Annotated in this window: 46 protein-coding genes and 2 tRNA genes (1 of these 48 running past the window's edge); 18 read left to right on the forward strand and 30 right to left on the reverse strand. The window is 72.6% G+C overall.

Annotated elements, in window-relative coordinates; genetic code table 11:
- On the forward strand, window positions 1-709 hold a 709-nt coding region (locus tag AC156L_RS12315), incomplete at its 5' end, for a hypothetical protein (RefSeq protein ID WP_330877294.1).
- On the opposite strand, the gene AC156L_RS12320 is transcribed toward AC156L_RS12315, so the two are convergent.
- Window positions 697-2,574 carry an ABC transporter ATP-binding protein gene (locus AC156L_RS12320; protein WP_330877295.1) on the reverse strand — a complete coding sequence of 626 codons (1,878 nt, stop codon included), beginning with the start codon at window positions 2,572-2,574 and terminating at the stop codon, window positions 697-699. The two genes, AC156L_RS12315 and AC156L_RS12320, sit on opposite strands and share 13 nt — an antisense overlap.
- A gap of 4 nt (window positions 2,575-2,578) precedes the next feature.
- Window positions 2,579-3,739: a DUF2786 domain-containing protein gene (locus tag AC156L_RS12325; protein WP_330877296.1), complete on the reverse strand. Its 1,161-nt coding sequence runs from the start codon at window positions 3,737-3,739 to the stop codon at window positions 2,579-2,581.
- 81 nt (window positions 3,740-3,820) lie between these two features.
- Here AC156L_RS12325 and AC156L_RS12330 point away from each other — a divergent pair, with 81 nt between their 5' ends.
- On the forward strand, window positions 3,821-4,501 hold the full coding sequence (locus AC156L_RS12330; protein WP_330877297.1) for a hypothetical protein: 681 nt from the start codon (window positions 3,821-3,823) through the stop codon (window positions 4,499-4,501).
- 84 nt (window positions 4,502-4,585) lie between these two features.
- Window positions 4,586-6,727, forward strand: a complete 2,142-nt coding sequence (locus tag AC156L_RS12335; protein ID WP_330877298.1) for a DEAD/DEAH box helicase — start codon at window positions 4,586-4,588, stop codon at window positions 6,725-6,727.
- 4 nt (window positions 6,728-6,731) lie between these two features.
- Here the strand turns inward: AC156L_RS12335 and AC156L_RS12340 are convergent, their stop codons facing one another.
- Both AC156L_RS12340 and AC156L_RS12345 read right to left on the reverse strand, forming a co-directional pair.
- Entirely contained in the window at window positions 6,732-8,621 is a 1,890-nt protein-coding gene (locus AC156L_RS12340; RefSeq protein ID WP_330877299.1) for a DNA/RNA helicase domain-containing protein, read from the reverse strand.
- A gap of 597 nt (window positions 8,622-9,218) precedes the next feature.
- A tRNA-Lys gene (locus AC156L_RS12345) sits at window positions 9,219-9,292 on the reverse strand.
- 317 nt (window positions 9,293-9,609) lie between these two features.
- Here AC156L_RS12345 and AC156L_RS12350 point away from each other — a divergent pair.
- Complete coding sequence (locus AC156L_RS12350; RefSeq protein ID WP_330877300.1) at window positions 9,610-10,743, forward strand: L,D-transpeptidase; 1,134 nt, start codon at window positions 9,610-9,612, stop codon at window positions 10,741-10,743.
- A gap of 55 nt (window positions 10,744-10,798) precedes the next feature.
- Here AC156L_RS12350 and AC156L_RS12355 read toward each other — a convergent pair whose 3' ends face one another.
- From AC156L_RS12355 to orn, 3 genes are all read right to left on the reverse strand, one after another.
- Window positions 10,799-12,436, reverse strand: coding sequence for an ABC-F family ATP-binding cassette domain-containing protein (locus tag AC156L_RS12355; protein ID WP_330877301.1), 1,638 nt, complete (start codon window positions 12,434-12,436; stop codon window positions 10,799-10,801).
- A 152-nt stretch (window positions 12,437-12,588) separates the two neighbouring features.
- Window positions 12,589-12,661: transfer RNA gene (locus AC156L_RS12360), tRNA-His, on the reverse strand.
- Between the two features lie 64 nt (window positions 12,662-12,725).
- The gene (orn, locus tag AC156L_RS12365; protein WP_330877302.1) at window positions 12,726-13,337 is read right to left on the reverse strand and encodes an oligoribonuclease; all 612 of its coding nucleotides are present in this window, start codon (window positions 13,335-13,337) and stop codon (window positions 12,726-12,728) included.
- 84 nt (window positions 13,338-13,421) lie between these two features.
- Here orn and AC156L_RS12370 point away from each other — a divergent pair, with 84 nt between their 5' ends.
- Window positions 13,422-14,945: a helicase HerA-like domain-containing protein gene (locus tag AC156L_RS12370; RefSeq protein ID WP_330877303.1), complete on the forward strand. Its 1,524-nt coding sequence runs from the start codon at window positions 13,422-13,424 to the stop codon at window positions 14,943-14,945.
- On the opposite strand, the gene AC156L_RS12375 is transcribed toward AC156L_RS12370, so the two are convergent.
- Window positions 14,877-16,244, reverse strand: a complete 1,368-nt coding sequence (locus AC156L_RS12375) for an MFS transporter (RefSeq protein ID WP_484406831.1) — start codon at window positions 16,242-16,244, stop codon at window positions 14,877-14,879. The genes AC156L_RS12370 and AC156L_RS12375 overlap by 69 nt on opposite strands.
- Window position 16,245: 1 nt before the next feature.
- On the opposite strand from AC156L_RS12375, the gene AC156L_RS12380 reads away from it, so the two are divergent.
- Window positions 16,246-17,229, forward strand: a complete 984-nt coding sequence (locus tag AC156L_RS12380) for a GlxA family transcriptional regulator (RefSeq protein WP_330877305.1) — start codon at window positions 16,246-16,248, stop codon at window positions 17,227-17,229.
- Here the strand turns inward: AC156L_RS12380 and AC156L_RS12385 are convergent.
- The 3 genes from AC156L_RS12385 to AC156L_RS12395 are packed head-to-tail and all read right to left on the reverse strand — an operon-like array spanning window position 17,226 to window position 19,475.
- Window positions 17,226-18,776 (reverse strand): PH domain-containing protein, encoded by a 1,551-nt coding sequence (locus tag AC156L_RS12385; protein ID WP_330877306.1) that lies wholly within the window; start codon window positions 18,774-18,776, stop codon window positions 17,226-17,228. The two genes, AC156L_RS12380 and AC156L_RS12385, sit on opposite strands and share 4 nt — an antisense overlap.
- On the reverse strand, window positions 18,773-19,273 hold the full coding sequence (locus AC156L_RS12390) for a PH domain-containing protein (protein ID WP_414719946.1): 501 nt from the start codon (window positions 19,271-19,273) through the stop codon (window positions 18,773-18,775). Before AC156L_RS12390 ends, AC156L_RS12385 begins: the two co-directional genes overlap by 4 nt.
- Window positions 19,274-19,325: 52 nt before the next feature.
- Window positions 19,326-19,475 carry a hypothetical protein gene (locus AC156L_RS12395; RefSeq protein WP_330877308.1) on the reverse strand — a complete coding sequence of 50 codons (150 nt, stop codon included), beginning with the start codon at window positions 19,473-19,475 and terminating at the stop codon, window positions 19,326-19,328.
- Window positions 19,476-19,504: 29 nt separating this feature from the next.
- On the opposite strand from AC156L_RS12395, the gene AC156L_RS12400 reads away from it, so the two are divergent.
- Window positions 19,505-20,758 (forward strand): helix-turn-helix domain-containing protein, encoded by a 1,254-nt coding sequence (locus AC156L_RS12400; protein ID WP_330877309.1) that lies wholly within the window; start codon window positions 19,505-19,507, stop codon window positions 20,756-20,758.
- A gap of 232 nt (window positions 20,759-20,990) precedes the next feature.
- Here the strand turns inward: AC156L_RS12400 and AC156L_RS12405 are convergent, their stop codons facing one another.
- The 5 genes from AC156L_RS12405 to AC156L_RS12425 form a co-directional block, all read right to left on the reverse strand.
- Entirely contained in the window at window positions 20,991-22,208 is a 1,218-nt protein-coding gene (locus AC156L_RS12405) for a LuxR C-terminal-related transcriptional regulator (RefSeq protein ID WP_330877310.1), read from the reverse strand.
- Window positions 22,209-22,283: 75 nt separating this feature from the next.
- Complete coding sequence (locus AC156L_RS12410) at window positions 22,284-23,810, reverse strand: AMP-binding protein (protein ID WP_330877311.1); 1,527 nt, start codon at window positions 23,808-23,810, stop codon at window positions 22,284-22,286.
- Window positions 23,811-23,815: 5 nt separating this feature from the next.
- On the reverse strand, window positions 23,816-25,663 hold the full coding sequence (locus tag AC156L_RS12415) for an SDR family oxidoreductase (RefSeq protein ID WP_330877312.1): 1,848 nt from the start codon (window positions 25,661-25,663) through the stop codon (window positions 23,816-23,818).
- Window positions 25,664-25,715: 52 nt separating this feature from the next.
- Entirely contained in the window at window positions 25,716-26,210 is a 495-nt protein-coding gene (locus tag AC156L_RS12420) for a GNAT family N-acetyltransferase (RefSeq protein ID WP_330877313.1), read from the reverse strand.
- Entirely contained in the window at window positions 26,207-26,410 is a 204-nt protein-coding gene (locus AC156L_RS12425) for a hypothetical protein (protein ID WP_330877314.1), read from the reverse strand. The genes AC156L_RS12420 and AC156L_RS12425 overlap by 4 nt, the downstream gene beginning before the upstream one ends.
- Window positions 26,411-26,885: 475 nt before the next feature.
- On the opposite strand from AC156L_RS12425, the gene AC156L_RS12430 reads away from it, so the two are divergent.
- From AC156L_RS12430 to AC156L_RS12445, 4 genes are all read left to right on the forward strand, one after another.
- Window positions 26,886-27,905, forward strand: coding sequence for a tetratricopeptide repeat protein (locus tag AC156L_RS12430; RefSeq protein WP_330877315.1), 1,020 nt, complete (start codon window positions 26,886-26,888; stop codon window positions 27,903-27,905).
- 70 nt (window positions 27,906-27,975) lie between these two features.
- Complete coding sequence (locus AC156L_RS12435) at window positions 27,976-28,305, forward strand: hypothetical protein (protein WP_330877316.1); 330 nt, start codon at window positions 27,976-27,978, stop codon at window positions 28,303-28,305.
- Window positions 28,306-28,346: 41 nt separating this feature from the next.
- Window positions 28,347-30,632: a protein translocase subunit SecD gene (gene secD / locus AC156L_RS12440; RefSeq protein ID WP_330877317.1), complete on the forward strand. Its 2,286-nt coding sequence runs from the start codon at window positions 28,347-28,349 to the stop codon at window positions 30,630-30,632.
- Window positions 30,633-30,953: 321 nt separating this feature from the next.
- Window positions 30,954-32,120 (forward strand): lactate 2-monooxygenase, encoded by a 1,167-nt coding sequence (locus AC156L_RS12445; protein ID WP_330877318.1) that lies wholly within the window; start codon window positions 30,954-30,956, stop codon window positions 32,118-32,120.
- A 103-nt stretch (window positions 32,121-32,223) separates the two neighbouring features.
- On the opposite strand, the gene AC156L_RS12450 is transcribed toward AC156L_RS12445, so the two are convergent.
- From AC156L_RS12450 to AC156L_RS12465, 4 genes are all read right to left on the reverse strand, one after another.
- Entirely contained in the window at window positions 32,224-32,904 is a 681-nt protein-coding gene (locus AC156L_RS12450; protein WP_330877319.1) for an AraC family transcriptional regulator, read from the reverse strand.
- Complete coding sequence (locus AC156L_RS12455; RefSeq protein ID WP_330877320.1) at window positions 32,901-33,590, reverse strand: carbon-nitrogen hydrolase family protein; 690 nt, start codon at window positions 33,588-33,590, stop codon at window positions 32,901-32,903. Before AC156L_RS12455 ends, AC156L_RS12450 begins: the two co-directional genes overlap by 4 nt.
- Before the next feature lie 63 nt (window positions 33,591-33,653).
- A complete protein-coding gene (locus tag AC156L_RS12460) occupies window positions 33,654-35,048 on the reverse strand; it encodes a carbohydrate-binding protein (protein ID WP_330877321.1) in 1,395 nt (464 codons plus the stop codon).
- 92 nt (window positions 35,049-35,140) lie between these two features.
- Entirely contained in the window at window positions 35,141-36,814 is a 1,674-nt protein-coding gene (locus AC156L_RS12465; RefSeq protein WP_330877322.1) for a bifunctional 3'-5' exonuclease/DNA polymerase, read from the reverse strand.
- Window positions 36,815-37,748: 934 nt separating this feature from the next.
- Here AC156L_RS12465 and AC156L_RS12470 point away from each other — a divergent pair.
- A complete protein-coding gene (locus AC156L_RS12470; RefSeq protein WP_330877323.1) occupies window positions 37,749-40,400 on the forward strand; it encodes an ATP-binding protein in 2,652 nt (883 codons plus the stop codon).
- 43 nt (window positions 40,401-40,443) lie between these two features.
- Here AC156L_RS12470 and AC156L_RS12475 read toward each other — a convergent pair whose 3' ends face one another.
- Both AC156L_RS12475 and pruA read right to left on the reverse strand, forming a co-directional pair.
- A complete protein-coding gene (locus tag AC156L_RS12475) occupies window positions 40,444-41,367 on the reverse strand; it encodes a proline dehydrogenase family protein (protein WP_330877324.1) in 924 nt (307 codons plus the stop codon).
- A gap of 12 nt (window positions 41,368-41,379) precedes the next feature.
- Window positions 41,380-43,005: an L-glutamate gamma-semialdehyde dehydrogenase gene (gene pruA / locus AC156L_RS12480; protein WP_330877325.1), complete on the reverse strand. Its 1,626-nt coding sequence runs from the start codon at window positions 43,003-43,005 to the stop codon at window positions 41,380-41,382.
- A 112-nt stretch (window positions 43,006-43,117) separates the two neighbouring features.
- On the opposite strand from pruA, the gene AC156L_RS12485 reads away from it, so the two are divergent.
- A complete protein-coding gene (locus AC156L_RS12485) occupies window positions 43,118-44,641 on the forward strand; it encodes a PucR family transcriptional regulator (RefSeq protein WP_330877326.1) in 1,524 nt (507 codons plus the stop codon).
- 77 nt (window positions 44,642-44,718) lie between these two features.
- Entirely contained in the window at window positions 44,719-45,765 is a 1,047-nt protein-coding gene (locus tag AC156L_RS12490) for a fatty acid desaturase family protein (protein ID WP_414719949.1), read from the forward strand.
- Here the strand turns inward: AC156L_RS12490 and AC156L_RS12495 are convergent.
- The 4 genes from AC156L_RS12495 to AC156L_RS12510 are packed head-to-tail and all read right to left on the reverse strand — an operon-like array spanning window position 45,674 to window position 47,888.
- Window positions 45,674-46,351, reverse strand: coding sequence for a YidC/Oxa1 family membrane protein insertase (locus AC156L_RS12495; protein ID WP_330877328.1), 678 nt, complete (start codon window positions 46,349-46,351; stop codon window positions 45,674-45,676). The genes AC156L_RS12490 and AC156L_RS12495 overlap by 92 nt on opposite strands.
- Before the next feature lie 30 nt (window positions 46,352-46,381).
- A complete protein-coding gene (locus tag AC156L_RS12500) occupies window positions 46,382-46,669 on the reverse strand; it encodes a DUF6412 domain-containing protein (protein ID WP_330877329.1) in 288 nt (95 codons plus the stop codon).
- Window positions 46,670-46,686: 17 nt separating this feature from the next.
- Window positions 46,687-47,292 (reverse strand): nucleoside/nucleotide kinase family protein, encoded by a 606-nt coding sequence (locus tag AC156L_RS12505; RefSeq protein ID WP_330877330.1) that lies wholly within the window; start codon window positions 47,290-47,292, stop codon window positions 46,687-46,689.
- Complete coding sequence (locus tag AC156L_RS12510) at window positions 47,289-47,888, reverse strand: DUF402 domain-containing protein (protein ID WP_330877331.1); 600 nt, start codon at window positions 47,886-47,888, stop codon at window positions 47,289-47,291. Before AC156L_RS12510 ends, AC156L_RS12505 begins: the two co-directional genes overlap by 4 nt.
- Before the next feature lie 128 nt (window positions 47,889-48,016).
- Here AC156L_RS12510 and AC156L_RS12515 point away from each other — a divergent pair, with 128 nt between their 5' ends.
- The gene (locus AC156L_RS12515; protein ID WP_330877332.1) at window positions 48,017-48,649 is read left to right on the forward strand and encodes a lytic polysaccharide monooxygenase auxiliary activity family 9 protein; all 633 of its coding nucleotides are present in this window, start codon (window positions 48,017-48,019) and stop codon (window positions 48,647-48,649) included.
- Between the two features lie 34 nt (window positions 48,650-48,683).
- Here AC156L_RS12515 and AC156L_RS12520 read toward each other — a convergent pair whose 3' ends face one another.
- Entirely contained in the window at window positions 48,684-50,150 is a 1,467-nt protein-coding gene (locus tag AC156L_RS12520) for a transcriptional regulator (RefSeq protein ID WP_330877333.1), read from the reverse strand.
- Between the two features lie 136 nt (window positions 50,151-50,286).
- Here AC156L_RS12520 and AC156L_RS12525 point away from each other — a divergent pair, with 136 nt between their 5' ends.
- Window positions 50,287-51,657 carry an aldehyde dehydrogenase family protein gene (locus AC156L_RS12525; protein ID WP_330877334.1) on the forward strand — a complete coding sequence of 457 codons (1,371 nt, stop codon included), beginning with the start codon at window positions 50,287-50,289 and terminating at the stop codon, window positions 51,655-51,657.
- Window position 51,658: 1 nt separating this feature from the next.
- Here the strand turns inward: AC156L_RS12525 and AC156L_RS12530 are convergent, their stop codons facing one another.
- Window positions 51,659-53,116: a helix-turn-helix domain-containing protein gene (locus AC156L_RS12530; protein ID WP_330877335.1), complete on the reverse strand. Its 1,458-nt coding sequence runs from the start codon at window positions 53,114-53,116 to the stop codon at window positions 51,659-51,661.
- 138 nt (window positions 53,117-53,254) lie between these two features.
- Between AC156L_RS12530 and adh the strand changes: the two genes are divergently transcribed.
- Both adh and AC156L_RS12540 read left to right on the forward strand, forming a co-directional pair.
- Window positions 53,255-54,778 carry an aldehyde dehydrogenase gene (adh, locus tag AC156L_RS12535; protein WP_330877336.1) on the forward strand — a complete coding sequence of 508 codons (1,524 nt, stop codon included), beginning with the start codon at window positions 53,255-53,257 and terminating at the stop codon, window positions 54,776-54,778.
- Window positions 54,778-55,143 (forward strand): DUF779 domain-containing protein, encoded by a 366-nt coding sequence (locus AC156L_RS12540; RefSeq protein ID WP_484406834.1) that lies wholly within the window; start codon window positions 54,778-54,780, stop codon window positions 55,141-55,143. The genes adh and AC156L_RS12540 overlap by 1 nt, the downstream gene beginning before the upstream one ends.
- Window positions 55,144-55,490: 347 nt before the next feature.
- Here AC156L_RS12540 and AC156L_RS12545 read toward each other — a convergent pair whose 3' ends face one another.
- Together AC156L_RS12545 and AC156L_RS12550 are read right to left on the reverse strand one after the other, a co-directional pair.
- On the reverse strand, window positions 55,491-57,044 hold the full coding sequence (locus AC156L_RS12545) for a beta-N-acetylhexosaminidase (RefSeq protein ID WP_330877337.1): 1,554 nt from the start codon (window positions 57,042-57,044) through the stop codon (window positions 55,491-55,493).
- Between the two features lie 133 nt (window positions 57,045-57,177).
- A protein-coding gene (locus tag AC156L_RS12550) for a CYTH and CHAD domain-containing protein (RefSeq protein WP_330877338.1) crosses the window boundary here: on the reverse strand, window positions 57,178-57,671 show its 3' end. Its footprint extends 1,018 nt past the window's final position; only the last 494 of its 1,512 coding nucleotides appear in the window; its start codon lies beyond the right edge, outside the window; its stop codon occupies window positions 57,178-57,180.

Here is a 57,671-nt window from a genome sequence, read left to right on the forward strand (position 1 = left end):
TGGCAGCGTGGGCGCGATGAGTCGCAGGACGCCGATCCGCAAGCCGATCCCCGTGAAGTCCCACCGGGGCGCGCTGCCCCCGTTGACGCCCGCGCAGCGAGCCGTCGTCGACGCCGCCCGACAGTTGCCGCAGCTCACGGACCCGCTGGACGTCGAGGTGGCGTTGAGCGCCGCGGTGGCGCCCGCCCTGGACGAGGACGTGTGGCCCGGGGTGATCGCGAACGCCGTGGCGGTGCCGAGCAGGCGGAGCCTGGCGCTGCTGCGGGCCGTGGCGGTGCTGGTGCCCGAGTCGGGTGCCGCCGCGGCGGCGGACGGGCTGGGCGACCTGCCCGAGCCGGGGTGGCCGGCCGCGCTGGACGGACTGGTGGTCGGCGAGTGCTGGGTGGTCGACCAGCGGTCCGAGGAGGGGCACCAGACGCTGCTGTGCACCTACTCCTACGGCGACGAGGTGCACGCGGGGCTGTACCTGGTGGACGAGAACCTGGGCGGGGTGGTGAAGAACGCGTTCATCACCAAGGACGTCGAGACCGCGCGGACGATGCTCGGCGAGCACGGGGCCGTCGAGGAGATCGCGGCCGACGAGGCGCACCGGCGGTTGGCCGAGGCGTACGGGAAGGTCGACGGCGGGCCGGGGTTGGGGATCGACCCGGACGTGTACGTGGTGCGGCTGCTGGTGTCGCGGCGGATCGCGGTGGCTCAGCGCTCGTAGGCGCGGGCCTGGATGTCGTACAGCTCGCGGTAGACGCCGTCGGCCGCCATCAGCTCGTCGTGCGTTCCCTGGGCGACGACGCGGCCGTCGTCCAGCACGACGATGCGGTCCACGTGGCGGATGTTCGCCAAGCGGTGGGTGACCAGGATCGTGGTCCTCGACCGCGTCGCGTGCTGGAGGCCGGCGAACACGGTCGCCTCGGCCTTGGCGTCCAGCGCGGCCGTGGGCTCGTCGGCGACCAGGACGGCGGCGTCGCGGTAGATGCCGCGCGCCACGCTGATCCGCTGCCACTGGCCGCCCGAGGGTTCGTGGCCGTCCTTGAACTCCTTCGACAGCACCGTCTTCTCGCCGCGCGGGAGCGCCTCCAGCACCGACCGCGCGCCGGACTGGTCCACGGCCTCCGCCCACCCCTCGCCGGAGGGGTCGTGGCGGTCGAGCCTGCCGACCCGGATGTTGTGGCCCGCGGTCATGGGCCAGCGCGCGGGTTCCTGCGAGATCACCGAGATCCGCGTGTGCACGGACTTCCGGTCGGCGGCGGCGATGTCCACGTCGTCCCACAGCACCCGGCCCTCGTCGGGCGTGTAGAGGCCGGTGATCAGCTTGCCCAGCGTGGTCTTGCCGGACCCGTTCTGGCCGACCAGCGCGACGACCTCGCCGCGGTTGATCTCCAGGTCGACGCCGATCAGCGCGGGCCGGTCGGCGTCGGGGTAGGTGAACGTCACGTCCTCCAGCCGGATCACGGCCGGGTCGGCGGGCGCGGTGACACCCGTCGACACGTGGTGGCGGGTGTGCGCGGTGGCGAGCAGCCGCCGGTAGAAGTCGATGTAGAACGAGTGCTCGTAGAGCTGGTTCACCGCGTACATCGTGGTGGACAGCGAGGTCGACGCCGTGCGCATCGCGACCACCGCCGCGCCCGCCAGCGCGAGCGGCATCGCGTTCGTGTAGAGCAGGAACCCGAGGACGAGGTAGGCGATCCCGGTGCCGATCCCCGCCAGGGTCCGCCCCACGAGCCGCACCAGCGTCTTGCGCGACTCCATCCGCACCTCCTCCGCCGTCACGTCGTTCGCGATCCGCCGGTGCTCGGCGATCAGCGGCTCCTGGAGCGTCAGCGCGAACCGCTCGACGGCCACGTCCCTCGCGACCATCAGGTTCTCCACCACGAACAGGCGCAGGTGACGGGTCACCATCCGGAGGAAGTTGCGGTAGCCGAGCTTCGCGACCCGCATCGCCGCCCAGCCGTCCGCGACGGCCGAGAGCAGCAGCACGGGCGCCAGCCACGGGTTCAGCACGCCCGCCGTGACCATCGCGGCCAGCAGCGAGATCAGCGCCGACACGAGGTCCGCGACCACCCGGTTGGCGACCTCGATCGAGTTCATCGCGTGCCGACCGCCCTGCCGGACGAGCTCGCGGAAGTCCGGGTCGTCGAACGCCGCCAGGTCCACGCCGATCACCGCCGTGTTCAGCGTGTCCTGCGCCGCGTGCCGCACGCGCGGCGTCAACGCGCCCTGCACCGCGCCCGCCGCGCTGTCCAGCAGCCCGCGCAGCGCGAACGACCCGACGAGCAGCCCGATCGACGGCAGCGCGGCCACCAGCCGCTGCGGCGTGGGCCCCTCCTCCAGCAGCCGGGTGAACACGCTGGCGGTGGCGAGCAGCCCGAACGCCGTCACGCACCCGGACAGCACCTGGATCACGCCCGCCAGCGCCGTCAGCCACCGCGAGGTCCGCCACGCGAGCCGGATCACCAGCCACGTCGCGGCGGGCACCGCGGCCAGCGTCCGCCACGTCCCGGCGGCGGCCACCTGCGCGTCCACGGACGCCCAGCGCGGCGGTTCGAGGTCTTCTACTCCGATGAGGGTTTCGGCCACCGGGTCAGGTTGCCGGGCCACCGCCCAGCGCGGCCCGGTTCACCGTCAGGTTCGCCGAGTTGGCGGCGGTGCGGCCCGCGTCCCAGCCCGCTTCGCTGCGCACCGTGACGGATTTCGACTTCGTCTTGGTGAACAGGGTCTCGAACAGCACGTCCACGGCCTGCTTGCGCTCCGACAGCACGGGCAGCAACCGGTCGTCGGAGGCGGGCGCCTCGGTCGCGGCCTCCAGCCGTTCGCCGACGCGGTGCGCGTAGGAGTAGAGGAACGACTTGCGGTAGCCGCGGCTGCGCGCCTCGGCGCCCTTGGACGCCCCCGAGCCCGCCGCCACCATCGCCCTGGTGGCCTGCACCAGCAGCGACGTCGACAGCAGCTCGACGATCTCCAGGTCCATCTCCTCGCCGACCAGCGCGACGAACCCGATGTTGCCGTACACGACGGCCCGCGACCGGTTCGCCTTCGCCACCACGTGCACGAGCTGCGCCTTGCCGTCGAAGTAGCTCTTGTCGAGCCACATCCGCCGCGAGGTCGCGGTCTGCGGGACGTGCGCGTCCGCGTCGACCGCCGCGCGCTCGAACGCGTGCCGGTTCATCAGCTCCTGGGCCTTGGCCGACAGCGCCTCGGCCTCGTCGGGGAACTGCGACGACTCGGCCTTCGCGAGCAGCCCCCTGACCCGGTTCAGCACCTTGGAGCTGACGCCGACGTGCGTGACCTCGATCGTCGCCGAGCCCGGACGCGGCAGGATGTTCTGCAACCGGGGGAGCAGCAGCAGCCGGGACAGCAGCGCCACGACGACCTCCACGGCGTCCTGCCGCAGCTCGATGTGCTTGCGCGCCCACTCGTCCACGTGCGGCTGCCCGCGGTCCCACCACACGGTCGCGTCGATCTCCCCGAGCTGGTCGCGCCAGCGCGGGTGGATCGTCGCCTCCGGGTACCGCTCGACCTCCGACGCGATGGCGTCGACCAGCATCGAGACCGCCCGCTCGTCGTCGTGCCGCCCGACGACCTGCACCAGGTCGTACGGCAGCCAGCCCGCGTTCCACAGGTTGTCCAGTTCGCGGTGCAGCACGTCGGTGATCGCCCGGTCCAGGTCGGCCGACGACACCGCGTCGAGCTTCGGGATCCGGAGGCGCGGGTTCGCCGCGGCTTCCCACAGTGCCTTGCCCACGGTGTCCACGATGGGTGATTCTCCCCCGTCGCTCTGGTGTGGCTGCGGCCGGTGCGCCCTCCGCCGTGTCAGCCTCCGCGGGTGAGTCGTGGGACACAGGGCCGCAAGCAGCCGGTTCACCGCCCGATCGAGGTGGTGCGCGGTCCACAGCGGACGGAACTGGGGCTGGCGCAGCGCGCCGTCGTCCAGTCCTGCCGCGACCTCCCGCAGATGACCGACCCGCTGGAGGTGGAGCTCACGCTCAGCTCCGCCGTGCCGCCCGGTGTCGCCGACGAGAAGTTCTGGGTGGAGCTGGTCGACCACGCCGTGTCACTGCCCAGCAGGCGCAACCAGGCACTGCTGCGGGCCATGGCCGTGCTGCTCACCGGCAGGCCGGGGGAGTGGGCGGTGGCGTTCGCGCCGCCGGTCGTCGACTCGCTCGGCGTGCGCGGCGCGTGGATCTGCGACCGGTCGCTGGACGCGGGCTACCTGGCGCTGCTGTGCACCTACGCGCACGGCGACGACGAGCACGCGATGGTGTTCCTCATCGACGAGGTGGCGGGCGGGGTGATCCGCAACGCCTTCGTGACCAGGGAGGTCGCCGTCGCCAGGGAGCGGATGGCCGCGCAGGGCACGTTGGAGGAGATCAACCCGGCGGCGGCGCACTGGCTGCTCGCCAAGTCCTACGACAGGCTGGACCGGTGGCCAGCGCTCACCGTGGACCCCGAGGTGCACCGCACCCGGCTGGTCGCGAACCGCCGGATCGCCCTCGCCTTCGGCTGAGCGCGCGCGTGTTTGGATCACGAGCCCGAGTGGCACACTGCGACGACATCACCGAAGCCGTCCGTCAGGCGCTAAGGGGCGTGCGTGAACGACTCGTCGAAGATCGGCAAGCCCGCCAGGGAGCTGCTGGCCGCCGCTGCCGCGTTCCGCACGCAGGCCGAAGGGGTGCGGGACGAGCCCGACCGGCTGCGCGCGCTCGCCGTGGCCCGGTACGAGGCGGTGCGGGACTCGCTGGTCGCTGACCTGGTCCGGGCCATGCCGGTGGAGAAGCTGCGCGACGCGGCGGCCGGTCTGCGGCTCGGGAAGCTCAGGGCCGCGGGGTTCCAGACCGTGGCCGACGTGGCCGGGTCGTCGTTCGCCCGGCTCGACGGGGTGCCCGGTGTGGGCCCGCAGTCGGCCCGGCAGCTGCTCGACGCGGCCAGGGCCGTCGTCGACTCGCTCAAGCGGGACACCTCCGTGCGGCTGGACCCCGACCGGGCCGGTCGGGGGCAGACCGAGCTGCTCCAGCTCCTGTCGAAGCTGCGGCGGGCCACCCAGCTCGTCGCACCGCTGCACGAGCCGATCACCGACGTGCTCGCGCGGGTCGACGCCGACGTGCGCGCGGCGTCGCGCGCGTCCAGCGGTGTGCGGATGTTCTTCTCCCTCAAGAAGAACAAGCAGGCGGCGCTGGACGCGCTGGCGCGGCTGGAGGAACTGCTCGGCAGCCGGGACGTCGCCGCGCTGCGCGCCGTGGGCGTCCAGCTGCACGTGCCGGACCTCGACCACCGGGCGCTGTGGCGCGACTACGAGCTGGACGCCGCCGCGTACAACACCGCGCTCGCCGACCTGGCGGGTGCGGGGGCGGTGCCGGATCGCAGTGCCGCCAAGGGTTTCGTGCCCGCGGACATCGAGCGCGAGGTCGACTCGGTCACGCTCGACACGAGCAGGCTCACGGTCTCGCTGCGCGGCTACCAGGAGTTCGGCGCGAAGTTCGCGCTCGCCCGGAAACGCGTGATCATCGGCGACGAGATGGGGCTGGGCAAGACGATCGAGGCCATCGCCGTCATGGCGAGCCTGGCCGCGAAGGGCGGTCGCGGGTTCGTGGTGATCTGCCCGGCGAGCGTGGTCGTCAACTGGGTCAACGAGATCGCCCGGCACAGCGACCTCGTTCCGCACCGGCTGCACGGCGCCGGACGTGACGGCGCGGTCGGCGAGTGGCTCGACCAGGGCGGTGTCGGCGTGACGACGTTCGGCACGCTGCCGAAGCTGGCGCTGCCGAAGAGGTTCCGCCCGGCGCTCGTCGTGGTGGACGAGGCGCACTTCGTGAAGAACCCGGACACCCAGCGCTCCAAGGCCGTCAACGCCGTGGTGCAGCGCGCCGACCGCGCGGTCCTGCTCACCGGCACGCCGATGGAGAACCGCGTGGACGAGTTCCGCACCCTCGTCTCCTACCTCCAGCCGGGCATCGCCGCACGGGCGGGCGGCACCGACGCCGTGGTCGGCGCCAAGGCGTTCCGCCGCCTGGTCGCGCCCGTCTACCTGCGGCGCAACCAGGAGGACGTGCTCGGCGAACTCCCCGAGCTGCTGGAGGTCGAGGACTGGGTCGAGTTCGACGGACCCGACCAGACCGCCTACCACGACGCCGTGCGCGCAGGGAACCTGATGGCCATGCGCCGCGCCGCCTACGAACCGGGCAAGCCCGAGGGCTCGGCGAAGCTGGAGCGGATGCTGGAGATCATCGAGGAGTCCCGCGACAACGGCTGGAAGGTCGTCGTCTTCTCCTACTTCCTCGACGTCCTCGACACGGTCGCCGAGCACACCGGCGCCTACGGCCCGCTCACCGGCAGCACCTCGTCGTCCGGCCGCCAGCAGCTGGTCGACGACTTCACCGCCCACGAGGGCCACGCGGTGCTCGCGGCGCAGATCGAGGCGGGCGGGGTGGGCCTCAACATCCAGGCCGCGTCCGTCGTGATCATCGCCGAGCCGCAGTGGAAGCCCAGCACCGAGGACCAGGCCGTCGCCCGCTGCCACCGCATGGGGCAGGTCCGCAAGGTCCACGTGCACCGGTTGCTGGTGAAGGACAGCGTGGACGCGCGGGTGCGGGAGGTCCGCGACCACAAGACGCTGCTGTTCGACCACTACGCGCGGGAGAGCGACGCGAAGCACGGCCACGAGGCCGCGCTGGACTCGACGGTGTCGGTGGAGAAGCGCGTGGTGCTGGCCGAGCAGCAGCGGCTGGGGCTGTAGACCGCTACGCGGCGAACTTCCGCAGGTAGGCCTGCGTCTCGGGATCCTCGGAGAACACGCAGACGCCGCGCATGCCCCGTGTCAGCAGGACCTTGTAGGTGTTGCGGATCAGCGTGGCGAAGTGGAGGTCGTCGGCCCTCTTCACCGCGGGGTCGTGCGAGTTGTCGCGCTGGGCCACCCAGTGGTCGCCGCGGCGGACGAAGTCCGTCCCGAAGATGACGCCCGCCCAGTCGTACTCGAAGCCCTGGGCGGTGTAGATGCAGCCGAGCTGGCCGAAGCCGCGGTCGTCGCTGGCCCAGAAGTGCGACGCGGGCGCGTCGGGGACCACCTTGTCGGGCTTCGCGTTCCACGGCCGGTGCCAGTCGCCGATCCGCACGTCCGGCACCAGCACCTTCGTGCCGTCCTGGGACACGGGATCGCTCCACGTCCAGCAGTACCCGGCGGCGATCCGCGCCGTCCCGAGGTCCTTCGCCCGCTGCGCGAGCAGCCACGACTCCATCTCGCGCGGGGAATCGGCGCTGCGCACCACGAACTCGTCGTCGGTTCGGGTGACCAGGTCCGACCAGGAGGTCGGGGTGCCCCTGATCCCCAGCAGCCTCGCCACCCACGTGTCGTAGAACTCCGAGCCGCCGCAGCGGAACTGCCCGCCGAGGTGCACCACCTCGACCTTGCAGTCCGCGGCTTCGGCCGCTGCCCTGATCTCCGACAGCGACCCCATCTCGCCGGGGCGCACCGTCTGGTGCTCGTCGAGCAGGAACACCGGAACCCTGGCGGCGTCGATCAGCTCCTCGATCTGCCGCCGGGCCTTCGCCCGCGCCTCGCTCTTCGTGTAGCGGTTGACGCTGGTCTCCCGGATGCGGTGCGCCTCGTCGCAGATGAGCACGTCCAGCCCGAACCGCTCCGCCTCGATGAAGTTGTTGAAGTACTTGAACATCGTCTGCACCCGCCGGTTGCGCTTGCCCGCGTGCCTGCGCATCGTGCTGGTGAACGCGCTCGACCCCGTCGCGTGGAAGGCGCTCTTCCCGCGCCTGGCCAGCTCGCCGAGCAGGCTGAGCGCGATGACGCTCTTCCCGGAACCCGGCCCGCCGAGGATCACGACCACGGTCTGCGTGCGCGACGCGTGAGCGCGGTCGACCGCTCGGGTGACCAGGCTGTAGGCGACCTGCTGCTCGTCGAGGAGGACGAACTGCTCGCGCTCCTGGATCTCCTTGGCGGCCAGTTCCAGCAGCGGCTTCGACGGGGCGTGGCGCATGCCGAGGAACTCGTCGGCGGCGCGGCGGGAGTCGTCGCGCGCGGCCGGTTCGCGGTCGAGCAGCGCCCGCAGGCGGTCGACCAGCTGCCCCTTGGTGTCGAGCGTGAACAGCCGCCCGTAGTCGTCCATCGCGTACTGGGAGATGCCCCAGACCCCGGAGTCGCGGGCGTTGTGCAGGTAGGCCAGACCGTGCACGGCACCGGGCTGTTCGGCGAGCGCGGGCGTCGAGTCGACGAGGTACTCGCAGTAGCGCCGAACCTGCTCGACCGGGTGCAGGACCGGGTTCGCGTAGTGGTCGATCCGCACGAGGTCGTCGCTGTACGGCTCGGCCTTCGACCACTGCTTCAGCTCGACGAGCACGTACACCGGCCTGCCGTGCTTCGGACTCCGGCCGCACAGGACGACGTCCACCCGCTTCGGGCTGTGCGGCAGCTTGTGCTCCAGCAGGACCTCGACGTGTCCGAGACCGGCGTCGACCAGGTCGGAGAGGAACGCGGGCAGGCTGTTGCGCCACGACCGCACCTCGCCGTCACCCACCCCCGTGTCGAACTGGATCCGCGCTTGCTCGGCGAGGACGGTGTGCAACCGGTCCGACCTGGCGTCGCCGAGCAGGACCTCGGCGCTCTGACGGACGAGAGCCACTGCTGTTCCCCCACGTGGGCACGCCGAATGGACGTGCGGGTGGGGGCAACGACGAGGCGCTGTTTCCAGCGCGCTCGGTGCCCGTCGGGCCGCGCCACGAGGTTAGCGGCAGGGGGACGGTTCGACGTGGAGCAGGGGGACGGCCGCGTGGGATCGGGCTCACGTGGGCCTGCGACCGAGTTGCTCGGATGAGGTTTCGGCATAGACCCTGCTCACGGGCTTGCGAGCGACCCTCTTGGCAGGACGAGCCCACTGCCGGGGCCCTGGTCGGCAGCAGGTGTGAGCGATCTTCGCGTGCCAGGGGTGGAGGGGGTCGGGAACTGCTCGACCGGTAGTCGTTCGGATGCGCTGGGGAATGGAGCGGGAATCCGACTCGCGGCGTTGTGAGCGCTTTCACGGGAGAAGGCCGACAAGGAGAAGGGGTGGTCGGCTCGCTAAGGCGATCGGGAGGGCGCTCGACGCTTGGGGGAACGCCCAGGCGGGAATGGGCAGGGGCGCCGTGAGAGGAGTGGGTGCTGGTCACAGCGGTAGGGTGCGCTACCCCGGAATGCAAAGAAGTGGTCCAGCATAAATGCTGGACCACTTCTTTGAACCAGGTGCGCCGCCAGGGACTCGAACCCCGGACCCGCTGATTAAGAGTCAGCTGCTCTAACCAACTGAGCTAGCGGCGCTGGCACTTCATCTTGTCTGAACCGTGTTGCTCCGTTCCGACGAGAAGAACATTAGCACAGCGGTTCGCGCAGTTCCCAATCGGCTGGTCAGGCCGGGTTTGGAGGGGTTGGGCGGGGGAGAACTTCGCGCTGGTAACGATCGGGTATCCGGAGCAACTCGGGTAGGCAGGACGGCGTCTTCTCGAGTGGGACGGCTGAGGTAACACCTGCTTGCGCGCTGTCTCGTTGTACGGGGGGAACCGGGCGAACGGATGGGTGCGATGGGGATGACGGGTAGGCGCGGGGCGTTCGGGTTGGTCGCGGTGGGCGTCGTTGCGATGTTGATCACAGGGTGCTCGTCGTCGCCCGAGGTGCCGGTGCAGGGGAAGAACGCCCCGTCGACCAGCAGCACGCCGCCCCCGCCGCCGGTGACGTTGACGCTGGGCACGCCGAACGGGGCCACGGGCGTGGCGCCGGGGCTGCCGGTGATCGCGACGGCGGCGGACGGGAAGCTCACGGACGTGAAGCTGACCGCCGCCGACGGGGCCGTGGTCGAAGGGGCGATCAGCCCCGACGGGCTCCAGTGGGCGAACAGCGCGGCGCTGGCCTACGACAAGGCCTACACGATGTCGGTGACCGGGCAGGGCGCGGACGGGAAGGCGGTCACCGCGACGTCGGCGTTCTCGACCGTCAAGCCGAGGACGCTGACCTACGTCGAGACGAACCCGCAGGACGGGGCGGTGGTCGGCGTGGGGCAGCCGATCGCGTTCTACTTCGACGAGCCGATCGCGGACAAGCTCGCGGCCGAGGCCGCGCTCCAGATCACGACCGAGCCGAAGGTCGAGGGCGCCTTCTACTGGTTCAACGAGAAGGAGGTGCACTGGCGGCCCCAGGCCTTCTGGGCGGCCGGGACGAAGATCACCATCAACGCGAAGGTGTACGGCAAGCACATGGGCGACGGGATCTACGGCCAGGAGGACCGGCTGATCAACGCCACCATCGGCGACGCCGTGATCCACGAGGCCGACGGCGCGTCCCACCAGGTCGTGACGAAGGTCAACGGGCAGGTCGTGCGGACCGTGCCGACGTCGATGGGCAACGCGGCCAACACGACCCCGGTCGGCACCTACGTGATCACCGAGAAGCGCGACCACATGGTCATGGACTCCACGACCTACGGGCTGTCGCTGGAGGACGGCGGGTACAAGACGCCCGTCGACTGGGCCACGCGGATGTCCAACAGCGGGATCTTCGTGCACTCGGCGCCGTGGTCGATCGCGGACCAGGGCAACCGCAACGTCAGCCACGGCTGCCTGAACATGTCGCCGGAGAACGCCAAGTGGTTCTTCGACAACGCGAAGCCCGGTGACGTGGTGGTCGTGGCCAACTCGGGCGGGCCCGCGCTGGAGTCGTGGGACGGCTTCGGCGACTGGCAGGTCCCGTGGCCCGAGTGGGTCGCCGGGAACCGCTAGACCGCTGCTCCGCACCGTGTGCCTCCCCCGGACGTCCGGGGGAGGCACACGTGCGTCAGGCGTCCTTCACGTCACCGTCGTCGACCACGAGCCTGCGCGTCGTGTGCACGGCGTCGAGCATCCGGCGGTCGTGCGTGACCAGCAGCAGGGTGCCGGTGTAGCTCTCCAGCGCCGATTCGAGCTGCTCGATCGCGGGCAGGTCGAGGTGGTTGGTCGGCTCGTCGAGCACCAGCAGGTTCACGCCGCGGGCCTGGAGCAGCGCGAGGGCCGCGCGGGTGCGCTCGCCGGGGGACAGCGACGCCGCGGTGCGGAGCACGTGGGCCGCCTTGAGGCCGAACTTCGCCAGCAGGGTGCGCACGTCGGCGGGGGTCATGTCCGGTGCTTCCAGCTCGAACGCGTCCACCAGAGGCTGCTCGCCGAGGAAGAGCCCTCGCGCCTGGTCGACCTCGCCCACGACCACGCCGCCGCCCAGGGTGGCGTGGCCCTCGTCCAGCGGCACGCGGCCCAGCAGGGCGCCGAGCAGCGTCGACTTGCCCGCGCCGTTCGCGCCGGTGATGGCGACGCGGTCCGCCCAGTCGACCTGGAGGTCCACCGGGCCGAGGGTGAACCCACCGCGGGTCACCACGGCGCCGCGGAGGGAGGCCACGATCGCGCCCGCCCGTGGAGCCGGGGCGATCTCCATCCGCAGCTCCCACTCCTTGCGGGGCTCCTCGACGACCTCCAGGCGTTCGATCATCCGGTCGGTCTGCCTGGCCTTCGACGCCTGCTTCTCGGTCGCCTCGGTGCGCGACGCGCGGCCCTTCTTGTCGTTGTCGGTCTGCTTGCGGCGGGCGTTCTTCACGCCCTTCTCCATCCACGCGCGCTGCATCCGGCCGCGGGCTTCGAGCGCGGCCTTGGTGTCCGCGAACTCCTCGAACTCCTCACGGGCGTGCCTGCGGGCGACCTCGCGCTCCTCCAGGTACGCCGCGTAGCCGCCGCCGTAGGTGCGCACCTGCTGCTGGGCGAGGTCCAGCTCCACCACGCGGGTGACCGTGCGGGCGAGGAACTCGCGGTCGTGGCTGACCACGACCGTGCCCGCGCGCAGCTCGCCGACGAACCGCTCCAGGCGGTCGAGGCCGTCCAGGTCCAGGTCGTTCGTCGGCTCGTCGAGCAGGAAGATGTCGTACCGGCTGAGCAGCAGCGACGCCATGCCCGCCCGCGCGGCCTGGCCGCCGGAGAGCGACGTCATCGGCTGGTCGAGGCCGACCGCGAGGCCCAGGTCGGCGACGACCTCGATCGAGCGCTCCTCCAGGTCGGCCCCGCCCAGCGCGAGCCAGTTCTCCAGCGCGTCGCCGTACTCGTCGTCCGAGCCGGACGTGCCCGTGCTCAGCGCCTCGGTCGCCGCGTCCAGGACGCGCTGCGCGAAGCCGACGCCGGTGCGGCGGGCGAGGAACTCGCGCACGGTCTCGCCGGGGCGGCGTTCCGGCTCCTGGGGGAGGTGGCCGACGGTCGCGGAGGGCGGGCTGAGCCGCACGCTGCCCCGCTCGGCGGGGATCAGGCCCGCGAGGGTGCGCAGCAGGGTCGACTTCCCGGCGCCGTTCGCGCCGACCAGCCCGATCACGTCACCGGGTGCGACCACCAGTTGGAGGTCGGAGAACAGGACGCGGTCGCCGTGTCCGGCCGCGAGGTCCTTGGCGACGAGGGTGGCACTCATGAGACTCCCGGTGCGGAGGGGAAGCGCGAAGCCGAGCCCGCCGGGGGTCCGGGGGCGGAGTCACCCGGCTGGGGTCTGGGGGGCTCGGCCCCCAGGAGGCAAGACGAAAACGAGGTGTGTCCGCGTTTCCGCAGACACACCTCGCTCACTCGGGTGAGTGACGGGACTTGAACCCGCGACACCTGGGATCACAACCCAGTGCTCTGCCAGCTGAGCTACACCCACCAAGACCGGTTGACCGGCGAGAGGAAGCATAGCGTGTGCACCGGTCAGGTCTGAAATCGGGTGGTCAACCCAGTCCGTCGGCCTTCAGCAGTTCGGCCGCCACGGCCTGGGCCTGCTCCGAGCTCGGACCGGGCGGGGCCACGAACGCGGTGCGCCGGTAGTAGGCGAGTTCGCGGATGGACTCCTTGATGTCGGCGAGCGCCCGGTGCGAGAGGCCCTTCTCCGGCTGCGCGTAGTAGATGCGCGGGTACCAGCGCCTGCACAGCTCCTTGATCGACGACACGTCGATCATCCGGTAGTGCAGGTGGGCGTCGAGCGCGGGCATGTCGCGGGCGATGAACCCGCGGTCGGTGGCGATCGAGTTGCCCGCCAGCGGTGCGGTGCGCGGGTCCGGCACCCACTCCTTGATGTACGCGAGCACCTGGGCCTCGGCGTCGGCGATGCCGACGGTGGACCGCCGCACCTCCTCGGTGAGGCCGGACTTCGCGTGCATCTCCACGACGACCTCGGGCATCCCGGCGAGCGCGTCGTCGTCCGCGTGGATCACCACGTCGACGCCGTCGCCGAGCACGTTCAGATCCGCGTCGGTGACCAGCGCGGCGATCTCGATGAGGGCGTCCTTCCCGAGTTCGAGGCCGGTCATTTCGCAGTCGATCCACACCAGACGATCCATCACCCGCGAGAGCCTAGTCTCTCGTGACCTCGGAGGACGTCCGCGCTTCGAGTGGCGCGTCCCGGTGACCTCATTACGCTCGTGCGAATGACCCAGCAGCAGTCCGCGGCGGCCGGGATCGCGGCCGGGTACGCCTCAGCCGGTCCGGCGGTCGAACTCGGTTCGGTCCTGGTGGACGGTGCCGTCGAGCCCACCGCCCACGTGCGGCTGCCGCTGGCCACGATGAACCGGCACGGGCTCGTCGCGGGCGCGACCGGCACCGGCAAGACCAAGACGCTCCAGCTCATCGCGGAGCAGCTGTCCGCCGCGGGTGTGCCCGTCGTGATGGCGGACGTCAAGGGTGACCTCTCGGGACTGTCCAGGGAGGGCGCGGTCAACGACCGGGTCACCGGTCGGGCCGCGGACACGGGCGACGACTGGCGTCCGCGGGCGCACCCGGTGCGGTTCCTGTCGCTCGGCACGGGCGGCGCGGGCGTCCCGGTACGGGCGACGATCACCAGCTTCGGCCCGATCCTGCTGTCGAAGGTGTTGGGGCTCAACGACACCCAGGAGTCGACGCTCGGGCTGATCTTCCACTGGGCCGACACCAGGGGACTGGCCCTGCTCGACACCAAGGACCTCCGCTCGGTGATCAACCACCTCACGAGCGAGGAGGGCAAGGAGGACCTGAAGGGCATCGGCGGCGTGTCGTCGGCGACGGCGGGCGTGATCCTGCGGTCGCTGGTCAACCTCGAAGCCCAGGGCGGCGACACGTTCTTCGGCGAGCCCGAGCTGGACCCCGCCGACCTGATGCGCGAGGTCGACGGCAAGGGCGTGATCACGCTCCTGGAACTGGCGGAGCTCCAGGCGAAGCCCGCCCTGTTCTCCACGTTCCTGATGTGGCTGCTGGCCGAGCTGTTCCAGGAGCTGCCGGAGGAGGGCGACCTGGACAAGCCGAAGCTGGTCTTCTTCTTCGACGAGGCGCACCTGCTGTTCGCCGACGCGTCGAAGGCGTTCCTGGAGCAGATCACCCAGACCGTGAAGCTGATCCGGTCCAAGGGCGTCGGCGTCTTCTTCTGCACCCAGCTGCCGACCGACATCCCCAACGACGTGCTCTCGCAGCTCGGCGCCCGCGTGCAGCACGCGTTGCGCGCGTTCACCCCGGACGACCAGAAAGCCTTGTCCCGCACGGTGAAGACCTACCCCACGTCGCCGCACTACGACCTGGAGGAGGTGCTCACGTCGCTCGGCACGGGCGAGGCGGTCGTGACCGTGCTGAGCGAGAGGGGCGCGCCCACCCCGGTCGCGTGGACCAGGCTGCGCGCGCCCCGCTCGCTCATGGACACCATCGGGCAGGACGCGATCGGGCAGGCCGCCGCCGCGTCGGACCTGCACGGCAAGTACGCCGAGACGATCGACCGCGAGTCCGCCTACGAGAAGCTGGCCGCGAAGGTCGTGCCGCGGGCCGAGGAGGAGCAGCCGGAGCACCACCGGGAGAAGCGCGGGGAACCCGGTCTGGTGGAGAAGGTGCTCGGCAACTCCGCCGTGAAGTCGTTCCTCCGGTCAGCGGCAGGCAGCATCGGCCGCGAGATCACCCGAGGGCTCTTCGGCACGGCCCGGAAGCGCCGGTGACCGCTTGATCCGCAGCGACAGCAGCGCCGCTCCGATGCTGAGGCCTCCCGCGACGACGAACGTCAGCGCGTAGTCGCCGAAGTGGTCGCGGGCCAGACCTGCCGCCGTGGCCGCGATGGCCGCGCCGACCTGGTGCGACGCGAACACCCAGCCGAACACCACCGGGCCCGCCTCGCCGAAGATCTCGCGGCACAGCGCGACGGTCGGCGGCACGGTCGCGACCCAGTCCAGGCCGTAGAAGATGATGAACACCAGCATGCTCGGGTGCACGGAGCTGGCGAACAGCTGCGTCAGCAGCAGGAGCGAGACGCCGCGCAGCAGGTAGTAGGCGGCCAGCAGGACCCGCGAGTCGACCCGGTCGGTCAGCCAGCCGGAGAAGATCGTGCCGACGACGTCGAACAGCCCGACCAGCGCGAGCAGGCCGGCCGCCGTCGTGGACGGCATGCCGTGGTCGTGCGCGGCCGGGATGAAGTGCGTGCCCACCAGCCCGTTCGTCGTCATCCCGCAGATCGCGAACCCGCCCGCCAGGTACCAGAACGACCGGGTGCGCGCCGCCGTCCGCAGCGTCCTGAGCGCGTTGCGCGCCGCGCCGCCCGGCGGCACGACCGGGGTCACGACCTCGGTGCCGCCGTACAGCGGCAGGCCCAGGTCGGCCGGGTGCTCCTTGAGCAGGAAGTACGCCAGCGGCACGACGAGCAGCGCCGCGCCCGCGATGACCAGCGAGGACGAGCGCCAGCCCGACGACTCGGCGAGGCCCGCGATCACCGGCAGGAACACCAGTTGGCCGGTCGCGCCGCCTGCGGTGAGGACGCCCGTCACGAGCCCGCGGTGCTTGACGAACCAGCGACCGGTGATCGTCGCGACGAACGCGAGCGCCATCGACCCCGTGCCGAGGCCGACCAGCACGCCCCACAGCAGCACGAGCTGCCAGCTCGCCGTCATGAACACCGTCAGGCCGCTGCCGACCGAGACCAGCAGCAGCGCCAGGCTGACCACCCGGCGCACGCCGAACCGGTTCATCAGCGCGGCCGCGAACGGGGCCGTCAGGCCGAAGAGCAGCAGGTTCACCGAGACGGCGAACGAGATCGTGGCGCGCGACCAGCCGAACTCGCGCTGCAACGGCTCGATCAGGGCGCCCGGTGCCGACCGGAACCCGGCCGCGCCGACCAGTGCGATGAACGCCACCGCGGCGACCACCCAGGCCCAGTGAAGTGTGGTGCGGCCCCTCGGGGCCTCGATCTGCGTCACCGCAAGAGCATCCGCCGAACGAGTGCGTCGGACCAGTGGCCGGAAGGCCATCATGTGCAAGAATCGGGCCGTGAGGCGGCATGAGGTGGCGGTACTCGCGCTCGACCAGGTCACCGGCTTCGACCTGGGTACACCCACGCAGGTGCTCGGCACGGCCCGCGACGAGCGGCAGCGGGCCTACTACCGGGTCCGCGTCTGCACGCCCGGCAACCTGCCGGTGCGCAGCTCGGCCGGGTTCACCGTGCAGGGCGACCACGGGCTCGAACTGCTCGCCGAGGCCGACACGATCGTCGTCGCGGGTCAGAACCGCGCCGACCTGCTGCTGAGCGACCCGCTCGACTCGGACGTGGTCCGGGCGCTGGTGGCCGCCGCTCCCACCACCCGGATCGTCTCCATCTGCACGGGCGCGTTCGTGCTGGCCGCCGCGGGCCTGCTCGACGGTCGGCGCGCCACCACGCACTGGTGGTACGCCGAGGCGTTCCGGACGATGTTCCCGCACGTCGACCTCGACCCGGACGTGCTGTTCGTCGACGAGGGCGACGTCCTCACCTCGGCGGGCGTCGGCGCGGGCATCGACCTGTGCCTGCACCTCGTGCGCAAGGACTTCGGCACCGAGGCCGCCAACCGCGCCGCCCGCCGCTGCGTCGTGCCGCCGTGGCGGACCGGTGGCCAGTCCCAGTTCATCGAACGCCCGGTGCCGCCCGCCGAGACGACCTCGACCGCCCCGGCCCGCGAGTGGGCGCTGGCCAGGCTGGACGAGCCGCTGGACCTGCGGTCGCTGGCCGAGCACGTGCGGATGAGCGTCCGCACGTTCACCCGCCGCTTCCGCGAGGAGACCGGTCTGAGCCCCGGCAAGTGGATCATCCAGCAGCGCGTGGAACGGGCCCGCCACCTGCTGGAGTCCACCGACCTGCCGGTGGACGAGGTCGCGCGGCGGTCCGGGTTCGGCACCGGAGCGGCCCTGCGGCTGCGGATGAGCACCGCGCTGGGCGTCGCGCCCAGCGTGTACCGCACCACGTTCCGGACGAGCGCCTAGCCCGCGGAGTCCACGGAGGACTGTTCCGGTCCGACGCGCTCCAGGAACGGCCGCAGCAGATCGGGCACGGCCGCGTCGGCCAGCAGCAGGCCGTCCTCCGCCCCGACGTCGATCACGTGGTAGACGCCGTCGCCCGCCGCCGTGGTCGCCGACACCGTCGCCAGGCCCGCCCTGCGCTGGAAGAACGACTGCGACACCCGCCAGCCGATGATGCCGCTGCGTTGCAGCGCAACGGTTTCCCGCAGCGCCGACCCGCTGCGCGCGACCAGGTAGCGGTCGGTCAGCGCGTGGCCGAGCGCCCGGTAGCGGTCCCAGCCCATCAGCGCCGCGAACGGGAGCAGCGCCAGCGCCGCCTGCCACGTCCACGACGGTGCGAAGAGCGCGAGCCCGCCCGCGAGCAGCAGCACCGGCAGCACGGCGCGCACGAGCCGCCGCCGCAGCGCCACCAGCGGGTGCCGCCGCAACGTCGACGTGGTCGGCGACACCGGGACGTGCAGCACCTCGTGCGCCACGCGGTGGGCCTCGGAGATCGGCGCCGGTGGCAGCAGCAGGCTGCTCTCGCCCTTGGTGCCGAGCCCCGTGGCGACGGCCGTGGTCCTGGCGCCCCGGCCCAGCCGCAGCAGCAGCGGCTCCTGCACCTCGACACCGCGCAGCCGGTCCTCGTCCACCGACACCGAGCGCGTGGTCAGCAGCCCGCGGCGGACCCGCAGCGTGCCGTCGTCCTCGCGCGTCAGCCGGTAGCCCCAGAACTGCACGACGTACACCAGCAGCGACGCGATCACGGCCAGCACCAGCACCACGCCGAGCAGCACCGCGATGGTCAGCGCGAGCGGCGCGTTCGTGACCCACTCGACCACGTCGTGCAGGCCGGAGAACGCCGACCGCCGCAGGTCGAGCTCCTGCGCGTAGTTCATCAGCACGCCGAACGTGCCACCGACCGCGACCAGCCCGGACAGCGTCAGCGGGGCGAAGCGCAGCCACCGCGGGTCGAACGTCGCCAGCGCCCTGCTCGCCTCGTGCGGGGGCGCGTCGGCGTCCGTCGACACGGCGATGACCCGCGCCCGGTCGAGCAGGAGCTGGCGCAGCCGCTCGGCCTCGTGCGACGACACGGCGTCCAGCGTCACGCCGCTGTTCTCGCCCGCCTTCTCGTGCTGGCCGGTGCCGACCCGGATCGCGGACAGGCCGAACAGCCGGTGGCCCAGCTTCGCCGTCAGGTCCACGGTCCGGATGCGGTCCCTCGGCACGGCCAGCCGCTTGCGCACCAGCAGACCCGTGTGCAGCTCCACCTGCTCGTCGGTGATCCGGTAGCGGGTGGTGAACCAGCTCAGCAGGCCGAACGCCACCACCAGCACGATGACGCCGCCGCTCATCGCGATCCGCCACTTGTCGCCGCCGCCCAGCACGATCAGGCCGACCAGGACGGGGATCAGGCCCATCAGCTCGTTGAGCGGGCGGACGATCAGCATCCGCAGGTCGAGCCGGTGCCACTCCAGCGCGACCGGGGCCTCGACGAGCTCGGGCGCGCTCGGGAACTCCGGCGCGGTCACGTGGCGTCGCCGGGGGTCGCGTCCGTCGTGGTGGTCAGCTCGTCCGCCAACCGCACCGCGGACTCGTGGTCCAGCCCCTCGATCTGCACGGGCCCGGCGGCCGACGCCGTCGTCACGGTCACCGTGGAGAGCCCCAGGAGTTGTTGCAGCGGACCGCGTTTCGTGTCCACGGTCTGGATCCGGGAGACCGGGGCGATGCGCCACTCCTGGCTCAGCCAGCCGGTCAGCGTGTACACCGCGACCGGCGTCGACTCCCAGCGGTGCACGCGGAACCGCCAGCGCGGCATGACGAGGGTGTGCGCGACCGCCAGCACGCCCGTCGCGACCGCCGCGGTGAGCTGCCACGGCGGCGGCGAGTCCACGAACAGCAGCACGACCAGTTGCGGCACCAGCACGACCGTCCACCCGATCACGGCGTGCAGGGTCCACAACGTGATCGACTTCCGGCTTACCTGGTGCCGCGGCGCACGCAGCCTCACCTGCTCAGTGGTCACCACACCACTCTGCCTCAAGGCCGGACCCAGCACTGGTCCGGCCTTGAGGAAGCGGTCAGTTCGCCTGGTAGGGCGGGGTGAACGCCTCTCCGGGGTCGCCGCTGACGATCACGTCGGCCTGGGCGAGACCGACGCTGACACCCCCGGTGATACCCAGGCAGAGCACCACCGCGACCAAGATCCGGCGGATAGAGTTCACAACCATCATCGAGCTCCGTTCGATTGGCAGCGGCTTTGGAAGAACGCGAAGGCGCGAGCGCGGGCCCGCGAGCACAGGTGGGCACCGGTTTCGGGGCGCGGCTGCGCGCCACGAGGCAGCGGCGGGGCCTGGCGCAGAAGGACCTGGCCTGCCCCGGTGTGTCGATGAGCTACGTGTCCCGTTTGGAGTCCGGGCACCGCACGCCGTCGTCCCAGGTGGTGCGGAAGCTGGCGGCGCTGCTGGAGGTCGACCCGAGCGAACTGGTCGGCGACCGGACCGCGGTCGCGCAGGACCTGGCGCTCGCGTGGTGCGAGGCGCTGATCGCCTACCACGACGGCGACGTGGACCGGGCCGTCGACCTGCTCGCCCTGCTCGGACCGCGCGCGGGCGGCGAGGTGTTCGGCTGGTGCGTGCAGTGGACCCGCGTCGTGGTGCAGGCGACGCTGGACGACGGGCCTGCGCTGCTGCGCGTCGCGGACCGGCTCCGGACGGGCTGGTCGCCGGGCCCCGCCGTGGACGCGCTGGTGGAGCTCCAGCGCGCCGCCGCGTTCCGCATGCTGGGCAGGCCCAACGACGCCGTGCGCGCCGCGCGGCTCGCCCTCGACCTCGCCTGCCGGGGCGGCGGTGACCGGATCGCCAGGGTGCGCGTCCGCGCGTTGATCGCCCTGTGCTCGGAACTCCTCGCCGCGGGGCGGGCCTGCGACGCGGAGGACGTCGCGTCCGCGCTCGGCGACGAGGTCGCCGACCTGGGCTGCGACCGGCTCCTCATCTCGTCCTGGTGGGTGCGCGCGCGGGTCCTCGACCGGCTCGGCGACCGGGCGGGAGCCGCCGCGTGCATGGACCGGGCGCTCGTCCTGGCCGAGGCCTTCACCGGCGACCACGCCTTCCGCCTGCGCGTCCGGCTGGCGTGGGCCGCCATCGGCCTGCGCGCGGCGGACCCCGACCTCGACCGGATCGAGGAACTGCTGGACGAGGTCGGGTCCGCGCCGTTCGGCAGACCGGCCGAGGTGGTCGCCCAGGCCGCGGCGCTGCGGGCCGAGGTCCTGCTGCGCCACGGGGAACTGGACGGCTGCGAGCGGTTCGCCCGGCAGGCGCTGGCCGCGGACGACCTCGGCCAGGAGGACCGGCTGCGCTGCGCGCTGCTGCTGGTGCGGGTGGCGGACGAGTCCGACGACGCGGGCCTGGAGGCTCGGGAGCTGCTGGTGGAGCTGCTGGCCGACGTCGCCCCCGAGACGGTCGACCCGGTGCTCTGGCGGGACGTCGCGCGGGTGGCGCTGCGGCAGCGCTGACGCCGCACCGCGCCGTTTTCCGCGCTCCAGCATCGCCGCACCGCCGCTCAGCTCTTCGGACGCGCCCCGCGCACGTCCGACCGGAGCATGACACATGGGAGTCATGCTTTTCATCACCCAGTTATGCCGCACTTCGATGGGCAAATGACCCAACCCCGCTGGTCGGGTGGTCGGGGACAAGCCGCTGTCCGGGCGACGACCTCGGGGATGACCCGGCGTTGTCATCGCGGGGTCAACCGACCGGTTCGGGCTGGGGGTCGACGGCGTCCGGGTCGAGGTCGATCCACCACACCACGGCGCCCGCGCGACCGTGCACCCCGAGGGTGCGGTAGATCCGCTGGAGGTGGTTCTGGATGGTCTTGGGGGACAGGTCGAGCCGCCCCGCGATGGCGTTGGTGTTCGCGCCCGCCACGACGAGCTGGAGCACCTCGATGCCGCGCCGGGTCAGTCCCGCGCGCAGCGCCCGCGCGATCCGGCTGTTCGTCCGCTCCGCCGTCGCGGTGGTGGGGCGCAAGGGTTTCGGGCTGTTCGGGGCGAAGCTGAGCCGCGCCAGCCCGGCCGTCAGGTCGTGCTCCCGCAGCCGCAGCAGGTCCCGGCCGTCCTGCTGCTCCCGCAGCCGGTGCTGCTCCAGTTGCGCGCGGGCGTGCCTCAGCGCGGGCCCGAGCTGGCCCGCCCGCTCGTAGGCCGCGCTCAACGCCCCGTGCGCCCGCACGGCCACCCCGCGCGCCAGGCTGCCCACGGCCAGCTCGGCCGCGCGGTGCAGCCGGGCGATCTGCTCGCCGACCCGGTCGCGGGCGCCGCTGACCCTCGCCTGCGCCAGCAGCAGTTCGGCCTGCAGGACCGGCCGGTCGTGCCCGACCAGCAGGTCCTCGGCCCTGCGGCACGACCGGCGGGCGCGTTCCACCTCGCCGAGGTCGAGCCGGACGTGGGCGAGCAGCACCGTGACGCGCGCCAGCCGCACGCCGTCGTCGACCTGCTTCCACCGGTCCCGCACGAGCGCGCACAGCGCTTCGGCACGCCGCAGGTCCCGCTCGTGCGCGCCGGGGCCGCGCAGCACCCTGGCCTGTTCGAACAGGATGGAGCCGATCAGTTCGGCGTCGCCGCCCACCTCGGCCAGCCCGAGGGCCCGCGCCAGCGAGCGCAGCGACCGTTCGGGCGAGTCCAGCCGCAGCTCCACGAGCGCGCGGGACAGGCCGCACCGGGACTGGAGCCGCACGCGCCGGTTCGCCACGGCGATCCCCTGCACGTGGTCGACGGCGTCCAGCGCCTCGGCCAGCAGACCGCGCTGCCCCAGCGCGACGGACTGGGCGAGCACGCTCTCCGCGACACCCTCGGCGTCCTCCAGCCAGGCGTACGTGGCAAGCGCTTTCTCGGCGAACTCCACCGCGTCGCCCGAGCGGTCCTCGTCGAGCGCGATGCGCGCCTCCCGCAGGTTCACCGAGGCGTTCACCCGTGGATCGCCCGCCTCTTCCGCACGAGGCAAAGGAATCGTCATCCGCCCGCCAATACCACTCCGGTTTCGCCCTCAGACAGGATACGGAGGCAGGTCCCGCTTGAGCACCTTGCCGGTCGCGTTGCGCGGCAGCGCCTCCAGGAAGACGACGTCGCGCGGTACGGAGAACCTGGCCAGGTGCGTCCGAACGTGGTCGCGCACGGCGTCCTCGTCGAGCGCCCCCGGTTCGGCGCACACCACGTACGCCGCCAGCCGCTGGCCGAACTCGTCGTCCGGCACACCGACCACCGCGGCCTCCCGCACCTGCTCCAGGCCCGCGAGCAGTGCCTCCACCTCGGCCGGGTAGACGTTCTCGCCCCCGGACACGATCATCTCGTCGTCCCGGCCCGCCACGAACAGCAGCCCGTCCTCGTCGCGGTACCCGACGTCGCCGGTGGCCATGAGCCCGTCGCGGACCTCCTTGCCCGTGCCGTTGGTGTAGCCGTCGAACAGCATCTCGTTGGCGACGAAGATCCGGCCGGTCCCCCCCGGCGGCAGCGGGACCCCGTCGTCGTCCAGGATCGCCAGCCGGGTGCCGCGCGGCGGTCGCCCGACGGTGCGGGGGTGGCTCGCCAGCTCCTCGGGCGTCGCGATGCTGACCCACGACACCTCGGTCGAGCCGTAGAGGTTGTACAGGACGGGGCCGAACCCGCTCAGGCACCGCTCCACCACCGACGGCGGCAGCGCCGATCCGCTCGACGCGATCACCCGCAGGCTCGGCACGTCCCGGTCGGACAGCTCCAGGACCCGTTGCAGCATCACGGGAACGACGAACACCGCGCCGCACCGCCGGTCCCGCACGTCGGCGAGCAGGACCTCGGGGTCGAACCTGCGCCGCAGCACCAGCGTCGCGCCGAGGACCAGACCGATCTGGAACGCCGCCAGCCCCCACGTGTGGAACAGCGGCGCGGGCACGGCCATGGTCTCCCCCTCCCGCAAGGGGATCCGCGACAGCAGCGCGGCGGCGGGGGACAGGCCGGCGGGCTCCGGGCGTCGGGCACCCTTCGGCGCACCGGTCGTGCCGGAGGTGAGCACGACGAGCCTGCCGCGCGGCGGCCTCCTCGGCGGCGGGGTCCTCGCCCCCTCGGAGATCAGCTCGGCCACGTCGGTGACCCGCTCCACGTCCGGCGGCAGGTCGGTGAACTCCTCGTCCGCCACCACGATCGCGACCTCCTGCTCCCGCAGGACGGTGGCGATCTGGGTCCCGCTCAGACCGGTGTTGAGCAGCACGGCGTGCGCGCCGATCTTGGCGCACGCCACCACGGTCTCCACGAAACCGCGGTGGTTGCGGCACAGCACGGCGACCTTGCCGCCCGCCCGCACCCCGCGTCCGGTGAAACCGTTGGCCAGCCTGGTGGTGCGCTCGTCCACCTCGGCGAACGTCAGCACCCCGTCGTCGTCGACGATCGCGGCCCGGTCGGGGTGCCGGGCCGCGCCCATCGCGTAGCCCCACGCCACCGTGATGTCCCACCGCGCGTACCCGGCCAGCACGCCGAGCAGCCGGTCCGGCCGCATCGGCCGCACGACGCCCGCGCGCACCAGCGTGACCAGGTCGCGCACCGGCTTCACCGCAGACCCCGCAGCACCAGGCGGGTGACCCCCGCGGCGACCGACGCGAGCGGCGGTGTCGAGTCCTCCGGGAACACCCGGAAGGCCAGGTGCGCCAACGCCCTCGTCGTCCTCGGCGCCACCCGGCGGGCCAGGTCCGCGACCACGCCGAACGGCGGGTTGACCTCCTCCGGCTTCTCCACCAGCGCCCGCACCACCAGGTCGGCCGCCTTCTCCGGCGTGAGCGCGGGCAGTGCCTCGTACGCCTTGGTCGGGCCGATCATCGGCGTGCGCACGAGCGGCATCCGCACCGACGTGAAGGTGACGCCGTCCGCGACCAGTTCGGCCCCGGCGACCCGGCTGACCGCCTCAAGCGCCGCCTTCGACCCGAGGTACGCGGAGAAGCGCGGGGTGTGGACCTGCACGCCCACCGTGGACACGTTCACGACGTGCCCGCCGCGGCGTTCGGTCATGTGCGGCAGCAGCCCGAGGATCAGCCGCAGGGGCGCGAAGTAGTTCAGCGCCATCGTGCGCTCGTAGTCGTGCACCCGGTCGACCGACCGGAGCACCGAGCGGCGGATCGACTTGCCCGCGTTGTTCACCAGCGCGTCGACGCCCTCGTGCTCGGCGAGCACCTGCTTCACCAGCGCGTCCACCGCGTCGCCGTCGGTGAGGTCGCACGGGTAGGCGAACGCCGTGCCCCCGCCTGCGTGGACCTCGGCCACGACCTCCTCCAGCTCGTCGGCGCGGCGGGCCACCAGCAGCGGGACCGCGCCGCGCCGGGCGACGGCGAGCGCGGTGGCCCGCCCGATGCCCGAGGACGCCCCGGTGATCAGCACCGTGCGGCCCGCGAGCGCCGGGCCCCTGGCCGCGCGGTCCGGGTCGAGGTGCCGCCGCCAGTAGTGCCACAGGCTCTTCGCGTAGGTGTCGAACGCGGGCGGCTCCAGCCCGGTGACCGCGCGGGTCGCCGTCGAGTCGAAGTCCGCGGACGTGGTCAGGTGCGGCAGGACGGCGGCCGGGACCCCCAGCTCGGCCAGCACGGCCGTGCCGATCGCGCCCGTCCTCGTGGGCAGCGGGACGGGCGTGGTGAGCGCGATCCTCGGCGCGCCCGCGGCCCGCGCCAGCGCGTTGTAGACCTCGGTGACGGGCTGCGGCTCCGGCGCCGTGAGGTGGAAGGTGCTGCCGGGCTCGACGTCGGCGTGGACCAGCCGGTCCAGCGCGGCGACGACGAAGTCGACCGGCACCAGGTTGGTCGCGCCCGCGTTCGGACCGAGCAGCGGCAGCCACGCCGGGGCGTGCGCGACGGCGGCCAGCGCGGAGAAGAAGTAGTACGGGCCGTCGACCTTGTCGATCTCACCGGTCCGCGAGTCGCCCACCACCGCGCCCGGCCGGTAGACCCGCCACGGCACGGCCTGCTCGCGGACGATCTTCTCGGCCTCGAACTTCGTCGCGTGGTACGGCGAGCCGAAGCTCTGTCCGAGGTCGAGGTCCGCCTCGGTGAAGCGGCCCCGGTGGTCGCCCGCCACGGCGATCGACGACACGTGGTGCAGCAGACCCGCTCCGACCCGCGCGGCGTACTCCGCCACCGTCCGGGTGCCGTCCACGTTGGCCGCCGCGTGGGCCTCCGGCGACGCCGTGAGGTCGTAGAGCGCGCCGAGGTGCACCACGTGGTCGACGTGCGGCCCGTCGATCGGCGCGGTCAGGTCGCCGACGACCTCGGTCAGCTTCGGGTGGTCGGGGAGCTTGCCCGCCGAAGGTGGTCTGACCAGTGCGAACACCCGTTCGCACGCCGGGCGGGCGAGCAGCGTGGCGACGAGCCGCCGACCGAGGAAACCCGTCGCTCCGGTCACGAAGTAGGTGGTCACGGAACCGATACTCGCATTACCTACCCGCGAGTAGGAAGAGGTGGGCCGGATTTCACCCCCGCAGCGGCACCTCCAGGACCTGGCCGGGCCAGTCGCCCTCCACGGTGAAGGTCGCGGTCGGCGTGAAGCCGTTCGACACGTAGTACGCGACCAGCGCGCCACCCCCGCCCGCGTAGCAGTCGACCCGCACCCGGTCCGCGTTCCGGCGCACGGCCTCGGCCCGCGCGTGCTCCAGCAGCAGCCGTCCGGCGCCGGGGCGGCGACGGCTGCCGACCAGCGCGGTCACGTACACCTCCGGCCCGACGGCGGGCGGCGCGTACTCCGGCGCGGGCCCGATCGCCAGCGCTCCGACGGTCTCGCCGCCGAGTTCGGCGACGTGCAGGTCGTCCGTCCAGGATTCGAGCTCCCCGACCCTCTTCGGGTTGGTCGAGAACGGTCGCGAACCCCACTGCCCGGCCCGCCCCCGTGACACCAGCCAGCGCACGGCCTCGTCCAGCAGGCCGAGCACCGCTCCGACGTCCGACGGGCCGCCGGGACGGACGATCACGCCTCCTGCGCGCCGGAGGCGTTGACCACGGCGTCGCGCAGCGCGGCACGCAGTCGTCCGACCTCCAGCGGCGTCAGCACCGCCGCCTCACCGGGCGGCACGGTCACCACCACGTGCCCCTGGCTGACGAACACGGTCATGTCGCGTCTGCGGGATGCGATGTCGCGGCAGGTGATCTGCCATTCCTTGCCAGTGCTCACGGCCCCCAACCTCCTGATGTCTCGTCACGGGTGCTCGGACCAATCCGGGCGCTCGCGGGGGTGAGACGCACGCGGATTGGTGGCGTGACGGGACACGAACGGAAATGTTCGTGCTTCCCGGTCGGCGACCGTGCCGAGCGGGGACAGCGTCGCATGAAGCTCTCATTGAGTCACCTGGATGGTGGAAAAATGCCGAAATCGCAACAGATTGTGACCACTTTCCCGGAAAAGTCGATCTTGACTAGGCTGTTCGGTGGTATTCCATGCCAACAAAAGGCCCATTTGGCCGCAGGTGGTGTCTCATATCGATCATCGGATGACTGACGGTAGTTGCTCGGTGAATTACCTGCTGAAGCGGCCATTCATCGGGCCTCTGTGCATTTCTGTTCGGTCCAGTTCGGATTTCTTTCCCTCTATCACCCGAACGTGGGGGCCGAACGGCGCTGTCACACTGGTCGGCGATCCGGGAGGTGTGATGTCCGAGCCGATCACGGCCGTGCTGGTGCGGGCCGCCGAGTTCACCGCCTCCGGCAGACCGCGCCAGGCGATCGACCTGCTCCGCCCCGCGGTGGCCGCCCACCCCCACCACGCCGAGGCGTGGTGCAGGCTGGCCGCCGCCCACCTGGACGCGGGCGAACCCGATCCCGCCCTCCTCGCGGCCAAGCGCGCACTGGTCCTGGACGGCGACCAGGCGTGGGCCCAGCGCCTGGCCGCCCTGTCGCTCAGCGAACTCGGCAGGCAGGCCGAGGCCGTCGTCGCCGCCCGCGAGTCGGTGCGCCGCAAGCCGGCGGACTGGCGCTGCCAGGTGGTGCTCTCCGAGGTGCTGGCCGTCGACCCCGCCACCCGCGCCGAGGCCGTCGAGGTCGCCAGGCACGCCACCGGCCTCGCCCCCACCGAGGCCCGCGCGTTCCAGGTCCTGGGCGACGCCGCCCTCCGCGTCCGGGACTGGGGCGGTGCCGAGTGGGCCTACCGCGCCGCCCTGCGCCTCGACCCGACCGACGAGGACGTCCGCGCCAACCTGGCGACCGTGCGCCGCCGCAGGGGCACCCCGAAACCCGCGAACGCCCCGAAACCCGCGGCAGCCCCGCCCACGCCCGACGCGCTGGCCGCCGCGCAGGCGCTGGGGTGGCAGGCGCTGACCCGCGTCGCCGCCGTCCTGGTCGCGGGCGAGCTGCTCCTGCTGCTCTCCGGGATGCCGAGCCCGTCGCCCCTGCTCGGCTGGTTCTCCGGCCTGCTGGTCGTGGTGTCGCTCGGCCTGCTGGCCAAGGCCGTGCTGTTCGCGGGCAGGGGCAGGAGGAGGACGGTCCTGCGGGTCCCGCGCCACCGGCCGAAGCTGGCGCTCGTGCTGGGCCTGTTCGGGGTGTCCCTGCTGCTGCTGGTCGCGTGGACGATCGCGGTGGCGTTCGGCGCGACCACCCTCCAGCCGGTGGTGTTCGCCTGGATCACCGCGCTGGCGGGCGGCGCCGTCGTGGTGCTGGGCGGCCACCACCGCTGAGGGCGGGTGCCGCCGTTTCCGGACGTCCGCCCTCCGCGCGGGTCTGTAGCCTGTGAACCGAGGGAGGACCATGACGAGGCGCGCGCTGCTGGCGGTCCTGGCGTTGATCGCCGGGTTCGCGGTGTCCGCCCTGCCCCGGTCCGACCAGCCCGACCAGCACACCACCGCGGTGACCGCGCTGGTCCAAGCGGTCCACCTCCCCGGTGCCACCACCCGCTCCAACCCCGCGAACGTCCAGCAGCAGGGCTTCATCGGGCACGCCCCGGTCGACCTGACCCACCGCGCCCGGCCGGTCCCGCTGCGCGTGCTGATGGACGTCGCCCAGCGCGTCCACCGCGCACCGGAAACGATCAGCAGCACCCCGCTGGGCGACCGCGCCCCGCCCCCGACCTCCGCGTAGTAGAGCCGACCCCACCCGCTCCTGCCCGGAGGTACCCCTTCATGCCGCGCACCCCCGCGCGGCGAGAACTGCTCGTCCGAGGGCTCGTGTCCCTCGGCGTTCTCGCCGCGTCCGCTTACCTGCTGCTCACCAGCCAGCCCCAGCTCGGTCTCGACCTGCGGGGTGGCACCCAGATCGTCCTGGAGACCAGGGACTCACCCACCACGAAGGCCGACGGCGAGGCCACCGACCGCTCCCTGGAGGTCCTGCGCCGCCGCGTGGACGAGCTGGGCGTGGCCGAACCGGTGCTCGCCAGGTCCGGCGAACGCCGCATCCTCGTCGAACTGCCGGGTGTGCAGGACCCGGCCGAAGCCCTGGAGGTGCTGGGCCGCACGGCTCAGCTCGCCGTGCACCCGGTCGTCGGGGCAGGTCAGCAGCCCGCCGAGAACCAGATCGCGCTGTCCAGCCCGGAGGGCGTGCCCCTCCTGCTCGGCCCCGCGGTCATGACCGGTGAGGGGATCAAGGGCGCGCAGTCGTCGGTGAGCCAGCGCGGTGCCGGGTACGAGGTGTCGATCGACTTCGGCGGGGACGCGCCGGGGGTCTGGCAGCGGGTGACGGCGGCGGCCGCGTGCGAGCCGCCGGGAGCGCCGACCCGGCAGATCGCGTTCGTGCTGGACAACAAGATCGTGTCGTCGCCGCAGGTGGGGACCGACGTCCAGTGCGGCACCGGGATCATGGGCGGTTCGACGCAGATCACCGGGTCGTTCACCCAGTCCGAGGCCGCCGAACTGGCGCTGGTCGTGCGGTCCGGCGCGCTGCCGGTGCCCGTCGAGGTGATCGAGCAGCGCACGGTCGGCGCGACCCTCGGCGCGGAGGCCATCGAGGCCAGCTCGTGGGCGGCCATCATCGGCATCTCGCTGACCGGGCTGTTCCTGATCGTGGTCTACCGGCTGGCCGGGCTGCTCGCCGTGGCGGCGCTCGTCGGGTACGCGGCCGTCGCCTACGCGTCGCTGCTCGCCGTCGGGGCCACGCTGACGCTGCCGGGCCTGGCCGGGTTCGTGCTGGCGATCGGCATGGCGGTCGACGCGAACGTCCTGGTGTTCGAACGGGCCCGCGAGGAGTACGCCAAGGGCGTTCGGGGTGGACGCCTGCTGAAGTCCGTGCAGGGCGGGTTCCGCGGGGCGCTGAGCGCGGTCGCCGATTCCAACATCACGACGCTGCTGGCGGCGGGCCTGCTGTTCTGGCTGGCGACCGGGCCGGTCAAGGGCTTCGGGGTGACGCTGTCGATCGGTGTGCTGGCGTCGATGTTCAGCGCGCTGGTCCTCAGCCGGGTGCTGCTGGAACTGGTGCTGGGCAGCGGGTTCGTCGAACGCAGGCCCGCGCTGAGCGGCCTGCACACCCTGGGCGGGGTGCGGACCTGGCTGGTCGAGCACGGCGGGCAGCTCTTCCGCCGTCCCGTCCGGTGGCTGCTGGCGGCGGTCGCCGTGGCCGCGCTGTGCCTGTCCGGCCTGGCCGTCCGCGGGCTCGACCTCGGTGTCGAGTTCACCGGCGGGCGGATGCTCGACTTCACCGCGGACCAGGCCGTCGACCCCGGCCGGGTGCGCACCGCCCTCGCGGACGCGGGCTTCGCCGACGCCGTCGTGGCCACCTCCGGCGAGAACGGCGTGTCCGTGCGGACCGGGCCGATCGACGAGGCCACGTCGGCCAGGCTCGGCACCGTCGTGGCGGGCGCGACCGGTGGCGCCGAGCAGGTCGCCAACGAGCTGATCGGCCCCAGCCTCGGTTCGGAACTGCGGCGCAACGCCCTGATCGCGCTGGCCATCGCCATCGCGGCGCAGCTCGGCTACCTGGCGATCCGGTTCGACTGGCGGCTCGGCGTCGCCACGGTCGTCGCGCTGGTCACCGACGTCGTGGTGCTGGTCGGTCTGTTCGGCTGGCTCGGCAAGACCGCCGACGGCGTGTTCCTCGCGGCGCTGCTGACCGTGATCGGCTACTCGGTCAACGACTCGGTGGTGGTGTTCGACCGGGTCCGGGAACTCGCGCGGTCGCGGGGGAAGCGGACCTACGCCGAGGTGGTCAGCTCGGCGGTCCTGCAAACCGTGCCGCGCACGGTGAACACCGGCATCGGCGTGCTGTTCGTGCTCGCCGCGCTGCTGGTGCTCGGTGACGGGTCGCTGGCCGACTTCGCGACCGCGCTGCTGATCGGCCTGGTCGCGGGCACGGCGTCGACCGTGCTGACCGCCGCGCCGGTCGCGATCGCCCTGGAGAAGAGGTACCCCGGCACGCGGCGCGCCACGCCCGAGCGCGCCACGCCGAAGACCCGCACCGGCACCGGCGCGGTCGTCTGATCCGGCGACCGGCCGCACGGGCTCCCCGCGCGGCCGGTCGCACCGGGTGGACGTGCCGCGCGGCGTGCCCGGACGGATGGGGCCACGCCGGCAGGTGGCTCGGTCCGCGCGCACCGTCGGCGGCGGCGCCTTGAGCCGGTGGAGCGGGATTCAGCAGGTGCCCCGGTGCCGTCCAGCGGCGACCGGACGCGTCGTGCGGTAGACCGGGTGCTTGCACCCCCGGACGATGACAACGAGCATGATCGGGTCGCCGAGGACCTGGCGACCTCGAATGCCAGGCCGAGGGCCGGTGGGCGGCCTGAGCGGATGGAGAGGCACAACATGACTGGTACGTTCGGCGCCTATCAGAACGAGATCTACCTCCAGGGCCTCGCGGGCGCGGTGCCGCCGTTCACGACGGACCCGGAGGCGCTGGAGGCCTCCGCGCGCGAACGCCTCGGACCGGGGCCGTTCTGGTACGTGGCGGGTGGCGCGGGGTCCGGTGCCACGACGGCGGCGAACCGGCAGGCGTTCGACGACTGGCGGATCGTGCCGCGGATGCTGACCGACGCGACGACCCGGCACCTCGGCACGACCGTGCTCGGCACGACGATGCCCGCCCCGGTGCTGCTCGCGCCCGTCGGCGTGCAGTCGATCCTGCACCCGGACGGCGAGCTGGCGACGGCCCGCGCCGCCGCCGAACTGGGTGTGCCGATGATCCTGTCGACCGCGTCGTCGCACACGCTGGAGGACGTCGCCGAGGCCGGTGGCGACGCCCCGCGCTGGTTCCAGCTCTACTGGCCGAACGACCCCGAGGTCTGCCTGAGCATCCTCGACCGCGCCAGGAAGGCGGGGTTCACGGCGCTCGTCGTCACCCTGGACACGTGGACGCTCGCGTGGCGGCCGCACGACCTCGACCACGCCTACCTGCCGTTCCTGCGCGCGGTCGGCACCGCGATCCCGTTCTCCGACCCGGCGTTCCGCGCTGGGCTGGAGAAGTCGCCGGAGGACGACCTGCCGATGGCGATCCTGCGCTGGGTGCACCTGTTCACCGGCGCCGACAGGTCGTGGGACCAGGTGGCGTTCCTGCGGGAGAACTGGGACGGGCCGATCCTGCTCAAGGGCATCCAGCACGTGGACGACGCGCGCAAGGCCGTCGACGCGGGCGTGGAGGGCATCGTGGTGTCGAACCACGGCGGCAGGCAGGTCGACGGCGCGGTCGCGTCGCTGGAGGTGCTGCCCGAGATCGCCGACGCGGTGGGCGAGCAGGTCGACGTGCTGTTCGACTCCGGCATCCGGACCGGCGCGGACATCGTGAAGGCCGTCGCGCTCGGGGCGAAGGCCGTGCTCGTCGGCAGGCCGTTCGCCTACGGGCTCGCGCACGGCGGCCAGGTCGGCGTGCGGCACGTGCTGCGCGGCCTGCTCGCCGACTTCGACCTCACCCTCGGCCTGTCCGGCCACCGCAGCCCGGCGGAGCTGAACCGGGACGCGCTGCGGGCCAGGCGCTGACGTCCGGTTCCCCCAGACCGCGGCGTGGTGCCGAACCCCGAGCAGCCCGCACGATCTCCGGAGCCGTCGCCCCACCTGGCACCACGCCCGCGTCCTGGAGCGGCTACCGGCCGAGGAGCACGCCCAGCGGCACGCCGGCCAGGTCCTTGACCTCGCGCGAGAGGTGCGCCTGGTCGGCGTAGCCGGTGCGGTGGGCGATCTCGGCGAACGGCACCCCCGACCACGCGAGGCCCACCGCCCGGTCGAAGCGCAGCACCCGTGCCAGCACCTTCGGGCCGTAGCCGAACGCGGCCAGCGACCGCCGGTGCAGCTGCCGGGCGCCGACGCCGAGCCGGTCCGCCACCTCCGGCACGCGGTGCTCCCGCAGCGCGGCCACGACGGCGGCCAGCGTCGGATCGGGCGGGGTCTCGCGCAGCCGGGCGCTCGCGACGTCCGCCAGCACGGCGCACGGGTCGGGGGCGGTGTGCAGCTCGTGCAGCAGCCGTTCGGTGCCCGGCCACAGCTCGGCGAGGGGCACGCGCAGGTCGCGCAGCACGTGGGCGGGCACGCCGAACGCCGACGGACCGACACCGGGCTTGAACCGCACCGCGAACACCGTGCCCGGCCGCTGCTCGCCCACCTTCGCCGAGGTGTCCGGGCCCGCCACGAACAGCTCGCCGGTGTCGCGGGAGAAGATGATGTCCGTGCAGCCGTCCGGCACGACCCGGCTGACACCCGACCCGGACGACGTCTTCGTCCAGACCAGTCCGCGACCGCCGAACGCGGGCCGTTCCTCGTAGCTCACGGTCTGACCAGGGTCGCTCTCGCGATGCCCGGCTCGCGGCCGAGCCGCGCCTGCACCACGCCGCCGGGACGCCACACGCCACTGCCGCCGAACGTGTCGTGGCCGCCGGTCCGCCCCGTGTACTGGGCCAGCACGACCCACATGCCCAGTTCCGCCGCGGAGGTCGCCTGCTCGACCAGGCGCTGCTCGGTGCCCTCCTCGAACAGGGCGCTCACCAGGTACGCGTCCGCACCGCCCGCGCGCACGGCCTCCGCGTGCTCCGGCACGGCGGCGTCGTAGCAGACGGCGAGGCCGAGCCGCCAGTCGTCGACCTCCAGCACCAGGTGGTGGTCACCCGCGACGAACAGCTCCCGCTCCCCGCCGTGCAGGTGCTTCTTGCCGTAGTGGCCCAGCACCTCGCCGGTCGGTCCGACGACCAGCGTCGCCACCAGCACACCGTCCGACGTGGACAGCGGAGCACCGACGAGCGCGTACACCTCGTCGGTGCGGCACGCGTCGCGGACCGGGTCGAGCCGCCCGTCCTCGTCGGTGATCGGGGACAGCGGGTCCAGCTCGTACCCGGTGAGCGAGAGCTCGGGGAACACGCACACGTCCGAGGCGGCTTCGGCGATCAGCCGCGCGTGCTCGACGGCGTTGCCCGCGACGTCGAGCGCGAGCGGAGTGGTCTGGATCGCCGCTACCCGCATGGCGACACGGTAGCGGTGACGGGTGGCGGGCCGCTCGGCAAGAAGCGGCCCGCCACCCGCTCGTCAGGTGCCGAACCGCACCCAGTTCACGCTCACGTACGGCGCGGGCTGCCCGCTGGTGAAGGTGATGTGGACGTCGTGCGTGCCGGTCACGCCGGACATGTTCGCCGGGATGGTGCGCCAGCTCTGCCAGCCGCCGGTGTTGCCCACCGCGAAGCTGCCGAGCACGGTGCCGGTGGGGCTGCCCAGCCTCGCCTCGACCAGCCCGCTGATCCCGCCGCCCGCCCCGGACGCCACCCTGGCCGTGAACTGCGTGGCCGTGGTGCCGCCGAACCGGACGCCGGAGAAGCGCAGCGAGCCGCCGTTGGAGATCTGGCCGACGTCCTGGCCGCCGCCGGTGTCGGAGGTCGTCTCGATCGTGCCGCCGCTGCGGGAGGTCGCGCTCTCGGCCTGCATCTGGCTGTAGGCGTCGAACCCGCTGCCGCCCGGCGGGGTCGTCGTCGTGGTGGTCGGGGGTGTCGTGCCGCCCGCGGTGTAGACGGCGACGTAGTCCACGACCATCGAGTGGCCGGGAACCGTCGCGGCCGTGGGGGTCGGGCCCGCGAGGGCGTCGGGGAACGCGCCGCCCACCGCGAGGTTCAGCAGGATGAAGTAGCCGGCGTGGTTGGTCATGTTCGCCCACGTGTCGGCGGGCAGCTGGTTCTGCGAGACGCTGTGGAACTGCTGGCCGTCCACGTACCAGCGGAACGCCTGCGGGCTGGTGCTCTGGTCCCACTCGAACCGGTAGGTGTGGAACGCCGACTGGCAGCTCGATCCGGGGCACGTGCGGCTGGCGCCGAGGCCGGTGGTCTCGTTGCACGGACCACCGGGGTTCACGCCGCAGTGCAGGACGCCCCAGACGGAGTTGATCCCGTTGACGTTCTCCATGATGTCGAACTCGCCGATGCCGGGCCAGTTCCAGTAGTTGCCGCGGTAGGGCGCTCCCAGCGCCCAGAACGCGGGCCAGTAGCCCAGGGCCGCGTTGCCGGTGACGTTCGGCATCTGGATGCGGCCCTCGATGGCGAGCTTTCCGCCCGACGGCGGCCGGAAGTTCGCGCGCTGGGTCTCGATGCGGGCCGACGTCCAGTTGTTGGCGCCGTCGCGCAGGGCCGTGATGCGGAGGTTCCCGGCGCCGTCGAGCTTCAGGTTGTTGGGGCTGTTCGTGTAGTTCTGGACCTCACCGGTGCCCCAGTTGGCGGGCCCGCCGGGGTAGGAGTGCCCGAGGTCGACGATCCAGTTCGCCGACGAGGGCGGGGAACCGCTGGTGCCGTTGAAGTCGTCGCCCCACGCGAGGGTCCAGCCGGGTGGCGTCGTGGGGATGGAGGCGTTGGCCGTGGCGACCAGCGTGATCGGGATCGCGGCGAGCAGCGCCGCCGCGACGGCCAGGAGCCGTTGTCGACGGCTGGTGGGGAGCTCCATGCGCGGGTGACCTCCTTGTCACTCGGGTGTGGTGCTGACTAACATGAGAGCGCTCTCACACATGGTGTGCAAGCAGCCGAACAGCGCAACGGCTACTTGGCGTCCGCGTAGCTCGTGATCGCGACGGCCTTGAGCGGGAACCGGACCGGGGTGTCGCCGAACACCAGCCGCGACGCCTCCGCGCCCGCCGCCGTGACCTCCTCGCGCACCACCTCGGCCACCTCCGCCGGGCAGTGCACCAGCACCTCGTCGTGCACGAAGAACACCAGGTGGGCGCCGGGCGCCCGCTGGTGCAGCCTGCGCCGCAGGGCCCCCAGCAGCGCGGCCGTCCAGTCCGCCGCGCTGGCCTGCACGACGAAGTTCCTGGTGAACCGGCCCCAGTCGCGCGTGGCCCTCCTGGACCGCCGCTGCGCGTCCTCGTCGCCGTCGGTGTTCCCGGTCAGCTCGTGCCACGCCTCCGACGGCGTCGGGCTCGTCCGGCCCAGTCGCGAGCGGACCATCCGGCCCTGCTCACCCGCCTGCGCGGCGGCCTCGACGTACCCCACCGCGTCCGGGAACCGGCGCCGCAGCACCGCCAGCAGCGACCCGGCCTCCCCGCTCGTGCCGCCGTACATCGCCGACAGCATCGCGATCTTCGCCCGCCCCCGGTCGCCGTCGAACGCGTCGCCAGCCAGGTTCGTGTACAGGTCGTCGTCGCCCGCCACCTCGGCCAGCTTCCGGTCGTTCGACAGCGCGGCCAGCACCCGCGGTTCCAGCTGCGCCGCGTCCGCGGCCACCAGCAGCCAGCCGGGATCGGCGCGGACCGCCGTGCGCAGCGTGCGGGGGAGTTGCAGCGCCGCGCCGCCGTTCGTCGCCCACCGCCCCGACACCACGCCGCCCACCACGTAGTCCGGCCGGAACCGCCCGTCGGCGACCCACTGCTCGATCCACGACCACCCGTGCGCCACGTACAGCCGCGCCAGCTCCTTGTACTCCATGATCGGCTCCACGGCGGGGTGGTCGATCTCCCTGACCACCCACGCGCGCGCCGACGGGATGGCGATGCCCTCCCGGCCGAACGCCTTCACGATGCTCGCCGGGTTGTCCGGGTTGATCGGCTTCCCGTGGAACGCCAGGGAGATCCGGTCCACGAGGTCGGCCAGCTTGCGCGGCTTGGCACCGGCTGGTGGACGGGGGCCGAGCAGCTCGACCAGCAGCTCCTCGTGCACGTCCACCCGCCACGGCAGGCCGAAGTGCGTCATCTCCGCGGCGGCCAGCGCGCTCGCGGACTCGGCGGCGACCAGCAGCCGCAGGCGGTCGGCGTGGCCGAGCGAGGCCAGCGTCCGCTGCTGCTCGACGTGGACGGCGACGACCGCGTCGAGCGGATCGGCACCCCCCGGCAGCGGCTCCCGCTCGGGTTCGAACAGGGTCGGCTGCTCGTCCTTCTTGCGCGGCCCGTGGTCCTCCGGCACGTCGAGGCCCTTGAGCCGGGCGACCGCCGCCGCGAGGTGCCGCGGCTCGCGGTGCCTGCCCCGGTAGGCCAGCAGCAGGCCCTCGACCAGCCACAGGTCGAGGCAGCGCTCCACCCGGACGCCCCGCGCCAGCAGCTCGGGGTACAGCTCCGCGGTGCTGGCCCAGATCCAGCGCGGGTGGAACTGCTCCTCGACCTCCGCCACGGTGCCGCTCAGGTCGGCGGTGGTCCTGGCGGGCCCTTCGGGCACGCCCGCGTCGGACAGCGGCCGCACGCGCCCGCTGTTCCCGCCCTCCGACACCACCGCCACCAGCACGTCGTGATTGTGCGCCAGGGGTCCGACAGTTCCCGCTCCCGCGGACGAGGTTCCGGCAGGTCTTGCCGCGGCCGAGCACCGCGACCCCCTGCGACACCGGGTGCTGGTGGAGCCCAGGGCGTGGTTGTGGGACGGCCGCTCCTGCGCCTCGGGACGGCCGTGGACGGAGACCACCACGCCCCCACGCCGGGATCTCGCGGCCGTCGTGGCTCGTGCAGCTCGACCAGCGCCAGGTCGTGGTCGCTGTTGCCGCGGAAGGCCGAGACGAGCAGCCACCGGCCGTCCGGCGACACGGACGCGGCGTGCGCGGCGTGCCGCGGGTGGCCTCGACCCGCCGGACCCGTCCGGCGACCAGGCGATCTGCCGGACCGCGTTGTGCCGGTGGTCCGTGAGCGTGCGCGTCCCGCCGCCGGAAACCGGTGTCACGTGGAGGTTGTGCTGCCCGTCGGGGTTGGCCGCGTAGGCGGCCAACCACCTGTCCGGCGGCAGCGCGGCGGCGGAGCGGACCCCTGCTTCGGCGCGAAGTCCCTGGAGTCAGCCGTCTTCTCCCCCCCGGAAGTGGAAGTAGGAGCGGGATCATCGAGGCCGAGACGTCGAACGGTGCGGTGCCGGGGCGGCGCTTGGACACCTGGCCGCGCTCGGTGCGCTCGGCCTCCTCGGCGGACCAGTGCCTGGCCGGCAGGCGCAGGTGGAACGAGCAGTTCGCGGGCGTGGTGCCGAACTCGGCCGCCGCCCCGGTCGCGGTCAGCGGGCCCTCCCGGGCGAGCAGTCCGCACGCGGGGCGGGTGGCTCAGCGCCCTCGGGTCTCGCGCGTCCGTGAGCCGCCGTCGGTCGAAGGACGTGTTTCGACAGTAGTGTTGCCGCACCGCGAGGGACGAGGCTGAAACCGGTGCTTGGTGCCAATGGCCCCGCGGGGGGAGTGCACTATGGCGCAGTGGATCGGAATCGCGGTACCTCCTACCGGCTCGACCCCCCGCTGAACGGCACGGCGGTGGTCGGCGCGGACACGGGGCCCGGTGGTCTGCTGGACGCGCGCAACGAGGTCGTGCCCTTCCACGGCCGGATCCGCGAACTCGCCGCGCTGGCCCGCTGGCGCGACGGCAGGGAGCGGATGGCGGCGCTGCTGCTGCACGGCGTGGCCGGGGTCGGGAAGACCAGGCTGGTCAACAAGTTCGTGGTCGAGAGCCGCGCCGCCGGGTGGACCGTGCTGCTGGCCCGCTACGGCGAGGTGGCCGCCGACCTGCGCCCCGCCACGACCGCCACCCGGCTGCTGGTGGTCGTGGACGACGCCGACCGGTGGCCGTGGGCCGACCTGCGGGACCTGCTGCGGGAACCGCGGCAGCGCACGTCCGCCGAGAGCCGGGTGCTGCTGGCGTCGCGGCTCACCGGGTGGTGGTGGTCGTCGACCCGGCAGCGCGGCGCGGACCTCGGGCACGTGATGACGGACCTGCCGCTGCTGGACCGGCCGGAGGAGCACGCCGAGCAGTACGCCCTGGCCGGTGCGCGGTTCGCCGCGACGCTGGGGGTGGAGCGGCCCCCGGCCGCGCTCGGGCACGCCGACAGCACGTTCGACGTGCACCTCGCCGCGCTCGCGCACGTGCTCGGCGCGGTGCCGGGGTCCGGTCGCTCCGACCTGGTGCGGCACCTGATGAGCCGGGGAGGGGTTCCCGTCGGATCGCCCCGGCTGACCGAGGACTTCCTGGCTGTCACCCTGCTGGACCACCGGATCGAGGCCGAGGTGTCCGCCACCGGGCTGGCCACCCTGGTGCAGGCCGCCCGGCGGTGGCCGCACCTGCGCAAGCGCGCCGAGGCCCTGTTCACCGCCGACCCCGAACTCGCCCGCTCGGTGAGCGCGTCCACGCTGCTGGCGCTGGTGGAGATGTCCTCGATCCCGGTGCTGCGCGCCATCGCGCCGCACGTGTTCGAGGAGCCCCGGCTGACCGGGGACGTGCTGCCCGCGGTGCTGACCCGGCGGCTGGTCGAGCACGCCGTCGCCGTCGGCGCGGACCGGTTGGAGCACGCCGAGCTGTACGGGATGCTGGCGGCCAGGGCCGCGCTGGCCTGCCTGCGGGACGAGGCGCTGGTGGCCTCGCACCGCGAGGTCGCGCTGTACCGGGAGCTGGCCGCCGCCGACCAGGCCGAGCACCGGTCCGCGCTGGCGGAGGCGTTGGGTGACCTGGGACTGCGGTACGTCGCCGTGCACGAGCCCGCCGAGGCCCTGATCGCCGCGCAGGAGTCGGTGGCGCTGTGCGAGGAGGTCGTGGCGGAGGACCCCGACAGCACGCCGCAGCTGGCCGCCGCGTTCGAGCAGCTCGCGCAGCGGTGCGCGGCGCTGGGGCTGCGCGAGGACGCCGTGGAGGCCGTCGGCAAGGCCACCGTGCTCTACCAGCAGCTCGCGGAGGGCGGTCCGGGGCTGTTCCGGCTCGACTTCGCGAAGGCCGGGTACCAGCTCGCCGTTCGGCTGTTCGACGTGGGACGCACCTCCGAGGCCGCCCAGGTCGCCGATCGGGCGGTGGCGGCGTGGCGGCTGGTGGCCGAGGCCGATCCGAGGTTCGAGCCGGACTTCGCCCGCGCGCTGGCCCAGATGGGCACGGTGCTGCGCAGCAACGACCTGCGGGTCGAGGCCGTGGAGGTGGTCGAGGAGTCGATCGCGGTGCTGCGCAGGCTGGTCGCGGTGAACCCGAGGGGTTTCGAGTCCGACCTGGCCGTGGCGCTGGTGTCGTGCGGTTCGCTGCTGCTGGAGGCGGGCAGGCGGGACGACGCCGTCCGGCTCGCCGAGGAGGCGGTGGCCGTCCGCCGCCGGATCGCCCGGTCCGGGCTGCCGGGTGACCGGGCCTCGCTGGCCGGGGCGCTGTGCCACCTGGTGGCGACGTCCGGGCGGTTCGAGGACCGGCTGGCCGCCGCCGAGGAGGCCGTGCACCTGCTGCGGGACGTCGACGGGCACCGGGTCGACCTCGTGGTGGCGTGGGCGACGCTGGCCGGGGTGCTGCTGTACGACCGGCGCGACTACGAGGCCCACCGGGCCGTGGACGAGGTCCTGCTCCTGGTCCGGCGGCTGCCCCGGCAGGTGCTGGCCGCGGACGGGCCCCGGATCACCGGTGCGGTGGTGGTGCTGTCCGACGAGCTGACCGCCGTGCGGCACCACGGGAAGGTCGTGGAGCTGGCCGAGCAGGTGGTGGTGCTGTGGCGGGAACTGGGTGATCCCGCCGCGCACCTGTTCGCGTCGCACCGGCTGGTGGGGGCGCTGTCACGGGCTCGTCGCGGTGAGGAGGCCCGCGGGGTGGCGCACGCGGCGGTGGTGCTGTGGCACCTCTACCGGGCTCCGGACGACCTGCGGACCGACATGGGGTACGCGGAGGCGCTGTCGGCGTACGCCGGGCTCTGCGCCGAGACCGGGGTGGACCTCGAACGGGCGCTGGACGCGGCCCACCAGGCCGTGGTGGTGGCCCGCAGGGCCGACGGGTCGCCGGGCGGGCTGACCCGTGCGCTCGGGGCGGTCGACCTCGTGCTGGACGCCGCTTCGGCGTCCGCGACCGGTGGCGCTGATCGAGAGCTGTCGGACCGTCCCTCTACCTTCCGCGCGTGAACCCCGAGCGGGGGAGCTGGTTGGCTCCCCCGCGGACCCGTGGTCAGCCCGTGGTCACCAGCGACCGGAGGAAGAACGCCACGTTCGCCGGGCGCTCCGCCAGCCTGCGCATGAAGTAGCCGTACCACTCGTCGCCGTACGGGAGGTAGACGCGCATGGTGTTGCCCGCCGCCGCGATCCGCTTCTGCTCCTCCGGGCGGATGCCGTAGAGCATCTGGAACTCGTAGCTGTCGAGCGGTCGCGTCCCCGCCAGGTCACCGGCGATGGCGATGAGCCTCGGGTCGTGCGAGGCGACCATCGGGTAGCCCTCGCCCGCCATGAGCACCTTGAGGCAGCGCACGTAGGACAGGTCCACGTCGGCCTTGTCCTGGAACGCCACCGAGGCGGGCTCCTGGTAGGCGCCCTTGCACAGGCGCACCCGCGAGCCCGCGTGGGCGAGGTCCCGGCAGTCCTGCTCGGTGCGCTTGAGGTAGGCCTGGAGCACGGCGCCCACCCAGGGGAAGTCCACGCGCAGTTCGCGCAGGATCCCCAGGGTGGAGTCCGTGGTGGTGTGGTCCTCCATGTCCAGCGTGACGGTCGTGCCGACGGCCGCCGCCGCCTCGCTGATGCGCCTGGCGTTCTCCAGCGCGATCTTCTCGCCGACCACCGGCAGCGACTGGCCCACGGCGGAGAGCTTGACCGACACCTCGGCCCGGTCCGCGTGGCCCGCGTCGTCCAACCTGGACAGCAGCTCCAGGTAGGCCGCGACCGTGGCGTCCGCCTGGCCCGCGTCGAGGGTGTCCTCGCCGAGGTGGTCCAGGGTCACGAAGCGACCGTCGGAGACCAGCGAACCGGTCGCCCTGATCGCCGCGTCCACGTCCTCGCCCGCGATGAAGCGGTCCACGACCGGGCGGGTCAGGGGCGTGCTCTCCACCAGCCTGCGGGCTCCGGTGGAGCGCGCCGCGGCGAGGAGTGTGGAGCGGAGCATGGCGGTTCTCCCTCAGCCCTGGTGCGGGTGGCGGTACGAGGTCGGAGCCACGAAGGTCTCCTTGATGGACCGGGGGCTGACCCAGCGGAGCAGGTTGTGGATCGAGCCCGCCTTGTCGTTCGTGCCGGACGCCCGGCCGCCGCCGAACGGCTGCTGGCCGACGACCGCGCCGGTCGGCTTGTCGTTGACGTAGAAGTTGCCCGCCGCGAAGCGCAGCTCCCGCTGGGCGTGGGCGATGGCGCCGCGGTCGCGCGCGATGATGGAGCCGGTGAGGGCGTACGGGGACGCGCTCTCCATCTGCCGCAGCACCTTGTCGTAGTCGGCGTCGTCGTAGACGTGCACCGCGAGCACCGGGCCGAAGTACTCGGTGGTGAACACCTCGTGCGTCGGGTCGGTGCCGAGCAGGACCGTGGGCTGGACGAAGAAGCCGACGCCGTCATCGGCCGTGCCGCCCGCGACGACCTCCAGCGAGCTCGTGTCGCGGGCCGCGGCCAGGACGCCGGAGAGCTTGTCGAACGAGCGGCGGTCGATGACCGCGCCCATGAAGTTGTCGAAGTCCGTCACGTCGCCGACGGTCAGCGCGGCCACGTCCGCGAGGAACGCGTCCTTCATCCGGGCCCACACCGAGCGCGGCACGTAGGCGCGCGAGGCGGCGGAGCACTTCTGGCCCTGGTACTCGAACGCGCCGCGGACCAGCGCGGTGCGCAGCACGTCGACGTCGGCCGACGGGTGGGCGAGCACGAAGTCCTTGCCACCGGTCTCGCCGACGATCCGCGGGTAGCTCCGGTAGTTCGCGATGTTCGCGCCGACCTGGCCCCAGAGGTGCTGGAACGTCCTGGTGGAGCCGGTGAAGTGGATGCCGGCGAGGTCCGGGGACGCGAGCGCCACGTCGGACACGGCGATGCCGTCGCCGGGCAGGAGGTTGATGACGCCCGGCGGCAGGCCAGCCTCTTCGAGCAGGCGCATGGTGAGCTGCGCGGCGAAGTTCTGCGTCGGGGACGGCTTCCACAGCACCACGTTGCCCATCAGCGCGGGCGCGGTGGGCAGGTTGGCCGCGATGGCGGTGAAGTTGAACGGTGTGATCGCGTAGACGAAGCCCTCGAGCGGCCGGTGGTCGGTGCGGTTCCACACACCGGCGGAGCTGGTGGGCTGCTCGGCCAGCAGGGTGCGGCCGAAGGCGACGTTGTAGCGCCAGAAGTCGGCCAGCTCGCAGGCGGCGTCGATCTCGGCCTGGATGGCGGTCTTCGACTGGCCGAGCATGGTGGCGGCGTTGATCGTCGAACGCCACGGGCCGACGAGCAGGTCGGCCGCGCGCAGCAGGATCGCGGCGCGGTCGTCGTAGGACAGCGCCTGCCACGCGGGGGCGGCGGCGCGGGCCGCGGCGATGGCGGCCTCGGTGTCCTGGTGCGTCGCGCTGGTGAAGGTGCCGAGCACGGCGCGGTGGTTGTGCGGCTGCACGACGTCGAACCTCGGGCCGCCTCCCGCCCGCTGCTCGCCGCCGATGGTCAGGGTTCCCTCGAGCGGCTCCTTGACCAGCTCGACGAGCTTCGCCTGCAGTTCGGCGCGCTCCGGCGAACCGGGGGCGTACTGCAGGACCGGCTCGTTCACCGGCGACGGAACCCTGGTCACAGCGTCCACGAGCAGCTCCTCCACAACAGCGGGTGTCCCCTACAACGGTAGGACTCGGAGACCACCCGACCTTTGTACGACTGGCTAATATCGGGGTACCCATTTGGCTGAACGGACAAAGATGAGCCTCCAGGACGTGCTGATCGCGCTCGGTGACCCGCTGGTGGAACTCCAGGTCGCGCCCCGCGGGCTCGACGTGGACGTGCTGGACGTCGTGATCCTCGACCCGGACGACGTCCCGGACGTCCGGCCGGGCGACCTGGCGCTGGTCATCGGCGTGCGGGGCCGGGCGGCCGTGCCGCTGGTCCGCTCCGCGCGCCGGGCCGCCGCGGTGGTGGTGAAGTCCGACGGGGCGCTGTCGCCGCTGCTGCGGCAGGCCGCGCTGGACGCGGGGGTGGCGCTGGTCGCGGTCCGCCCCGAGGTCCGGTGGGAGCACCTGGAGTCGCTGGTCAGGGGCGTGCTGGTCAGCCCGTCGACCAACGGCGAGGTGCTCGGCGACCTGTTCGCGCTGGCCCAGACGATCGCCGCGCTGACCGGCGGGATCGTCAGCATCGAGGACACCTCCAGCCGGGTGCTCGCGTACTCGCGGTCCAGCGACGAGGTCGACGAGCTGCGCAGGCTGTCGATCCTGGGCAGGCAGGGCCCCGAGCCGTACCTGAAGATGCTCCGGGACTGGGGCGTCTACCAGCTGCTCCGGTCCGGCGAGGACGTCGTGCGCATCGACGAGCGCCCCGAACTCGGCATCCGGCGGCGCATCGCGATCGGCATCCACGCCGGGCCCACCCCGCTGGGCACGATCTGGGTCCAGGAGGGTGACGCGCCGCTGACCGAGCAGGCCGAACGGGCGCTGCTCGGCGCCGCCCGCGTGACCGCCCTGCACCTGGTCCAGCGGCGCAACGAGCCGACGGCGGCGTTCCGCGAGAACCTCCTCGCGTCGCTGCTGGACGGCCGGATGGACGCCGAGTCCGTGGCGGGCCAGATCGGCGCCGACCCCGGCAAGCCTGCCGCCGTGGTGGTGTTCGCCTCGCGGGACGAGTCCGCCGACCGGACCGAGGCCGAGTTGCGCCGCAACGAGCTGACCGGCCTGATCTCCGTGCACGCGGCGGCCTACCGGCGCAGCGCGCTCGTCACGCAGGCGGGCGCGCGCACCTACGTGCTGCTGCCCGACCTGCCGCCGGGGGCGCAGCTCCTCGCCCTGACCAGGGAGATCGTGGCCGCCGCGCACCAGCACGTCGGTCTCGGCGTCCGCGCCGCCGTCGGCTCCGCGGTGCCCACCCTGGACGAGGCGCGCGTGTCGCGGCAGGAGGCGGACCGCGTGCTCGACGCGATGGGGCGCGACCTGGACGTCGACGTGGCCACCCTGGACGACGTCCGGTCGCGCGTGCTCGTCAGCGAGACCCTCGCCCTGCTCGCCGAGCACCCCCGCATCCGCGACCCCAGACTGGCGAAGCTCGACGGCGACCTCGCGAGGTCCGTGCTCGCCTACCTCGACGCCTTCGGCGACGTCCGGTCGGCGGCGAAGCTCCTCCACGTCCATCCGAACACGCTCCGTTACCGCGTTCGGCGGGCGGCCGAGGTCTCCGGAATCGATCTGGACGACCCGTTGCAGCGCCTGTTCGCCCAACTGCAACTGAGGTTGGGCTGAGGTTCCCAACTGCTTTACCCGATTCGGACAACTCACCTCTACTCTGCGGAGTAGGGGAACATCGAAAGGAAACCGGGCTGTTGACCGTCGACGCGGCAGGCAAGCGGGGCAGCGACTTCGCTGAGCTATCCCGGACCATCAAGCAGGCGGGTCTCCTCGACCGCAGGATCGGGTACTACACCTTCCGGCTGGCGGGCAACGCGCTGGCGCTCGCGCTCGCCGTGACCGCCTTCGTGCTGGTCGGCAACTCGTGGTGGCAACTGGCCGTGGCGGTCGTCATGGGTGTGGTGTTCACCCAACTGGCCTTCACGGGCCACGACGCGGGCCACCGCCAGATCTTCCAGAGCAAGAAGGGCAACGACCTGGTCGGCCTGGTGCACGGCAACCTGCTCACCGGACTCAGCTACGGCTGGTGGATCGGCAAGCACAACCGCCACCACGCGAACCCGAACCACATCGACGAGGATCCGGACGTCGACATCTCGGTGCTCGCCTTCACCTCCGAGCAGTCGCTGACGAAGAAGGGGATCTTCCGCTTCATCACGAAGCACCAGGCGATCTTCTTCTTCCCGCTGCTCCTGCTCGAAGGTTTCAGCCTGCACGTCATCAGCGTGAACGCGATGGTGCGCCGCCAGGTCAAGGGCTGGGTCCTGGAGGCCTCGCTGCTGGCCGTGCACATCGTCGGCTACCTCGTCGCCGTGTTCCTGGTCATGTCACCGCTCAAGGGCGTCCTCTTCATCCTCGTCCACCAGGCGATCTTCGGCCTGTACATGGGCGTCTCCTTCGCGCCGAACCACAAGGGCATGCCCGTCCTCACCGACGAGCACCAGTTCGACTTCCTGCGCAAGCAGGTGCTGACCTCCCGCAACGTCAACGGCAACTGGTTCACCGACCTGGCGCTGGGCGGCCTGAACTACCAGATCGAGCACCACCTGTTCCCGAGCATGCCGCGCCCGAACCTGCGCCGGGCGCAGGCCCTGGTGCACGACTTCTGCGAACAGCACTCCATCTCCTACGCCAAGTGCGGCCTGTTCAGGTCGTACGGCTACGTGCTCCAGCACCTGCACGAGGCGGGCGCGCCGCTGCGCGGTGCAGCCAAGCTCGCTCGAGCAGCGTCCAGGTAGTCGTGGTCAGCAGGTAGATCCCGGCGGCCAACGGCAGCACGGCCGCCACCAGGACGGTGCCGAACGGCAGGTACCGCAGGACCCGCGTCAACGGGGTCCGCGGTACCCCGTTCCGCTCCGCCAGCGCCGCTGACCAGCGAACGGTGCCGAAGGCGACCAGAGCCAGCGCGGCGAACAGCCCGGCGAACACGGGCGTGTGCCCGAACCCGCCCAGCCACCCCGTCGCGAGCGGCGCGCCGAGGAGCGTGGAGTCGAGCAGCGGGCTCGGGGTGGTGACGAGCCGGTACACGACCATGAAGAACGGGATCTGCGCGAACATCGGCAGGAACCCGGCGAACAGCGACGTCCCGGAGTCCCGGTAGAGCTTCATCGTGGCTTCCTGGAGCTTCACGACGTCCTTGCCGTGCTTCTCCTGGAGCTCGCGCACCCGCGGTGCGAGGGCGGTCTTGGCCTTCTCGGCGCGCACGGCGGCCCGCGTGAGCGGGTGCATCAGGAGCCGGACGAAGGCGGTGAACAGGACGATGGCGGCAGCGGGCGTGACGAGCCCGGCCAGGGCAGAGCCCAGCGCGTGGAACAAGGTGGACAACTCCGTCGAATCGAGCGGGAAGAACCGGACCTAGGCGGGGGAGAAGCCAAGTCCGGGCGCTCGGGGACGGGGACGACCCGCGGCATCGGGGTCTCGCAGGCGGAGGAAGGCCGTGCGTTGGGCCTTCTCGCGCAACGACAGGGAACGGGTCCACGCCGGGGCGGTCCGCGGGACGACGGGACCGGCCACCAGCAGCAGCACGACGGCCAGCGCGGTGATCGCGGCGAGCAGTTCGGCAGGCTGGTGGAACAGGGTGGCCGCGTACAGGGCCGGGAACAGCACGACGAGCAGCGACCGCAACCGCCGCCACTCCGTCATGGCGCCACTGTACCCACTCACACCACCAGCGCGGGCCGGTCCGCGTGGTCGTAGCGGACCAGCACGTCGGCGTCGGGGTCGTAGCCGTCGTAGGCGGGCAGCGTCCACCGCCGGTCGGCCGTCGTCTTGCGGCGCAGCGCGCCGGGGGAGAGCCACAGGTGCACGGTCAGCTCGGCGGGCAGGCCGCGGTCGAGCAGCAGCGTGCCGTCCAGCAGCAGGACACCGCCCTCGCCCAGCGTCGTGTACGCCGCGCGGCTGGCGCGGTCGGCCTCCGCGTCCCACAGCGACGGCAGGACCTTGCCGGAGCCGCCCGGCTCCAGCGGCGTCAGCACCTCGCGCAGCAGACCGCCCGCGTCCAGCCAGTCGTGGCGGAACGCGTCCGGATCGGTGCGGCCGTGCTCCAGGCGCACGGAGGCGGGCCGCAGGAAGTCGGCGGCCGACACCCGCAGCGCCGGTCGGCCGCGGGCCCGCAGCGGGTCCACGAGCGCGTCGGCCAGCGAGCCGGGCTCGGCGGGGGCGGCGCCGTCCACGACCACGCGGGCCCACGCGGTGCGGGGGAGCGCGTCGACCCGCTCGACCAGCTCGTCCACGAGGGTCCCGGGTGTCAGGGAGCGGACCTTCACGACAGCGGGTAGTCCTCCCAGCCGGAGGGCAGGGTCGGCACGGGCCAGTCCGGGTCCGGCCTCCAGTCGGCCCACGCCGGGTCCCACCACGTGTCGCCGGAGGTCAGCATCGCCTCGATCTCCTTCCCCTGGCGCCGCACCCGGTCGGCCAGCTCCGCCGAGTACTTCCCCTCGACGACCTGGCGCTCGAAGTCCTCCCGGTCCCGCTCCACCCACGGCCCGTTCGCTGGAGCCCAGTAGTCCAGCTCGTGGTCGAGCGTGTCGAACCCGAGCGCGGTGCGCCGGTACGGGTCCTGGAGGTTCAGGTACCACCCGGTGAACCGCCGCGACGGCCCCTCCCAGTAGAGGTCGACCGAGTAGGCGTCGTCGGGCCGGTGCATCTGGAGCTTCCCGTGCCCGCGCCAGGTCGCGTTCCCCGCGAGCTGCTTCTCGTGCGGCCACGGGTGGTCCGGGTACCCGAACCGCGTTCCGGGGACCAGGAACACGACCAGCAGCCCCGGCTCGTCCACCACGACCCGCGAGGGCGTCACCACCCACGGCTTCCCGTGCAGCACCTCGCGGCGCAGAACCACGTCCCCCGGCTGGAAGTACCCCATGCGCCCAGCTTAGGGGGACCGGTACGCCCATACGGGCCTGGTGCGACAGGTCTGGACCTATGACACTTGGTGGTCTAGTCCTCTGCTGGGTGTCAGGCCGCCAACCGAACACTTGTGGGGAGTACCGCGTGAAAGCTCGCAAACTCGGTCTGGTGGCGGTCCTCGCGTCGATCGCCGTGGCACTGCCGATGCTCATGACCGGTGTGGCGCAGGGCCACGGCTCCGCGCAGGGGCCGTTCAGCCGCACGTACAACTGCCGGTGGAACGAGAACCCCGAGGCCCCGACGTCGGGTGGCTGCAAGGCCGCCGTCGCCGCGGGCGGCACGCAGGCGATGTACGACTGGCACGAGGTCAACATCGCCAACGCGGCGGGCAACAGCCGGTCGATCATCCCGGACGGCAAGCTGTGCAGCGCGGGCCGCGACAAGTACAAGGGCCTCGACCTGCCCCGCACCGACTGGGCGGCCACGAAGCTCACCAGCGGCGCGGACATCACCTTCCAGCTGAAGGCGACGGCCCCGCACCGCGGCACGTTCGAGCTGTTCAGCACCAAGACCGGCTGGAACCCCTCGGCGCCGCTCAAGTGGAGCGACCTCGACCCGTCGTTCGCCAAGGTCACCGAGCCCGCCATCGCCAACGGCGCCTACCAGATCAACGTGAAGCTCCCGACCGGCAAGACCGGCCGCCACCTGATCTACGTGATCTGGCAGCGCTCGGACAGCCCGGAGGCCTTCTACTCCTGCTCGGACGTCATCTACTAGCGCGCGGCACGGGGAGCCCGCGCCGGGCTCCCCGTCAGCCGTCCGCCTCCAGCGCGCGGCGCAGCTGCCCCACCACCAGCTCCCGCCGCGCGTCGTCGAACGGCAGCGCCCGCACCAGCAGGCCCAGCGCCTCCGCGTCGGCACGGCCGCCGTCGGTGCGGGTGAACTCCCACAGGCCTTCCGCGTCCCCCAGCGTGAGCACGGCCCGGCGCACGCCCGCGAGCAGGTCCTCCCGCTCCTCGCGCACCACCGGCGCCTCCGAGCGCGGCAGCAGCGCTCCCCGGTAGCCCGAGGCGGCGGCGCGCACGTCTCCGCACCTCAGCGCGTCCCGGACCGCGACGAAGTCGCCGCGCACGTCGGCGCACAGCCGGTACGGCTTGGTCAGCAGCGTGCCCGTGCCGACCTGGGCGCGCAGCCGGTGCAGCTCGGCCCGCACGGTCGCCGGGTTGCCCCGGTCGCCGTACAGCTTGAGCGCGAGCTGCTCCGCCGTCAGCCCCCGCGGGTGCAGCACCAGCGCCGTCAGCAGCTCCGCGTGCCGCCAGGTCAGCGGCAGCTCCCGGCCGTTCAGCACCGCGCCGGGGTGCTCGACGCCGAGGAAGGTCAACGACAGCAGCGGCTGCCGCGCCTGGCCGGTCGACTTCGCGACCCGCAGCAGGTACCCCTCCTCCAGCGGCTCCAGCACGCCCTCGCGGCCGTCGCCCAGCGGCACCCGGTCCGACGCGGGGTCGATCCGCCGCGGCACCAGACCGTGGGGTTCGGCGATGAGCACCCGTCCGGTGGGGCTGATCAGCGCGCCGGGCTCGCCGCGCAGACCGATGAGGTGCTTCATGTTCCGCGACCGCAGCAGCTCGTCGCTCGCCGCCTGGCGCAGCTTCAGCTCGCTCTCGGCCAGCCGCGCGGCGGCGGCCACCAGCGCGCCCATCGCCGGGTGCATGATGCTCAGCGGCCCGCTGATGTCGACCGAGCCGATCGTGGCCCCGCTGTCCGGGTCGTGCACGGGGCTCGCCGCGCACGTCCACCCGTGGTAGGTCCGCACGAGGTGCTCGGCGGAGTGCACGACGACCGACGTGTCGACCGCGAGGGCGATGCCCATCGCGTTCGTGCCGATGGCGTCCTCGGTCCACCGCGCGCCCGCGGTCAGCCCGACGCCCTCGGCGGTGCGCCGCACCTCCCGCGCGCCCTCCGTCCACAGGATGTGGCCGTCCGCGTCTGTGATGATCATGACATGCATCGCGTCCTCCGCGATGCCGACGAGCGTCTCCCGCAGCACCGGCAGCACGGTCGACAGCGGGTGCCTGGCCCAGCGGTCCGCGACCTCGTCCGGTCCGAGCACGATCGGCGCCTCGTGCCGGTTCGGGTCGACCTGAGCTGCCAGGGAACGGCTCCAGGACTCGGAGATCAGCGTGCGCGGCGTCAACCCGGCCGGGTCGCCGCCGAGCACCGCGTCGTGCACCCGGCTCAACGCACGCGCCTTCGAGCGCTGTTCGCCGCCCCAGAGCATCGGTCCTCCCGCTTCCGCCGTCAGGATGACGCGCGCCGGGTCGTCGCGGCAAGCCGCCCTCGATGCAACGCGACTGCAACGTCGATCTTCCTAGGTTCGGTGGTCCCCGACGCAACCCCAGGCTGGAGACCCCGACATGGCGAAGTACGCGGCACCGGGCCGATCGGGCGGCATCGTCTCGTTCCGCGACCAGTACGACCACTTCGTCGGCGGTGAGTACGTGCCCCCCGCGCGGGGCTTCTACTTCGACAACACCACACCCGTCACGGGCGAGGTGTTCACCAGGGTCGCCAGGGGCACGGCGGAGGACGTCGACCACGCGCTCGACGCCGCGCACGGGGCCGCGCGGGCGTGGGGCCGCACCTCGGCCGAGGAGCGCGCCACCGTGCTGTCCGAGGTCGCCGACCGGATCGAGGACAACCTGGAGGTCATCGCCGTCGCCGAGACGTGGGACAGCGGCAGACCCGTCCGGGAGACGCTGTTCACCGACCTGCCCGCCGCGGCCGAGCACTTCCGCTACTGCGCGGCGGTCGTCCGCGCGCAGGAGGGCGGGATCTCCCGGTGCGACGGCGACCTGGTCGCCCACCACTTCCACGAACCGCTGGGCGTCGTCGGCATCGCCGTCCCGTGGACCTCCGCGCTGCTCACCACCGCCTGGCACCTCGCGCCCGCGCTGGCCGCGGGCAACACCGTGGTGCTCAAGCCGTCCGAGCACACCCCCGCCTCCGTCCACGTGCTCATCGGCCTGATCGGAGACCTCCTCCCGCCGGGGGTCCTGAACGTCGTCACCGGCTTCGACGTCGAGGCCGCCGCGCCGCTGGCCGCGAACCGCCGCGTCGCTAAGGCCGTCGTCGTCCGGGAACCGACCCGCTGGACGCCGACCGTCTACTTCGCCGACCTGACCGAGCGCCAGGACGACCGCTACACCGACGCGCTGGACGGGTTCGCAGGCTTCACCCTCAACCGGGCGTCGACCGCGCTGGTGCAGAACAGGGCCTACGACCACTTCCTCCTGGACGCCACGGCCCGCATCGGCGCCATCCGCCTCGGCGACCCCCTCGACCCGGCCACCACGGCGGGTCCGCAGGTCAGCGCCACCCACCTCGCCCGCGTCCTGACCCGCATCGACCAGTGCGACCGCGACGGCGCCCGGCTGGTCATGGGCGGCGACCCCGTCGAACTGGGCGGCGGCTACTACGTGGCCCCGACGATCTTCGAGACCGACCAGAAGACCCGCGTGGTGCACGAGGACTTCACCGGACCCCTCACGCTGGTGAGCCGGTTCGACGACGCGGACGACGCGGTGAAGATCGCGAACGAGGGCCCGCGCTGCCCGTCCGCGAGCGTGTGGTCCCGCGACAACGGCGTGGCCTACCGCACGGGGAGGGCCATCCGGGCGGGCCGGGTGTGGGTGAACAACCACCCGCCGCACAGCGGTTCCCTCGGCGAGCGCCGCGAGCTGCTGGAGTCCTACCAGCACACCAAGAACATGGTCGTGGCGTACTGAGCTAGTCCGCCGCGAGCGCCCGCCGCAGCTGACCCGTCACGAGTTCCTGCCGCAGGTCGCCGAGCGGCAGGGCGTGGACGAGGCGTTCGAGCGCCTCGGCGTCGTCCCGGCCGTCGTCGGTCCTGGTGAACTCCCACAGGGTCTCCCCGTCCCCGCGCGAGATCACCGCCCGCCGCACGGCGGCCAGCAGGTCCTCCCGCTCCTCGCACACGACCGGCGCCTCGGACCGGGGGAGCAGCGCGCCCCGGTACCGCGCGGCGGCGGCGGCGACGTCCCCGCCCCGCACCGCCTCCCGCACCGCCACGAAGTCGCCGCGCACCTCCGCGCGCAGCCGGTACGGCCGCGTCGGCAGGACCCCCTCGCCGAGCTGCGCCCGCAGCCGGTGCATCTCCGCGCGGACGGTCGTGGGGTTGCCGCGCTCGCCGTACAGGCGCAGCGCGAGCTGCTCCGCCGTCAGACCGGCCGGGTGCAGGGTCAGCGCGGTGAGGATCTCCGCGTGCCGCGTGGACAGCGGCATCTCCCGGCCGTCCAGGACGGCGGTCGGGTGCTCCGTTCCCAGGAAGGTCAACGACAGCAACGGCATCCGGGCCGGAGCGCCCGCGCGCGGGACGCGGAGCAGGTAGCCCTCGGCCAGCGGTTCGAGCACGCCGACGCGGCCGTCGGGCAGCACCAGGCGGTCGGAGTCCACGGCGACCCTGGCGGGCAGCGTGCCCAGCGGCTCGGTCGCCAGCACCCGGCCGGTGGGGCTCAGCAACGCCCCCGGCTCACCGCGCAACGCCGTGAGGTGCCGCATGTTCCGCGCCCGCAACCGCTCGTCGCGGGTGGCGACCCGCACCTGCAACTGGCCCTCGGCGAGCCGGGCGGCGGCCGACACCAGCGCCCCCATCGCGGGGTGCACGGTCCGCAGCGGCCCGCTGATGTCGACCACGCCGAGGACCCGGCCGGTGTCGGGGTCGCGAACGGGGCTCGCCGCGCACGTCCACCCGTGGTAGGCCCTGACCAGGTGCTCGGCCGAGTGCACGGTGACCGGCTTGCCCAGCGCCAGCGCCGTGCCCATCGCGTTCGTCCCGCTGGCGGACTCGCTCCACTGCGCGCCCTCGGTCAGGTGCACGCGGTCGGCGGCCCTGCGGATCTCCGCCTCGCCCTCGCACCACAGGACGTACCCGTCGGCATCGGTGATGATCATGACGTGCATGGCCTCGTCCGCGATGCTCACCAGCGTCTCGCGCAGCATCGGCAGCACGGACGCGAGCGGGTGGGCGTCCCGCAGGTCGACGACCTCCGACGCCTCGTACACGACCGGCGCCTCGCGCTGCTCCGGGTCGACCCGCGCCGCCAGCGACCGGTACCACGACTCGGAGATCACCGGACGGGGCTCGCCACCGACACCCGCCAGCACGGAGTCGTACACCCGGCTGAGCGCGTGCGCGTGCCGCTCGGCGTCGTCGGCTGGGTGCATGGGACCTCCCGCACCCAGGATGACCCGCGGTTACCCGTGACCGCAACCCGCGGATTCGCCCGAACGGATGCAACGGACGTGCAACGTGGGGATGCCTAGCGTGAGACGCACACCACGCGACGAAGCGGGAGACGACACATGGCAGTGTTCGCGGCACCTGGTCAGCCTGGCAGCGTCGTGGCGTACCAGGAGCGGTACGACCACTTCATCGGGGGCGAGTACGTGGCCCCGGCCAAGGGCGCCTACTTCGAGAACCCCACCCCCGTCACGGGGCAGGTGTTCACCGAGATCGCCAGGGGCACGGCGGAGGACGTCGAGAAGGCCCTGGACGCGGCGCACGGCGCCTCACGCGCGTGGGGTCGGACCTCCCCGACCGAGCGGGCGAACATCCTCAACAGGATCGCCGACCGCATGGAGGAGAACCTCGAAGCCATCGCGGTCGCCGAGTGCTGGGAGAACGGCAAGCCCGTCCGCGAGACGCTGGCCGCCGACATCCCCCTGGCCATCGACCACTTCCGCTACTTCGCGGGCGTCATCCGCGCCCAGGAGGGCGGGATCTCGCAGATCGACCAGGACCTGGTGGCCTACCACTTCCAGGAGCCGCTGGGCGTGGTCGGGCAGATCATCCCGTGGAACTTCCCGATCCTGATGGCCACCTGGAAGCTCGCCCCCGCGCTGGCGGCGGGCAACTGCGTCGTGCTCAAGCCCGCCGAGCAGACCCCCGCGTCGATCCACGTGCTGCTGAGCTTCATCGCGGACCTGCTGCCGCCGGGCGTCCTCAACGTGGTCAACGGCTTCGGCGTCGAGGCGGGCAAGCCGCTCGCGTCGAGCAGCCGGATCGCGAAGATCGCGTTCACGGGTGAGACCACCACCGGCAGGCTGATCATGCAGTACGCCAGCGAGAACATCATCCCGGTGACGCTGGAGCTGGGCGGCAAGAGCCCGAACATCTTCTTCGAGGACGTGGCCGCGACGCGGGACTCGTTCTACGACAAGGCTCTTGAGGGCTTCACGATGTTCGCGCTCAACCAGGGCGAGGTCTGCACCTGCCCGTCGCGCGCGCTCATCCAGAGCTCCATCTACGACCGGTTCCTGGCCGACGCGACCGAGCGCACGAAGGCCGTGAAGCAGGGAAGCCCCCTGGACACCGAGACGATGATCGGCGCCCAGGCCAGCAACGACCAGCTGGAGAAGATCCTCTCCTACATCGACATCGGCAAGCAGGAGGGCGCCAGGCTGGTCACCGGTGGCGAGCGCGCCGACCTCGGCGGCGAGCTGTCGGGCGGCTACTACGTCACGCCGACGATCTTCGAGGGCGACAACAAGATGAGGATCTTCCAGGAGGAGATCTTCGGCCCGGTCGTGTCGGTCACCCGCTTCGACGACTACGACGACGCCGTGAAGACCGCCAACGACACGCTCTACGGGCTGGGCGCCGGCGTCTGGTCCCGCGACGGCGGCACGGCCTACCGCGCGGGCCGCGACATCCAGGCCGGCCGGGTGTGGGTGAACAACTACCACGCCTACCCGGCGCACGCGGCGTTCGGCGGCTACAAGGACTCCGGCATCGGTCGCGAGAACCACAGGATGATGCTCGACCACTACCAGCAGACGAAGAACCTGCTGGTCAGCTACTCGCAGAACGCCCAGGGCTTCTTCTGATGAACCGCGTCGACCTCACGGAGGCGGCGGCCGACCTCGTCCGCCGCCTCCGAGAGGACAACGGCCCGCTGATGTTCCACCAGTCCGGCGGGTGCTGCGACGGCAGCGCCCCGATGTGCTACCCGGCGGGCGAGTTCCGCACGGGCGGCTCGGACGTCCACCTCGGCGACCTCGTCGTGGACGACGAGGCGGTGCCGGTGTGGATGTCCGCCAGGCAGTTCGAGCTCTGGCGGCACACCCACCTCACCATCGACGTCGTGCCGGGCCGGGGCGGCGGGTTCTCGCTGGAGGCCCCGCTCGGCGTCCGGTTCCTGATCCGCTCGCGCTTGCTCACCGACGAGGAATCGTTGGCGTTGAACGGTTGAGGCCTTCTCGTCGGGTTCCCCTCGCTATCGTGGTCGTGATCCGTCGACCGTTCCGGGGGGAACTCGATGAGGACCTTGTTGCTCGCGCTCGTCGCGGGCCCCTTCTCGGAGCCGACCCCACCACGCCCGGCGCCCGGATCGTGCACGCGGTCGTGAAGCAACCCGTGATGCGTTCCGAGTGGCGTGCGGAGCCGGCCGGGAGAGGTTCGAGCAGGAGTGCCTCGACGGTCTGAACGGCCGTCGAGCGAGCGGGGTGGGGGCCTACGCGCGGGTCCCCACCCCGTTGTCGGTGCTCGATCGCCGCTGCTCCGCGGACGGTGACCCGACCTACCGACGCGGCCTCACCACTACCTGCCCCAGGGGACCTGGGGCGAGGGGTAGTAGTTGATGCCCGCTGCCTGCCAGCGGGGGGCCTGGGCGGCCAGCCGCCGGGAGAAGGCGGTCCAGTCGTGCGTCGACCGCGGCGACCACCCGAGTTCGGCGATGGCGGGCAGCCTCGGGAACGCCATGTGCTCGACCTCCGAGGAGTTCGTGAGGGTCTCCGTCCACAGTGGAGCCTCGACGCCGCGGACGGCCGACTCCGGCACGCCCTTCAGGTAGGCGCCGGGGTTCCAGTCGTAGGCGTCCCGCACGTCGGTGTAGCCCGCCCAGTCCAGGCCCAGCTCGGTGTTCTCGTCGTACTTCATGTCCAGGTACGCCTTGGACGCGGGCGACAGCAGGATCTTGTTGCCCCGCGCCGCCGCCGCGGCCACGTCGGCGTCCTCGTCGTCGGTGCCCCAGTACTGGGCGACGGCGGAGGTGGGCGGGGTCGTCTTCACGAACTCGTGCCACCCCAGCGCGGACTTGCCGTGCTTCCGCACGAGCGGCAGCACCCTGTCCATGAAGGTCTTGAAGTCCGGCTCGGTCGTGGAGTGCGCCTCGTCGCCGCCGATGTGCAGGAACGGGCCGGGGGTCAGCGCCGCCAGCTCGCGCAGCACGTCGTCGACGAACCGGTAGGTGATCGGCTTGTCGATGCACAGCGAGCTGAACCCGACCTCGATGCCGTCGTAGAGCGGCGGCGCGACGCCGTCGCAGTTCAGCTCGGCGTAGGACGCGAGGGCCGCGTTGGTGTGGCCCGGCATGTCGATCTCCGGGATCACCGTGATGCCGCGGGAGCCCGCGTACTCCACCAGGTCCCGGTACTGCTCCTGCGTGTAGTGGCCGCCGGGGCCGCCGCCGACCTCGATGCTGCCGCCGTAGGTCGCGAGCCGGGGCCAGCTCTTGATCTCGATGCGCCAGCCCTGGTCGTCCGCGAGGTGCAGGTGCAGGTAGTTGACCTTGTACGCGGCGATCTGGTCGACGTACCGCTTGACCTCGTCGACTGAGAAGAAGTGCCGGGCCACGTCGAGCATCGCGCCCCGGTGGCCGAAGCGCGGGTGGTCGAGCACGCTGCCGCCGGGCACGGTCCACGGCCCAGGCTGCTCCGTCCTCGCCTCGATCTTCGCGGGCAGCAGCTGCCGCAGCGTCTGGACGCCCGCGAACAGGCCCGCCGCGGCCCGTGCGCGGATCACGACGCCCCACGGCGTCACGTCGAGCTGGTAGCCCTGCTCGCCCACCGCGGGGTCGGCGCCGACGAGCAGCAGCGTCACGCCCCTCGGGGTCACGCCCGAGGACACCGGGAGGCGGTATCCGGTGGCGGGGCGCAGCAGCTCGGCCGCGTACTCGCCGACCCTGCGCGCGTCCGCCGAGCCGGGCTGGGTCTGGATCCTCGCGTTCGCGGTCAACGAGTAGTCCGCTCCCGGACGGGGGGTGACCTTGACCGGTGCGGGCACGATCTGGCGCAACGACGTCTCCGGGCTTGCTAGTGCTGGGCTCGCCGCGCCGACCGCGACCGCTGTGGTTCCCGCGAGCAGTAGTGCCAACGCGGCACCGGGCAACCGCCGTGTGTTTCCACCGATCCCCACGAAATCCTCCTGGCCAGGCTGGAACCAACCGTGCGGCGGCGGCTGATTTCACCGTTTCAGCCCGCCTGGGAGCTGTCAAGGTCCAGACCAATCAGGAGAGCTTCGGCTTCTTCACCGCCCGCCAGACGGCCGGGAACCGGTCCTCGATCCGCGCCGCCGCGCCGCTCTCCAACCCGTGCAGCAGGCCGAAGGCGAACCCGTTCTCGCCGTCCAGGTGCGCCTGCACGCCGAGTTCCCGCAGCACGGGGCGGGCCACCACGCTGTCCTGGTGCTCGCCGAGCAGCGTCTGGACTCCCTTGATCCGCTTGCGGTACGCCTTGGCCCGCGCGCCGAACACCGGCACGGCCGCCTCCGTCGTGTAGCGCAAGCGCTTGGCCGCCTTGCGCGACTCGTGCAGCGCCACGTCCCGCTCCACGCCGGGGTCGGTGTCGAGCACCTCGTCCGCGTGCCGCGCGAGCCTGCGGTAGGCCTTGTCCACGAGCTTCGGCACGACCTTCACCGCCTTCTCGGCGGCGACCGGGGTCAGCGGCGGCGAGGTCAGCAGGGCGTCGATCGAGTCCAGCAGCGCGATGTACCGGTCGCTGT

The organism is Umezawaea sp. (genome assembly GCF_057122925.1).

Bases quoted from the DNA above. Each gene is read 5' to 3' on its own strand.
- AC156L_RS12350 (WP_330877300.1), top strand. From the start codon at position 9,610: ATGTTGATCACAGGGTGCTCGTCGTCGCCCGAGGTGCCGGTGCAGGGG.
- AC156L_RS12355 (WP_330877301.1), bottom strand. From the start codon at position 12,436: ATGAGTGCCACCCTCGTCGCCAAGGACCTCGCGGCCGGACACGGCGAC.
- AC156L_RS12370 (WP_330877303.1), top strand. From the start codon at position 13,422: ATGACCCAGCAGCAGTCCGCGGCGGCCGGGATCGCGGCCGGGTACGCC.
- AC156L_RS12375 (WP_484406831.1), bottom strand. From the start codon at position 16,244: ATGGCCTTCCGGCCACTGGTCCGACGCACTCGTTCGGCGGATGCTCTT.
- AC156L_RS12380 (WP_330877305.1), top strand. From the start codon at position 16,246: ATGTGCAAGAATCGGGCCGTGAGGCGGCATGAGGTGGCGGTACTCGCG.
- AC156L_RS12395 (WP_330877308.1), bottom strand. From the start codon at position 19,475: ATGGTTGTGAACTCTATCCGCCGGATCTTGGTCGCGGTGGTGCTCTGC.
- AC156L_RS12430 (WP_330877315.1), top strand. From the start codon at position 26,886: ATGTCCGAGCCGATCACGGCCGTGCTGGTGCGGGCCGCCGAGTTCACC.
- AC156L_RS12435 (WP_330877316.1), top strand. From the start codon at position 27,976: ATGACGAGGCGCGCGCTGCTGGCGGTCCTGGCGTTGATCGCCGGGTTC.
- secD (WP_330877317.1), top strand. From the start codon at position 28,347: ATGCCGCGCACCCCCGCGCGGCGAGAACTGCTCGTCCGAGGGCTCGTG.
- AC156L_RS12445 (WP_330877318.1), top strand. From the start codon at position 30,954: ATGACTGGTACGTTCGGCGCCTATCAGAACGAGATCTACCTCCAGGGC.
- AC156L_RS12455 (WP_330877320.1), bottom strand. From the start codon at position 33,590: ATGCGGGTAGCGGCGATCCAGACCACTCCGCTCGCGCTCGACGTCGCG.
- AC156L_RS12460 (WP_330877321.1), bottom strand. From the start codon at position 35,048: ATGGAGCTCCCCACCAGCCGTCGACAACGGCTCCTGGCCGTCGCGGCG.
- AC156L_RS12475 (WP_330877324.1), bottom strand. From the start codon at position 41,367: ATGCTCCGCTCCACACTCCTCGCCGCGGCGCGCTCCACCGGAGCCCGC.
- AC156L_RS12485 (WP_330877326.1), top strand. From the start codon at position 43,118: ATGAGCCTCCAGGACGTGCTGATCGCGCTCGGTGACCCGCTGGTGGAA.
- AC156L_RS12500 (WP_330877329.1), bottom strand. From the start codon at position 46,669: ATGACGGAGTGGCGGCGGTTGCGGTCGCTGCTCGTCGTGCTGTTCCCG.
- AC156L_RS12510 (WP_330877331.1), bottom strand. From the start codon at position 47,888: ATGGGGTACTTCCAGCCGGGGGACGTGGTTCTGCGCCGCGAGGTGCTG.
- AC156L_RS12520 (WP_330877333.1), bottom strand. From the start codon at position 50,150: ATGCTCTGGGGCGGCGAACAGCGCTCGAAGGCGCGTGCGTTGAGCCGG.
- AC156L_RS12525 (WP_330877334.1), top strand. From the start codon at position 50,287: ATGGCGAAGTACGCGGCACCGGGCCGATCGGGCGGCATCGTCTCGTTC.
- AC156L_RS12530 (WP_330877335.1), bottom strand. From the start codon at position 53,116: ATGCACCCAGCCGACGACGCCGAGCGGCACGCGCACGCGCTCAGCCGG.
- adh (WP_330877336.1), top strand. From the start codon at position 53,255: ATGGCAGTGTTCGCGGCACCTGGTCAGCCTGGCAGCGTCGTGGCGTAC.
- AC156L_RS12540 (WP_484406834.1), top strand. From the start codon at position 54,778: ATGAACCGCGTCGACCTCACGGAGGCGGCGGCCGACCTCGTCCGCCGC.